This window comes from Streptomyces sp. SID5464, assembly GCF_009862985.1.
GTDB lineage: Bacteria > Actinomycetota > Actinomycetes > Streptomycetales > Streptomycetaceae > Streptomyces > Streptomyces chartreusis_D.
Window position 1 is genome coordinate 1 of the sequence record NZ_WWIQ01000007.1, and the last position, 57,671, is coordinate 57,671.

Here is a 57,671-nt window from a genome sequence, read left to right on the forward strand (position 1 = left end):
TACCGGTCCATCCACCGGGGCCGGGCCGTCGGCGGGGCCTGGCCGGTCCCTCACGGCCGGGCCGTCCGCCGGGGCCCAGTCGTCCAGAGGCCCTGGCCGGTTCGGCGGGGCCGGTCCATCCGCAGGACCCGGGCCGTCCGGTCGGGCCGATCCGTCCGCAGGGCCCGGGCCGTCCGGTGGGGTCGACCCGTCCCCCGGCTCCGGGATGGTGCCCGAGGTTGGCACGGCCGCGGGGCGTGAGCCGTGTGGTGAGGCCGGGGCGGTCGTCAGCCCTGCCTCCGCCACCATCCCCCGGCCCCGTCGCCCCCACCGCGTCGGGTATCGGCTGCACACTCGGCGGATCGCCGGGGCCGTGGATGTCGAGGCGGCCTTCGTGCGGATGTGCGCGGGGGCCTCGCCGGCGTTCTGGCTGGACAGTTCGCTCGTGGAGCCGGGGCGGTCGCGGTTCTCGTTCTTCGGGGACGGCAGCGGGCCGCTCGCCGAGTTCGTGCGGTACGACGTCGAAAGCGGGCGTTGTGAGATCGAGCGGGCGGGGCGGCCGGTGCGGAAGGTCGCGGCCAGTGTCTTCGACTACCTCAAGCGGCAGTTGACCAACCGCCGCGTGGACGCGACCGGGCTGCCGTTCGACTTCACCGGGGGCTACGTCGGCTACTTCGGCTACGAGGTGAAGGCGGACTGCGGGTCGCCCAACCGTCACCGCTCCCCGGTCCCGGACGCCGCCTGGCTGTTCGCCGACCGGGTGATCGCGGTGGACCACCAGGAGGGCTTCACGTACGCCGTCTGCCTCGCGGAGGACACCCCGCAGGCCGCCCGGGAGGCCGCCGACTGGCTGGAGAGCGCCCTGGCCGACCTCACCTGCGTGGCGACGGAACGGCCGCCGCTGCCCGCGCCGCCGGCCCCGGCGGACCCCGGCGCCGCCGAGCCGTGGCTGGTGCGCGACCGGGCGACGTATCTCGCGGACATCCAGGCGTGCCAGCGGGAGTTGCGCGCGGGCACCAGCTACGAGGTCTGCCTGACCAACGCCGCCCGCTTGCCCGCACCGCCCGACGCGTTCGCGTTCTACCGGACGCTGCGCCGCGACAACCCGGCCCCCTACGCGGCGTTCCTGAGGTTCGGGGAGCTGGAGGTGGCCGGGTCCTCGCCCGAGCGGTTCCTGCGGATCGGTCGGGACGGCACCGTCGAGGCCAGGCCCATCAAGGGGACCGCGCCGAGGGGCGACGGGCCGGAGGAGGACGCCCGGCTGCGGGACGCTCTCGCGTCGGACGCCAAGACCAGGGCCGAGAACCTGATGATCGTCGATCTGCTCCGCAACGACCTGGGCCGGGTCTGCCGGACGGGGTCGGTACGCGTCCCCAAGCTCATGGACACGGAGACGTACGCCACCGTGCACCAGCTCGTCTCGACCGTGGAGGGCAGGCTGCGGGCGGAGACGGACGCGGTGGACTGTGTCCGGGCCTGTTTCCCCGGCGGCTCGATGACCGGCGCGCCGAAGCTGCGCACGCTGGAGATCATCGACTCGCTGGAGTCCGAGGCCCGGGGCGTGTACTCGGGCGCCCTCGGTTACTTCGGGTGCGGCGGCGGAGCGGATCTCAGCATCGTCATCCGTACCGCCGTGTTCGCCGACGGCCAGATGCACCTGGGTGCGGGCGGGGCGATCGTCCTCGGCTCCGATCCGGACGCGGAGTACGAGGAGATGCTGCTGAAGACCGCGGCCCCGATGCGGGCCCTGCACCAGCACACGGCCGACCGGATCCGGCGGCAGGCCCCGCCCGGTGACCGGGCCGGGGCGGCCGGGGAGGCCCGGCGATGACCAGTCCGCAGGTCGCGCCGCACCCCGTCGAGGCCGAGGCTCCCGGGAACCTCGCGGCCCAGCTCGAAGAGCTCGCCGAGCGGCGCGGGTGGGGCGGGCGGACCGCCTTCCACCAGGGACACCGGGCCTGGACCCACGGCGAGGTGCACGACCTCGCGGCCCGGGCCGCGACCGTGCTCGCCGGGCACGGGGTGCGCCCCGGGGACCGTGTGCTGCTGGCGCTGCCCGACTCCCTCGCCTGGGTGACGGCCTTCCTCGCCACCGCCCGTCTCGGCGCCGTCGCGGTCCTGGTCAACCCCGAACTCCCCGCGGCCGACCACGCGTTCCTGGCCGAGGACACCGGGGCCGGGCTCTGTGTGACGGGGCCGGGCCTGGAGGAGCGGTTCGCCGGACGAGCCCGTCTGGGCGCCGACCAGCTCATGGCGCTCGCCCCCGCCGCCGAGCCCGCGCCCGTCCACCAGGCCCACGCGCACACCCCGCTCTACGTCCAGTACACCTCCGGCACCACGGGCCGCCCCAAGGGCGTCGTGCACACGCACGGCGACCCACGGACGTACCACGACCTCGTCGGCCGGCGGGTGCTGCGGATCACCGCGGAGGACGTCACCCTGTCGGTGTCGAAGCTGTTCTTCGCCTACGGCTTCGGCAACGCCTTCGTCTTCCCGCTGTTCTCCGGCTCGTCCGTGGTGCTGGTGGACCGGCGCCCCACCCCGGCGACCATCGACGAACTCGTCGCCCGGCACCGGGTGACGCTGCTGTACTCCGTGCCGTCCGCCTACGCGGCGCTGGTGGCCGAGCGGGGCCACGGGCACGAGGACTGCTTCGCCTCGGTGCGGGCCGCGGTGTCGGCCGGCGAGGGGCTGCCGGAGGGGCTCGCCCAGCAGGTGACCGCGTTGCTCGGCGCCCCGGTGCTGGAGCAGATCGGCTCCACGGAGGCCGGTCACGCGTTCTGCGCCAACGGTTTCGCCCACAACCACCCGGGGACCGTCGGCCGTCCCGTGCCCGGCTTCGAGGTGGAGCTGCGCAACCGGGACGGCCACCCGGTGCCGGAGGGCGAGGAGGGCGAGATGTGGGTGCGCGGGCCGACGGTGACGCCCGGCTATCTGAACCGGCCCGAGGAGACCGCCCGGACCCTGGTCGGCGGCTGGCTGGCCACCCGCGACCGGGCGTGCCGCGAACCGGACGGCTCCTACCGGCATCTGGGCCGGGCCGACGACATGGAGATGGTCGGCGGTATCACCGTCTCCCCGCTGGAGGTGGAGGCCGTGCTGCGCGGCCATCCGGCGGTGCGGGAGGTGGTGGTCGCGGCCGTGCCCGACGGGCGGGGCGCGAACCGGTTGCGGGCCTTCGTGGTCCCCGACCCGCCGGTGCGGGACGGCCTTGGCGGACGAGCTCATCGGCCTGGCCCGGGAGAGCCTCGCCGCGTTCAAGGTCCCCCGCAGCGTCAGCTTCGTCCCGTCGCTGCCGCGCACCCCGACCGGGAAGCTGCGCCGCCATCTGGTGCGACGGGGCGCCTGGTGAACCCCGCAGAGAGGAACGATCCCGTGCGACCACCCCTGTTCACCGACCGCGGCTTCTATCTGGGACCGGTCTTCCGCCGTGCGGCCGACCGGCACGGGGCCGTCTTCGTCACCCTGGACCGGCCACTGGACGTCGCCCCCTCCCTCGGGGTCGACCTGAGTTACACCGTGCTGGCCGACCTGGTGGAGGACCTGTCCGGGCGGCTGTGGGAGGCCGGGGTGCGGCCCTCGGAGCAGGTCGTCGTGCACAAGGCGGACAACGTCGACATCGTGCTGCTGACCTGCGCCGTCTCCCGTATCGGCGCCGTGCCGGTGCTGCTGTCGCCCGCGCTGGCACCGGCGGTGGCCGGGCAGCTCCTTCAGCGGCTGCGCCGGCCCTGGCTGCTCACCGACGGCGCCACGCTGGACGGCCTGAGGGAGCTCGCCCGGTCCGGGCTGGTGCGGCGGACGCTCTGCGTGGACGACGCGCCCGGGGCGGAGCCCCTGGCGAAATACGCCGGCGCCGAGCCTCCCCCACCGGTCCGGCTGCATCCTCGCGAACCGGCCCTGATCACCCACAGTTCGGGCACGACCGGCGTGCCCAAACTGGCCGTGCACTGCGCGCACACCATGTGGAACCGGCTGGTGCCGCAGCAGGCACTGGGCCGGCCCACGCGGGGCGAGCCGGCGGCGCTGCACATGTCGTTCGTGCACTCGCGCTTCTACCATCTGCTCGGCGTCCTGCTGCACTTCGGCAGCCCGCTCGTGCTGATCACCGACCCGGATCCGGCCGCGGTGGGTCCGCTGCTGGCCCGGCACCGGCCCGGCATCGTGGAGACACACCCCAACACGTTCGTGCTGTGGGAGGAACTGGCCGACGCGCCCGGTGCCCCGCTGTCCCGGGTACGGGCGTACGGCTCCACGTTCGACGCGATCCATCCGCGCACCGTACGGCGGCTGCTGGGCGCCTCGCGGCGCCGTACGCCCTGGCTGATCCAGCTGTACGGGCAGAGCGAGACGGGCCCGGTGGCGTTCCAGGTGGTGACCCGGCGCAGTGCGGCCCGCGCGGACGGCCGCCGCGTCGGGTTCGGGATACCGGGCTTCACCCGGGTCCGGGTCACCGGCGCCGGGGGCCGGCGGGTCCCGCCCGGCACCCCGGGCCGGATCGAGGCCCGCACCCGGGGCCGGATCCTCACCTACCTCGGCATGCCGGAGCGCTACGACCGTCAGCTCACCGACGGCTGGTGGGAGATGGGCGACATGGGCTACCGGAGCCGACTGGGCGCGCTGTACCTGATCGACCGCGAGGTGGACCTGATCGACGCCGTGCACAGCAATCTGGAGGTCGAGGACGTGCTGATGTCCCGGCTGGAGGAACTGCGCGAGGTCGTCATCGTGCCGGGCGCGGACCGGGAGCCGGTGCCGGTGGTGTGCGTGCGCGGCGAGCGGCCCCTGGACCCGGAGCGCTGGCGGCGGGCCACGGCCGGGCTGCCGGCGATGGCCGAGCCGCGGCAGTGGCGGTTCGAGGACCTGCCGATGACCGCGACCTGGAAGGTGAAACGGGTGGAGATCGCCCGGATGCTCACCGAAGGGGCCCGGGCATGACCCCGGTCCTGGTCGTGGGCGCCGGTCCCGTGGGCCTGTCGGCGGCTCTGGCGCTGCGGGCGCACGGGCTGCCGGCCGTCCTGCTGGAGGCGGAGCCGGAGGACCGTGAACGGCCGGGCAGCCGGGCCCTGTTCGTGCACCGGGAGACCCTCGGCCTGCTGGACGCGATGCGGCCCGGCCTCGCCGCCGAGATCACCTCGTACGGGCGGACCTGGCACACCAGGCGCACCCTCTACCGGGGACGTGAGGTCTACGCGCGCTCCTTCCCGCCCCCGTCCGGCCCGCCGCCCTTCACCAGCCTGCGCCAGACGGACACCGAGCGGTTCCTGCGGGCGGCTTGTGCGCAGGCCGGGGTGGAGTTCGTGTGGGGTGCGCGCGTGACGGGCGTGCGCACCACCGGGACGGAGGTCCGGGTGACGGACGAGGACGGGCGGGTGTGGGCCGGCGCGTTCGCGATCGCCGCCGACGGGGCCCGCTCCACGGTCCGGCGGGAGCTGGGCATCGCCCTGGAGGGCACGCGCGGCGAGGGCTTCCACGTCGTCGTGGACGTCGCCGACGTACCGGGCGCGGAGCTGCCGCTGGAGCGGGTCTTCCACTACGAGCATCCCGGGGTGGGCGGCCGCAGTGTGATGCGGGTGCCGTTCACCGGGGGTTTCCAGGTCGACCTCCAGTGCCACGACGACGACCGGCCGGAGGAGTACGGCACCGAGGAGGCCGTACGGCGCTGGCTGCCCTCGGTCGTGGGGGACGGCTACGGCGAGCGGATCCTGTGGGTGTCGACGTACCGCTTCCTGCGCAAGGTGGCGGCCTCGTTCACCGATCCGCACCGGCGGGTGCTGCTGGCCGGCGAGGCGGCGCATCTCTTCCCGCCGTTCGGGGCACGCGGGATGAACAGCGGGATCGCGGACGCGGCGGCCGCCGCCGAGGCGATCGCCGCGGGGACCGGCGAGGCGGTCGCCTCCTTCGCCGAGGTGCGGCGGGCGGCGGCCCTGTTCAACAGTGCCGCCGCCGGTGCCGCCCTGGACCACCTGCGGCCGCGCCGCCGCACCGTCCGGGTCGGACAGCGGGCGGCTGCGGCACTGGCGCCCGTGGTGCCGTGGTGCGGGTCTTGGCTGGAGCACGCGCCGTACGGGCCCCGGCACGGGGCGTCGGCCGTCGCGGGACGCACGTACTGACGCACGTACTGAGGAGGCTGTTGGTGACAAGACCGGCGGTGGCGGAAGGCCTGTGGACGTGGGCGCCCGGCCGTGGCCTGGTCCCGGCCCCGGACCGGGCGGCCGGGGGGCGGTTGCTCGCCGCGGACTCGTGGCTGGTGCGCGAAGGCCGGGTGCGGGCCTACGACCGGCACCAGGAACGGTTCGCGCGGGCCTGCGGTGACTGCGGCGGACCGAAGCCGCGCCGGCTCGTCGCGTTCTGGCAGGACGTGACCGCCGTACTGCCGCGCACGGGTGCGTGGTTCCCGCGGGTGGAACTCGCGGCGGGTTCACTGGAGTTGCGGCTGCTGCTGCGGCCCGCTCCGCCGCTCGGCACGGGGGTGCGCCTGTGGGCGGCGGGCCAGTCCGATCCGCGGACCGTGCCCCGTCGCAAGGGCCCGGACCTGGACACCCTGGCCCGGGTGCGCCGCCGGGCGTCCGGCGAGGGCGCGGAGGAGGCGGTGCTGATCGCGCCCTCGGGCACGGTGCTGGAGTCGGCCACCGCCAGCGTCCTGTGGTGGGAGGACGACACCCTGTGCCTGCCCCCGCCCCGGCTGCCCGTCCTGCCGGGTGTGACGTCCGGGCTGGTCCAGGAGCGGGCGCTGCGGTCGGGGATCCGGATCGCGCACCGGGAGCGGACCGTGGCCGAGCTGGACGGCCGTGAGGTGTGGCTGGTGAACGCGCTGCACGGGATCCGGCCGGTGACGGGCTGGATCGGGCGGCCGATGCGGGTGCCTCCGGCTCAGCGGGCCGGGGAATGGCGGGATTGGCTCGACAGCATGATGGAGCCGCTGCCGGTCGACTGAATTTCCGGTCGGCTGAATTTCCGGTCGGCTGAATTACCGGTCGGCTGAACGGAGAAAATGGCGACGTCGGGTCGAATTCGACCCGACGCACCGCTTTTCCCGTTCTCTCAGCTTTTCGGTGTCATACGTGTCGCTATCGCGATCCGGTTGTACGCGTTGATGACCGTGGCCGACCAGATGAGCGCCGCGATCTGGTTCTCGTCGAACACCCCGGCCGCCTCGGCGTACACCGCGTCCGGGACGTGGCCGTCGTGGACGAGCGTCACCGCCTCGGTCAACGCCAGTGCGGCACGCTCGCGTTCGGTGAAGAACGGCGTCTCCCGCCAGGCGTTCAGGGCGTAGATGCGCTGCTCGGTCTCGCCCTGGCCGCGGGCGTCCCGGGTGTGCATGTCGATGCAGAACGCGCAGCCGTTGATCTGCGAGGCGCGGATCCTGACCAGTTCCAGCAGTTCCGGTTCGAGTTTGGCGTCCTGGGCCGCGGAAACGGCGGCGGTGTGCAGGGAGCCCATTGCGGCGGACACGTCAGGTGTTGTTTTCTTCAGGGCCACGCGGGACGGAGAAGTGCTTTCGCTCATGGGGTGACCATATCCATTGAGCGGCATTCCGGAGGGGAATTCACGCGATTATCCGGGCAGTACCGCGCACAGCGCGTCCAGCGCCCCCGACCACGCGTGGTCCGGCGGTGTCCCGTAGCCGACGACGAGGGCGTCGGCCGGCTCGGCGACCGCGGCGGCGTGCCGGTAGCGGGCGAGTCCGTGGACCGCCAGACCCTGCCAGTGGGCCGCCTGGACCACCGACTGCTCGGTGCCGGGCGGCAGCCGCAGCAGGACGTGCAGCCCGGCCGCGATGCCGGTGATCCGGGCTTCCGGGGCCCGGGCCGCGACGGCGGCGACCAGGGCGTCGCGGCGGCGCCGGTAGCGCAGGCGGGTCGCGCGCACATGGCGGTCGTAGGCCCCGGACGTGAGGAACTCGGCCAGGGTCAGCTGGTCCAGTACCCCGCACGTGTCGACACCGCCCTTGGCCGCGGCGGTCTCCTCGGCGAGGCCCGGCGGCAGCACCATCCAGGCCAGCCGCAGCCCGGGGGCCAGGGACTTGCTCGCGGTGCCCAGATAGACCACCCGGTCGGGGTCCAGGCCCTGGAGCGCGCCCACGGGCTGCCGGTCGTAGCGGAACTCGCCGTCGTAGTCGTCCTCCAGCACCAGCCCGCCGGTGCGGCGCGCCCAGTCCACGACGGCCGCTCGGCGGTCGCGGTGCAGGGGGACGCCCATCGGGAACTGGTGGGCGGGGGTGAGGAGGACCGCGTCGGCGGCGGACAGCCCGCCGGGGTCGGTGCCCAGCCCGTCGAAGGGCAGCGGGACCGTGTGCAGACCGGACGCGGCCAGGATCCTCCAGTGCACATCGAGCCCGTACGAGTCGACGGCGACCGTCCGCGCCCCGCGCGCTCGCAGGGCCGTGCCGAGCAGCTTCAGGCCGTGCGCGAACCCGGAGCACACCACGATCCGTTCGGGGTCGGCGCGCACGCCCCGGGACCGGCTGAGGTAGCCGGCGAGCGCGGCGCGCAGTTCGGGACGGCCCCGGGGATCGCCGTAGTCGAGGGCGTGGTGGGGGGCGGCGGTCAGGGCGCGGCGGGCGGCCTTGAGCCACTCCGCGCGCGGGAAGGAGGCGAGGTCGGGGCTGCCGGGGCGCAGGTCGTAGGCGGGACGGGCGGGTTCGCGGGGGTGGGGTGCGGTGCCGGCCGGCGGTACCACCGTCCGGTCGGCGACCCGGGTCCCCGAGCCCTGCCGGGCGCTGAGCCAGCCCTCGGCGACCAGGTCGGCGTAGGCGTCGGCGACCGTGTTGCGGGCGATGCCCAGGTCGGCGGCGAGCGCGCGGGAGGAGGGCAGCCGGGTGCCGGGCGCCAGCCGGCCGGAGCGCACCGCCTCGCGCAGGGCGTCGGTGAGCCCTCGGCGCAGGCCCGGGCCGGTCGGCTCCAGGTGCAGGTCGATGCCCAAAGTGGCCCGTGGTTCCGCCATGGAAATGGACCATACCCCTGGGCTGCTTCCCTCCTAGGGTCGAGGGCATGACGACACACACCGAGGACACGACCGACCCGACGACCGTGGAGTACGCCGCCGAGCAGCCCGCCCGCCTGGACTGGGCCAAGCACGCGCCCGAGGTCTACAAGGCGATGGTCCGGCTGGAGATGGCCGCCCGGCAGGGTCTCGACCACAAGCTGTACGAGCTGGTGAAGATCCGCGCCTCCCAGATCAACCACTGCGCCTTCTGCATCGACATGCACACCAAGGACGCCCTCGCGGCGGGCGAGAGCGTCGAGCGGATCGTGCAGCTCAGCGCCTGGGACGAGTCGCGGCACTTCTACACCGCCAAGGAGCTCGCGGCCCTGGAGCTGACGGAGGCCGTGACGGTCCTGACGGACGGGTTCGTGCCGGACGAGGTGTACGAGAACGCCGCCAAGCACTTCGAGGAGGCCGAACTGGCGCAGGTGATCGCCGCGATCACGGCGATCAACGCCTGGAACCGGTTCGGGGTGACCTGCCGTATGGCGCCGGGCCACTACCAGCCGGGGCAGTACAAGTGACGGCTCGGACCCGCCTGCTCGACCCGGCGGTCGGGCGGGCCCTGTCCACGCTCAGCAAGGTCGCCAAGCAGGGCCTGGGCGACCCGGCCCTGGCCGAGCTCGTCGTGATCCGCGCCTCGCAGCTCAACCACTGCGCGTTCTGCCTCGACATGCATCTGGCGATCGCCCGCGAGTACGGGGTGAGCGAGAAGCAGCTCGATCTGCTGGCCGCGTGGGGGGAGGCCGAGGACGTCTTCGACGAGCGGGAGCGGGCCGCGCTGGCGCTGACGGAAGCGGTGACCGTGCTGACGGACGGGTTCGTGCCGGACGAGGTGTACGAGCAGGCCGCGAAGCACTTCGACGAGGCTGAACTCGCCCATCTGATCGGCCTGGTCGTCGCCGTCAACAACTGGAACCGGGTGATGGTCGGCCGCCGTGTTCCGCCAGGGGGTCACACGCCATGAGCAAGGCCGATGTGTTCCGCGCCCTGCACCACCACCGGGCCCCGGGTGATCCCCTGGTGCTGCCCGGGCCGTGGGACGCGGCCAGTGCCCGGGTGTTCGCCGAGGCCGGGTTCCCGGCGCTCGCCACGCCCAGTGCCGGGGTCGCCGCCTGCCTCGGCTACGAGGACGGGCAGGTCCCGGCCGACGAGATGTTCGCGGCGGTCGCCCGGATCGTCCGGGCCGTCGACGTGCCGGTCTCCGCCGACGTGGAGGGCGGTTACGGGATCGCGCCGAAGGAGCTCGTGGAGCGGCTGCTGGAGGTGGGGGCGGTGGGCTGCAACCTGGAGGACTCCGAGGGCGGGGTGCTCAAGGATCCGCGCGTGCACGCCGACTGGCTGGCGCAGGTGCGCGAGGCGGCCGGCGACCGGCTCTTCGTCAACGCCCGCGTGGACACCTTCGCCCGCGGGGTCGCCGATCCCGAAGCGGCCATCGAGAGGGCCGCGTTGTACGTCGCCGCGGGCGCCGACTGCGTCTACCCGATCGGCGCCCCGCCGGAGGTGCTGCCGCTGCTGCGGGCCGGTATCCAGGGGCCGATCAACGTGGTCGCGGTCCCGGGGCAGGGCCCCTCGCCCGCCGAACTCGGCGCGCGAGGGGCCACCCGGATCACCTTCGGGCCGGGGCTCCAGCGGCGGGCCACCCGCGCGCTGCGGGAGATCGCCGCCGGGCTGCGACCGTAGGGATGCTCAGGACAGCCACTTCTTCCACGTGGACCTGTGGCTGTCCACCCACTTCTTCGCCGCGTCCTCCGGCGTCATCTTCTTGTCGGCGATCATCAGGGAGACCTCGTTCTGGTCCTCGGTCGTCCACTTGAACTTCTTCAGGAAGGCCGCCGCCTTGCCGCCGTTCTTCGCGAAGCCCGAGTTCAGGTACTTCTGCAACGGCGTGTGCGGATAGGCGCAGGCGACCTTCTCCGGGTCCGCGTCGCAGCCCTCCTTGTACGGCGGCAGCTTCACCTCGGTCATGGGGACCTTTTTGAAGAGCCACTGCGGCGAGTACCAGTAGGTGAGGAAGGGCTTCTTCTCCTTGGCGAACTGCCTCATCTGGGTGATCTGCGCCGCCTCGGAGCCCGCGAACACCACCTGGTAGTCCAGCTTCAGGTTCTTCACCAGCGCCTTGTCGTTGGTGACGTAGGACGGCGAACCGTCCATCAGCTGGCCCTTGTCGCCGCTCTCCGGGGTGCGGAACAGGTGGGAGTACTTGTTGAGGTTCTTCCAGTTCGTGATGTCCGGGTGCTGCTTGGCGAGGTACGTCGGGACGAACCAGCCGATGTGGCCGGTGACGCCGAGTTCACCGCCGGGGGCGATCGTCTTCTTGTCCTTGACGTACCTCTGCTCCTGCTCGGGGTGGCCCCAGTCCTCCAGGATCGCGTCGACGCGGCCCTGGCTGAGGGCGTCCCAGGCGGGCACCTCGTCGACCTGGACGGTGTCGACGCGGTAGCCCAGTTCGTGCTCCAGGATGTACTGGGCGACGGCCACGTTGGCCTGGGCGCCCACCCAGGACTGCACGGACAGGGTCACGGTCTTGGCGCCCTGCGCGTTGGCGAAGGGCGAGGCCTGCTTGGTCATGTCGGCGGCACCGCAGCCGGTGAGCAGCGCCAGGGAGCTCACCGCGGCGACCGCGGCTGTCGTACGGACTCGCATGTCAGGCCCCCTTCTTCGCGCGGCGTTCGGTGGGCTGGGTCACCCGGTCGAGCATCAGGCCGAGGCAGACGATCGCCGCGCCGGCCACCAGACCGGTCGCCAGATCGCCCTGGGCGAGGCCGAAGACGACGTCGTAGCCGAGCGCGCCACCGCCGACCAGGCCGCCGATGACGACGACGGCGAGGACCAGGACGAGGCCCTGGTTGACGGCGAGCAGCAGGGCCGGGCGGGCCAGCGGGAGCTGGACCTGCCGCAACTGCTGCCAGCTGGTCGCGCCCAGCGAGCCGGAGGCCTCCAGGGCGGCCGGGTCGACCTGGCGCAGGCCCTGGGTGGTGATGCGGACGACGGCCGGGAGCGCGTACACGATCGCGGCCGCGACGGCCGGGGCGCGGCCGACGCCGAACAGGGCGACGACCGGGATCAGGTACACGAACTGCGGCATCGTCTGGAAGACGTCCAACACGGGCCGCAGGGCCCGCTCCAGGCGGTCGCTGCGGGCCGCGGCGATACCGACGGCGAACCCGACGACGAGGGTGACGACGACGGCCGCGAGGACCTGGGAGAGCGTGTCCAGCGAGGGCTTCCAGACGCCGAGCACGCCGATGGCGGCCATGGCGAGGACGGCGGTGAGCGCGGTGCGCCAGGTGCCGATGACCCAGGCCAGGGCGGCGACGATCAGCAGGACACCCCACCAGGGCAGCGACTGCAGGCCGTCGCGCATCGGGTCGAGGACCCAGGTGGTGAAGTGGCCGGCCCAGTCGGCGGTGCCGCCGACGACGGGAACGCCCGAGTACAGGTGCGCGGTCATCCAGTCGACGGCGCGGTTGACGGGCTCGGCGATGCCGACGACCCAGGCGTCGGGCCAGTCGAGGCGGCCCGCGAGCCGCCCGGCGACCGCCACGGCGACGACACCGGCGAGTGCGATGAGCCAGCCGCGCCCGCTGCGCGGCTCCGGTTCGGCGCCGAGCTTCTCCCCCGCCGCGCCGGTGACGCGGTCCAGGACGACGGCCAGCAGCACGATCGGGATACCGGCGGCGAGCGCGGCACCCACGTCGACCGAGGCCAGTGCCTGGTAGACGCGGTCACCGAGACCGCCCGCGCCGATGACGGCCGCGATGACGGCCATGGACAGCGCCATCATGATCGTCTGGTTGACGCCGAGGAGGAGTTCCTTGCGGGCCAGCGGGATCCGGGCGGTCAGCAGCCGCTGGCGTGCGGTGGAGCCGAGCGACTCGACGGCCTCCAACACCTCCTTGTCGGCGCCGCGCAGACCGAGCGAGGTCAGCCGGGCCATGGGCGGGGCGGCGTAGATGACGGTGGCCAGCACGGCCGCCGGGACGCCGATGCCGAAGACCAGCACGACCGGCAGCAGGTAGGCGAAGGCGGGCAGCACCTGCATGGTGTCCAGGACCGGGCGCAGGACGCGGTCCATCCGGTCGGACAGCCCGGCGGCGAGTCCGAGCAGCAGGCCGACCACGACCGACGCGAGGACCGCGACGACCATCAGGGCGAGGGTCTGCATGGTCGGCACCCACATGCCGAGCACGCCGCAGGCGAGGAACGCGACGGCCGTGCCGAGCGCCAGCCTGACGCCCGCCACGCGCCAGGCGACGAGCGCGCCCAGTGCGCTGACGCCCGCCCAGCCGATGGCGAGGAGGGCGAGGTAGACGGCCCGTACGGCGATGACGACGACGTTGCTGACGTGGCCGAAGAAGTACAGGAACAGCGGGTGGCTGTCGCGGTTGTCGATGATCCAGTCGCTGGCCTTGGCGAGCGGCTCGGAGAAGTCGACGGTAAGCGCGCCCGGCCAGCTGCCGCTGGCCCAGCGGGCACTGGCCAGCGGGACGAGGATCGCCGCCGCGACGGCCAGCAGGAGAAGCTTCTGGACGGCCCGGTTCCGCAGCAGCCCGGGAAGGCCCAGGCGGGGCGGGTTCGCGGTGATGGTCGCCATCACACCGCCTCCTTGGGCTGCTCGGTCCCCGGCGGAGCGGGCTGCTCCGTGCCGGCGACGACGCCGAGCAGTGTGTCGGAGTCGACCACGCCCACGCAGCGGCCCTTGTCCATGACACGGGCCGGTGAGCCGGCGCGGGCGACCGCCTCGATCGCCTCGGAGACCGTCGCCTCGGGCCGGACCGCCGGTCCGCTGCCGTCCTGGTCCGCCGACGGGCGGCGCATGGCCGTACGGACGGTCATGACCTGCTCGCGGGGGACGTCCCGGACGAACTCGCGGACGTAGTCGTCGGCGGGCGAGCCCACGATCTCCTCGGGCGTGCCGAGCTGGACGACCCGGCCGTCGCGCATCAGGGCGATGCGGTCGCCCAGCTTGAGGGCCTCCTGGAGGTCGTGGGTGATGAAGACCATCGTGCGGCCCTCTTCCTGGTGCAGCCGGACGACCTCCTCCTGCATGTCGCGCCGGATCATCGGGTCGAGCGCGCTGAACGGCTCGTCGAACAGCAGGACTTCGGGGTCGACGGCGAGGGCGCGGGCCAGGCCCACGCGCTGCCGCTGGCCGCCGGAGAGCTGGCCGGGGCGGCGGTGCTCCATGCCTTCCAGGCCGACCTTGGCGACGACCTCGGCGGCCCGCTCACGCCGCTCGTTCTTGCCCATGCCCTGGATCTCCAGGCCGTAGGCGACGTTGTCGAGGACCGTGCGGTGCGGCAGCAGGCCGAAGTGCTGGAAGACCATGGCGGCGCGGTGGCGGCGCAGTTCGCGCAGCCGGGAGCGGTCCATGGCGCGGACGTCCTCGCCGTCGATGGCGATGGTGCCGGCCGTCGGCTCGATGAGCCGGGTCAGACAGCGCACCAGCGTGGACTTGCCGGAGCCGGACAGGCCCATGACGACGAAGACCTCGCCCTTGCGCACGTCGAAGCTGACGTCCCGGACGGCGGCCGTGCAGCCGGTGCGGGCGCGCAGCTCGGCGGGGTCGAGGGCGGTGAGCTCGGGGTCGGCGGGAACGCGCTCGGCCTTGGGGCCGAACACCTTCCACAGGCCCTCCACCGAGAAGACGGGGGCGGTGGTGTCCATGGTCTGCTCCGTCGGGGGTTCGAGGGTCGCGGTCACTTGGCACCACCACCGATCAGCTCGGCGGCCTTCTCCCCGACCATGAGCACGCCGATCATCGGGTTCACGGTGGTCATGGTGGGGAACACGGAGGCGTCGGCGATGCGGATGCCCTCCAGGCCGCGGATGCGCAGTTCGGGGTCGACGACGGCGAGCCGGTCGTCGGCGGCGCCCATCTTGCAGGTGCCGGCCGGGTGGTAGACGGTGTGGGCGACCTTGCGGGCGTACTCGCTGAGCTCCTCGTCGCCGGTGACGTCCGGGCCGGGGGCCACCTCGCGCTTGAGCCAGCCGGCCAGGGGCTCGGTCTTGGCGATCTCGCGGGCGATCTTGATGCCGTCGACGAGGGTCCTGCCGTCGTAGTCGTCCGCGTCGGTGAAGTAGCGGAAGTCCAGGGCGGGCTTGACCTCGGGGTCGGCGCTGGTCAGGTACAGCCGGCCGCGGCTCTTGGGCTTGGGGATGTTCGGCGTCATGGAGACGCCGAACTCCGGCCGCTGGTAGCCCAGTCGCTCCGGGTTGTCCGTGAAGGGGATCTGGTAGAAGTGGAACATCAGGTCGGGGTGCGGCAGTTCGGGGTCGCGGCGCACGAACAGGCCCGCGTCCGAGTCCATCGCGGAGTTCTCCGGGATGGGGCCGTTGGTCTCCCACACGATGACCGACTCGGGGTGGTCGAGCAGGTTCTCGCCGACGCCCGGCAGGTCGTGCGCGACGGGGATGCCGAGCTTCTCCAGGTCCGCCTTCGGGCCGATGCCGGAGTGCATCAGCAGCCGGGGCGAGTCGACGGCGCCGGCGCACAGCAGGACCTCATTGCGCGCCTTGACGAGGATCTCCTCGCCGTCCTTGGTGCGCACGTGCACGCCCTCGGCGCGGTCGCCGTCCAGCTCCAGCTTGTACGCCCAGGTCTCCAGCAGGATCGTGAGGTTGGGGCGCTCGTCCATCACCGGGTGCAGGTACGCCACAGACGCCGAGGACCGCTTGTTGTTCTCGGGGTGGTAGGCGAGGTCGAAGAAGCCGACGCCCTCGGTGAACGGCTTCCGGTTGAAGCCCTCCACGCGCGGCACGTCCAGCGCCGCCTGGGCCGCGTCGACGAAGTCACGGGCGATGGCGTTCCGGTCCCGCTCGTCGACCGGGACGATGTTGTTGAGCAGGCGCGCGAAGTACGCCTCCATCTGCACCGCGCCCCAGCCCTTGGCGCCGGCGGCCTCCCACTCGTCCCAGTCGGCGGGCAGCGGCTTGAACGCGATCAGCGTGTTGTGCGAGGAGCAGCCGCCCAGGACCCGGGCCCGGCTGTGCCGGATGTGCGAATTCCCGCGTGGCTGCTCCGTCGTGGGGTAGTCGTAGTCGAGCTCGCCGCCCAGCAGGCCCATCCAGCGGCGCAGGGTCAGCACGTCGTCGCGGCCGACGTCGCTGGGGCCGCCCTCGATGACGGCGACGGAGACGTCGGGGTTCTCGGTCAGGCGGGAGGCGATGACGGAACCGGCGGTTCCGCCGCCTATCACGACATAGTCGTACTCATGGGTGTGGGACATGGCGTACTTGCTCCAGAGAGGATGAACCAGAGGGGACGAAGGGATCGGGCTCGAAGGGCGGGGGCAGCGGGGGGCAGTGGGGGGCGGCGAGCAGGTCAGCCCGCGAACCAGCGCACCGGCTTCGGCGCGAGGTTCTGGTAGACGTGCTTGGTCTCGCGGTACTCGGCGAGCCCGGCCGGGCCGAGTTCGCGGCCCACTCCGCTCTTGCCGAAACCGCCCCATTCCGCCTGCGGCAGGTAGGGGTGGAAGTCGTTGATCCAGATCGTGCCGTGCCGCAGCCGGCCGGCCACGCGCCGGGCGCGGCCCGCGTCGGCGGTCCAGACACCGCCCGCGAGGCCGTACTCGGTGTCGTTGGCGAGGGCCACGGCCTCGTCCTCGGTACGGAAGGTCTCGACGGTGAGGACCGGCCCGAAGACCTCCTCCCGCACGACACGCATCTCGCGGTGGCAGTGGTCGAGGACGGTCGGCTCGTAGAAGTAGCCGTTCTCCGGGCGCTGCGGGGAGGGCTCGGGGCGCTTGCCGCCGGAGCGCAGCACCGCGCCCTCCTTGAGGGCGGACTCGACGTACATCTCGACCTTGGCACGCTGCTGTTCGGAGACCAGCGGGCCGCACTCGACGCCGTCCTCGGTGCCGCGGCCGAGCCGGATCTTCTCGGCCCTGCGGGCGAGCTCGGCGACGAAACGGTCCCGCACGGACTCCTCGATGATGAGGCGGGCACCGGCCGAGCAGACCTGGCCGCTGTGGATGAAGGCGGCGTTGAGGGCCTGGTCGACGGCGGTGTCGAAGCCCTCCTCGGTGGCGCAGGCGTCGGCGAAGACGACGTTGGGGTTCTTGCCGCCGAGTTCGAGGGCGACCTTCTTGACGCCGGGCGCGGCGGCCTGGGCCACCTTGGTGCCGCTGATCAGGCCGCCGGTGAAGGAGACCAGGTCGACGTCGGGGTGCTCGGAGAGCCGGGCGCCGACCGAATGACCCGGCCCGGTGACGATGTTGGCGACCCCCGCGGGCAGTCCGGCCTCGACGAGCAGCTCGATCAGCGCGATGGTCGTCATCGGGGTGATCTCGCTGGGCTTGATGACGAAGGTGTTGCCGGCGGCCAGGGCCGGGGCGATCTTCCAGCTGGCCTGGAGCAGCGGGTAGTTCCAGGGCGTGATCATCGAGCAGACGCCGATGGGCTCGTGGACGACGACGCTGTGGATGTCGGGCGAGCCGGCGTCCACGACCCGGCCCGGGCTCTCGGCCGCGATCAGGTCGGCGAAGTACCGGAAGGCGTCGGCGACGCAGTCGATGTCGACGCGCCCTTCCTCGACGGTCTTGCCGGCGTCACGGCTCTCCAGCAGCCCGAGCTGCTCGCGGTCGCGCACGAGCAGGTCGGCGACCCGGCGCAGCAGCGCGGCCCGCTCCCCGGCGGGCGTCCGCGGCCACTCCCCCTCGTCGAAGGCGCGCCGGGCGGCGGCGATCGCGAGGTCGGTGTCCTTCTCGTCGCCCTCCGCGACCACGGCGAACGGCAGGGCGTCCGCAGGGTCGAGGATCTCGCGCGTGGCGCCGGAGACGGCCGCACGCCATTCCCCTCCCGCGTGGATGGTGCTGCGCGCCTGGAGTTCGTTGCTTTCCGCCATGATCGCTTTCGCCTTCCGTTCCTGATCAGCGCCCCTGTGTCACACATGTGTCACTAAGAGACCGAGTGCGCCTGCCCTGGTCCCCCGGATGCATGCGCGATCCGTGGCCGAAAGTGCGCCGCGTCACTGGAGATGCGGGCAATCAGGGGCAAAGCGGGCGCCGATCAGGCGCGGAGACGTCAGATCGTCCGAGGTCGGAAGTCCTCCGGCGGGTCCTCGCCCACCCGTCCGTCGATCGACTCACGTATGAGGTCGGCGTGGCCGACGTGGCGGGCGTACTCCTCGATGAGGTCGACGAGCAGGCGCCGCACGCTCGGGGACCGGCCGTCGCGGGTGGTGTACGCGGCGAGCCGGCCGGCGTCGCCACCGGCCAGTGCCTCGCGCAGGTTCGCCCGGGACCGGGCCACCGTCCGCGCCCACAGGGCGTACAACTGCTCGGGGGTGTCCCCGGCCGAGCTCCACTCTTGGTCCGGCTCGGTGTCCCGGTCCACCGCGTCCCACGGCGGCGCTGGCTTCTTCCCCAGCAGTCGCACGGACAGGTACTCGTCCTCGACGTGGGCGAGGTGTTTGAGCAGGCCGCCCAGTGTGAGAGCCGAGGAGGCCACCCGAGCGCTCAGGCCGACCGCGTCCAGCCCCTCGCACTTCCAGGCGAACGTCCTGCGCTGGCGCTCCAGCGAGCCGACGAGCGTGTCCGACTCGTCCCCCGCGACCGGCGGCTCGAACGGTACCGCTTCCACATCCTGTGTCATGCGGCGAAGACTACGACCCGGGTCTGACAACGCCACGCCGCAGCGGCTACGACCCCGACCACTCGGCGAGGATCTCCCGCATCGTCCCCCGAAGCCATCCGTGCGCGGGATCGACGTCGTGGCGTGGGTGCCACGCCAGTCCGACCCGGACCGGGGGCAGCCAAAGGGGGACATCGAAGGTGGCCAGGCCCAGGGCCCGCGCCAGCGGCACGCTCCAGGAGCTGATCAGACCCGCCAGGTCGGTGGCCCGGACGACGAAGAGGGAGGCGGGGAAGGTGCCCACCGACCCCACCACCCGCCGGGCCAGGCCGAGTCCGGCGAGCGCCTCGTCCACCGGCCCGTGCAGCTTCCCCCGCCGGGAGACGGTCAGGTGATCGGCCTCAAGAGCGAACCGCTCGGGCGTCAACTCACCCTCCAGCAGCGGATGCCCGGCCCGTACGACCCCCACCATCCGGTCCTCGTACAGCGACTCCACCCGCACCTCCGGCGCCACCGTGTCGATCACCCCGACCTCCAGATCGGCGGTGCCCTCGCGCAGGAAGGGCGCGTCCACATGGCTCTCGGTGAGGAACCGGAGGCGGATCCCGGGGGCGTCGCGGGCCGCCCGGGTGAAGAGGTCCGGGCCGCAGGCGGCGGCGACGGCGTCATGGCAGAGGACGGTGAACGTGCGGGTCACCGTCCTCAGGTCGGTGTCGGTGGGTGCGAACAGCGCCCGGGCCCGCTCCACCACCGCGCTCACCTCGGCCCGTACGGCCAGCGCACGCGGCGTCGGCACCATCCGCCGCCCGGCCCGCACGAGCACCGGGTCACCGAGCGCCTTGCGGATGCGGCCCAGGGTGCGGCTCATCGCCGGCTCGGACAGATGCAGCCGCCGCGCCGCACCGCCGACGCTCTGCTCCTCCAGCAGCACGTCCAGGGCGACCAGCAGATTCAGGTCCAGGCCGCTTGATTGCGTCACACGCATCGATCCCTTGCAAAGGTTGCACTGGAGTACGGGTACGGGCCGAGCCTACGGTGACGAGGCGATCCCCCGTCCACCGAGCTCCCGGGAGGAGCCTTGCCCTCGCACGCCCTGAAACGGCGGACCCTGCTCGCCCTGTGCGCCTGCGTCCTGGTCGCCCAGAGCATGGTCGCCGCCGTCAACCTGCTGATTCCCCAGCTGAGTTCGTCGTCCCTGCACCCCTCGTCCAGCGAGATCCTGTGGACGGTCGACGCGTACGTCATCGTCTTCGCCGGGCTCCTCATCCCGGCCGGCACCCTCGGTGACCGGTACGGCCGCAAAGGCGCCTTGCTCACCGGGCTCGCCCTGTTCGCGGCCGGCGCCGCCCTCAGTGCCCTCGCCCGGGACCCGGCGCTGCTCGTCGCCGGGCGCGGTGTCTCGGGAGCCGGGGCCGCGCTGATCACACCGGCGACGATGTCGATCCTGCTGCACCTCGCCGGACCGCACGGGCGCGCCCGGGCGATGGCCTCCTGGACGCTGGCGATCGGCCTCGGCGGCCTGGCCGGCAATCTCGGCGGCGGTCTGGCCGGCCAGTTCCTGTCCTGGCGCGCCCTGTTCGCCGTCATGGTCCCGCTGGCCGCGCTGCTCGCCCTCGCGGTGGCCGTCACCACCCCGCGCACCGACCGCTCCCCGCACAGCCACCTCGCCCCGGCCGGCACCCTGCTCCTCACGGCCGGGCTGGTCGCCGCGCTCTTCGGCATCATCGAGGGCCCGGAGTACGGCTGGGGCGCACCGCGGATCCTGTTCGCGTTCGCGGCGGGCGCCCTGCTCATCGCCCTGTTCACGGTCCAGTCCCTGCGCTCGCGCACCCCGCTGTTCGACCCGCGCGTCTTCGCGGCGCCCCGGCTGCGCGCGGCCACCCTCGGCATGGCGACCGGCTTCTTCGGCCTGTTCGCCCTCTTCTACCTCAACTCGCAGTACCTCCAGGGCGTCAAGGGCTACGGCCCCGCCCGCGCCGGCATCTCCATCGTCCCGCTGATCGTCGGCATGGCACTGGTGCCCCGGCTGGCGGCACGCTGGGCCCCACGTCACCCCCGGCCGGTCATCGGCGGCGGCCTGGCCCTCATCGGCGTAGGCCTGCTCGGCGTGTCGACGGCCGGCGCGGGCACGCCCTACGCGGTGTACGCCTGCTGGCTGCTGGTCATCTCGGCGGGCACCGGGCTGTGCATGCCGACGCTGACCCTGGGCGTCGTCACGTCCCTGCCGCCCCACCAGGCGGGTCTCGGTTCCGGCCTCGGCACCGCCGCCCGGGAGATCGGCGCGGCGCTCGGCGTCGCGGTCACCGGCACGGTCCTGGCCTCCCACGACGGCCTCCCGGGCGGTATGGCCCCGGCCCTGCGCACGGTCGCCCTGCTGGTCCTGGCGGCGACGGTGGCGGTGGTCGCCGGGTACGGCGGCTCCCGGAAGGACGCCGGAGAGCCCGCGGGCCCCGCACCGGACGGAACCGGTACGGGGCCTGCGCACAAACGCGGAGGGGCTCCGGTCAGATGAGGCCGAGGCCGCGGACCGCCTCGCGCTCCTCCTCGAGCTCCTTGACGGAGGCGTCGATCCGGGCGCGGGAGAACTCGTTGATCTCCAGGCCCTGGACGATCTCGTACTTGCCGTCCTTGCAGGTGACCGGGAAGGAGGAGATCAGGCCCTCCGGGACGCCGTAGGAGCCGTCCGACGGGATGCCCATGGAGACCCAGTCACCCTCGGCGGTGCCGTTGACCCAGGAGTAGACGTGGTCGATGGCGGCGTTGGCGGCGGAGGCGGCCGACGAGGCGCCGCGGGCCTCGATGATGGCGGCGCCGCGCTTGGCGACGGTCGGGATGAAGTCCTCGGTCAGCCACTTCTCGTCGTTCACGACCTCGGCGGCGTTCTTGCCGGCGACCGTGGCGTGGAAGATGTCCGGGTACTGGGTGGCGGAGTGGTTGCCCCAGATGGTGAGCCGCTTGATGTCGGAGACCGTGGAACCGGTCTTCTTCGCGAGCTGGGTCAGGGCGCGGTTGTGGTCGAGACGGGTCATGGCCGTGAACCGCTCGGCGGGTACGTCGGGCGCGGCGGCCTGCGCGATGAGCGCGTTGGTGTTGGCCGGGTTGCCGACGACGAGGACCTTGACGTCGTCCGCGGCGTGGTCGTTGATGGCCTTGCCCTGCGGCTTGAAGATGCCGCCGTTGGCCTCCAGCAGGTCGCCGCGCTCCATGCCCTTGGTGCGGGGGCGGGCGCCGACGAGCAGGCCCACGTTCGTGCCGTCGAAGGCGACGTTCGGGTCGTCCGTGATGTCGATGCCCGCCAGGAGCGGGAACGCGCAGTCGTCCAGCTCCATGGCCGTGCCCTCGGCCGCCTTCAGGGCCGGCGTGATCTCCAGCAGGCGCAGCTTCACCGGCACGTCCGCGCCGAGCAGCTGACCGGAGGCGATGCGGAAGAGCAGGGCGTAACCGATCTGGCCGGCCGCGCCGGTGACGGTGACGTTCACGGGAGTGCGGGTCATGGCGTTCTCCGTATGACAGCTGGCGGTGGGGCGTCCCTGCCCCGGACGTTTGATCGATCTCTTGGCGTCAAGAGATCGATCCAGCGGTCAGGCTATCGCGCATCCGGGATCCCGGACGGCCGGGGCGGTGTGGCCCACCCCACAACCCACCCCGCACCCGTACAAAAAGGCGGCCGCCCGTCCGGGAGAGGAGGACGAAGGCGGCCGCCGGGGGGAACCGACCAAGCCGGACTCCCGTGGGGGTACGGTTCGCGTGCCCCCGATTCCGCCGACCATGCCACCCTCTCGGAAATTCATCGCCACCCGGCCCTACTGCCGCCGCCTCCGACGCCATCCGGACGCTGCGACCAGGCCCGATACCCCCCGCGTTCCACCGGACGCCCGCGCCCCCGGGACCTCCGGCCGAAGGCCAGGCACCCCACCGGACACAGGCTGCCCGCCACGCGCCAGGCACCACCCGATCCCACCCCCGGCCGGAACGCACACAGCCCGCCAGGGCCAAGACGCCCCGCCCCGCGCAAGGCACCCTGCCGGGCCCCGGTCCCCGGCCGGAAGCAAGCCGCCCCGCCCGGGCAGCACTCGTCGGGCACCACAGCCACGTACCGGCCTCCACCCGACGCGAAGCCCCCCGCACCCCTCGGGCACTCACCCAGCCCGAACGACTCAGCCGCAAAACAGGCACCCGCCGGACACATGACGCCCCGCCGGGTACCGGGCCACCACCACGCCAGAAGCAAGCCGCCCCCGCCCGGACGGCTCTCGTCAGGCGCCTCGGCCACTGCTGGACCCCACGCGAAGCGCCGCGCGGCCCCTCACCAGCCCCGATGACTCGACCGCAAACCAGGCACCCGCCGGGCACAGGACGCCCCGACGGGTACCGGGCGCCACCGGATCCGATCCCCGGCCACACGCCACGGGCGCCCTCAGAGACAAGCCCCCGGCCAGGAACCCCCGCCCCCAGCCCCGGCCAGAGGCCACGCGCCCCGTCGTGTGCCAGGCGCCCGCCCGGCCCCCCGGCCGGAAGCCAGGCGCCCCGCCGGAGGCCAGGCGGTGGTCGCCTACTCCGTGCAGCCCTGCCGGCCGGACGCCAGGGTGGCGCAGGCCTTCGCGTCGGCGGCGTTCTCGACCGAGACCATCGGGGTGTACGCGATCGTGTCGCCGGCGGCGGTGATGCTCCCCGTCTGCTTCGCCTTGCCCGCGCTGACCTGCACCTCGTCGCCCTGAGCCGCCTGGGTGATACGGCCCCAGGCCGCCTTGCAGGTCTCGCTGTAGCGGACCTCGACGACGGTCGTGCCGACGGTCGCGGTCTGGGCCGTGGTCACCAGGTCACCACTGCACCCCATGTTCTCCGCGTCCTTGCCCGTGCAGCTGTCGCCGCTGCACTTCACGCCGGGCGGCAGCTCCTGGTTCGTGGCGGCGGTCGGCGCCGGCGACTTGCCGCCGCCCTTGGCCTCGTCGTCGCCACCGCCACCGGTGAGGTAGAACGCACCGGCGATCACCACGAGCACGCCCACGACACCCGCGAGGAACATCGCGGTCCGCCGCTTGCCGCCCGAGCCGCCCGAGCCGGCAGAGCCGCCGGAGCCACCGGCGCCACCCGCACCCGCACCCGCCGGGACGGCGTCCCGCGGCGGTGCGTCGTACGAGCCCGCTCCGACGCCCGGCATCCGGGCGGTGCCGGGGCCCGAACCGGGCGTGGAGCCGGTTCCCGTGCCGGCGGGACGCCCGCGGCCCTGGGACGGGCCCTGGTACCCGGCCACCCCCCACGAGTTGACCCCGGTCCCACCGCTGCCGGTGGAGTCCTGGACCTCGGGGGCCGTCGGCTGCGGCGGCACGGTCGGGGCGACGCCCGCCGGCCCCGCGATGCCCGGCGTGACCGTGGCGCTGCCGCTTCTGCGGGCGGTCCGGCTACCGCCCGCGGAGGCGGCCTTGCCGTCGTCCTTGGAACCGGCCGACGGGCTCCCGAAGTCCTGCCCGCCGAACTCACCGAGCGCGGCGCGCGCCTGGGAGATCCGGATGGCCTCCATCGTCATGTCGTGCCGCATCTCCGAGCGGCTCCAGGCGCGCTCGGCGAGCTCCCACATGGTGGTGAGGTGCACCGGGTTGGTCCCGGTGACCTCGGCCAGCGCCACGATCGCGCCCTTGGGCGCGAGCAGCCGGCCGTTCAGATAACGCTCCCACGACGTCTTGCTGTAGCCCGTGCGGTCCGCCACCGACGCGATGCTCAGACCACTGCGGTCCACGAGCCTGCGCAGCTGGCTGGTGAACTCCCTGATCTGCGGATCGAGCTCATCCGGCAAGGCCCTCCAACGAGGCATTGCTTCCCCCCTCTTCCCCCCGGTACGTGCTGTTGTTTCCCGCGCTGTTCGCCCCGCGTTGGCGGCCTAGGCCGAGTCCCCGTTCTGCTACCCACAGGGATGCGCCCACTCAGGATCTCAGTTCCCTGACCGGGGGCGCACAGGAGCACAGACCCCGCGCGCGATACACCCTGGACCGTCCCGATTGTCCATGCCAACCCCGTGGTTGCACCACTTCATGCCGAATCTCCGGCGGACGTACCGGAACCGTCACTTCCGTGCCACAGCGTTCTGACAGCCGTTGAACAGGCCGTTCGCCGTGCAGGAGGGTTGGCCGTGACGGCGGCCCGTCCTTCCTCGGGGGAGAGGACGGGCCGCCGTCCGGTCACTCGCTGGTGACCGTGAAGTGCAGTGTGTCCTTCAGGAACGGGATCTGGAGCCAGGGATTCGGCTGCGCCATCATCGCCAGCAGGACGATCGCCAGGCCCATGACGCCGTACGTGACGATGTCCGTGAACCGGGAGCGGACGGCGAGCATGCCGACGTCCGGCAGCAGCCAGCGCATCGCGCCACCGCCCAGCAGGGCGATGCCGATCAGCAGCGTCCCGAGCCGGAACTGCCCGAACGCGGTCACCAGCAGCCCGAGTCCGACCACACCCAGCACGGCGAGGACGGGCCACTGCCGCGCCGGCGCGAACGCGTCCCCGGGCGCCGCCCGGCCACCGCCCTCGGGCCGCGCGGTGTCCTTGGTGAACAACGGAAACCGCCGGGTGACCCGCCGCGGCCGCCCCTCGGCGTCGGGGGCACTGACGGGATCCCGCACGGTGAGATCGCCGTCCTCGTCGCGCACCACAGCATCGGAGTCACCGTCGACCGCACTCGGCGCGTCGTGCTCCCCCTGCACGGCCTGCGCACGGGTACCGGCCGGGGCGCTCTCCGTGTCCCCGGCCTCCGAGGCGCTCGCCGCGCTCCCCGCGTTCCGTTCAGCCGACACTGCGCTCCGCCGCCTCGACCACGTTGACGAGCAGCTGGGCGCGGGTCATGGGGCCGACTCCGCCGGGGTTCGGGGAGATCCAGCCGGCGACCTCGGCCACGTCGGGGTGGACGTCGCCCACGATCTTGCCCTCGGCGCTGCGCGAGACACCGACGTCGAGGACGGCCGCGCCCGGCTTGACGTCCTCGGCGCGGATCAGATGGGCGGAACCGGCCGCGGCGACGATGATGTCCGCGCGCTTGAGGTGCGCCGACAGGTCACGCGTACCGGTGTGGCACTGGGTGACGGTCGCGTTCTCGCTGCGCCGGGTCAGCAGCAGCGGCATCGGCCGGCCGATGGTCACACCCCGGCCGACCACCACGACCTCCGCGCCCTTGATCTCCACGCCGTACCGGCGGAGCAGCGTGAGGACGCCGTTGGGGGTGCAGGGCAGCGGGGCCGGCTCGTTCAGGACCAGACGGCCGAGGTTCATCGGGTGCAGGCCGTCCGCGTCCTTGTCCGGGTCCATCAGCTCCAGGACGCGGTTCTCGTCGATGCCCTTGGGCAGCGGCAGTTGCACGATGTAACCCGTGCAGGCCGGGTCCTCGTTCAGCTCGCGGACGACCGCCTCGATCTCCTCCTGCGTCGCCGTGGCCGGCAGCTCGCGCTGGATGGAGGCGATGCCGACCTGCGCGCAGTCACGGTGCTTGCCGGCGACGTACTTCTGGCTGCCGGGGTCGTCCCCGACCAGGATCGTGCCGAGGCCGGGCGTGACGCCCTTCTCCTTCAGCGCCGCCACGCGGGCGGTCAGGTCGGACTTGATCGCGGCTGCGGTGGCCTTGCCATCGAGAATCTGGGCGGTCATGGCCCCATCCTCGCGGATGACCCGCCCCCGGTTCCAATCCGGCCGCAATACGGGCACCGCGGGGCCCCTCCTCCCGTATCCGTCCATGATCAGTGATGTTGCACTTGCACAACACATCGGGAATGCGGCTGGACAACCCCGTCAGTGGTGAAGAACGATGACCTGACAAGTGCCGCGGGCAGCTCAACGGGGGGACGGTCGCTGTCTGAAGAACTCTCCTCCGTGGCGGTGCCACGCGCGTCCCCGCACTCGGAACAACGGAGGAAAGTCCCCCATGAGCTACGGCGATCCGAACAACCCCTACGGCGCTCCCCAGGGGCAGCCGCAGCAGCCGCAGCAGGGCTACGGCTACCCGCAGCAGCAGGGGCAGGCGCCGGGTTACGGCTACCCGCAGGCCCCTCCGGTGTCCCCGTACGGCGGTCCCGCGGCGCCGACGACGATGCCGGGCTCGGTGGGCGCGGCCCGCGTGATGATGTGGGTCATCGTCGGTCTCCAGGTCGTCGGCGTGGCGTTCTTCGCCTTCGCCGCCGCGGCCCTCAACGCCGCGAAGGACGACGAGTCCCTCAAGGACAACACCGCTTTCCAGGACCTGGTCGGCCAGTCGACCGGCGTGATCTGGGGTTACGTCGTGTTCGGCCTGGCCTGGCTGGTGTTCGCGGCCGTCCTGGCGACCAAGTTCAAGAACGGCGGCAACGGCGCCCGCGTCACCATCCTGGTCTTCGCCATCATCACCGCCGTCCTCGGCATCTACCCGTTCATCCTCGTGGGCCTGGTGCACACCGTCCTGGCCATCCTGGTCGCGGTGTTCGTCGGCAACGCGAACGGCAAGGCCTGGTTCAACCGCCCCCGTTACTGAACGGACCCCGGCGAGCGGACCAGTTCACGCCAATCACATCCAAGGGCCGTGTCTCACCCGTACGAGGGGGGCACGGCCCTGGTGCGTCGCCCTAGTCTGGCGGTGGTAGCTGTCAGGCACGGGGAGAGCACCTTGTACAGCATCATCGTGGTACCTCCGCCGACCACGGAGGACGAGCGAAACCTCAGCCAGATCAGACTCGCGCCCGGCGAACGCCTCACGTTCGGCCGGTCCGCGCACGGCAACGACCTCCGCATCGCCCACGACGGAGTCTCCCGCCGGGCCGGTGAGATCACCGCGCAGGGCGCCTTCTGGATCCTCAGCAACCTCAGCCGCGAACAGACCTACGTGGTGGAGAACCCGGAGGGCGCGGGCGAACACGTCAAGGTCGCGCCGGGACGGCTGGACGCGCCGATCCCCTTCGAGTTCTCGCGGATCGTGCTGCCCGCCGCCGGTGACCTGCTGGGGCTCCAGGTGTGGGCGCCGCGCCACGACTACCTGAGCGGCACGGGCGGCCTCGACGGCGCCACGACCGCGCCGGCCTTCTCCCTCGACCGCACCAAGCGCTACTTCGCGGTCCTGGCGGCCCTGTGCGAACCGCGCCTGCGCGGCGCCCCGCACGCCCCGCTGCCCACCGTCGACCAGGTCGCCGACCGCCTGCGCCCCACCTGGCCGGCCGCGTCCCGCACGTCGGTGCAGTGGAACATCGACTACCTCGCCGTGAAACTGCGCCTCAAGCCGGGCCCGGAGAGCGCGGACACCGGCCCGCGGCTCAACGGCAAGAAGGAGTCCCTGGTCTCCCTGGCGCTCCGCTTCGACCTGGTCCGCGAGGACGACCTGGGCGTCCTGGCCGGCCCGTCGGGCCGGGCGGCCCGGTGACCGAGCCCTACGCCGTTCCGGTGCCGAAGGGCTACCGGGTCGGCGTCTGGGAGGTGCGCGAGCCCCTCGCGACCGGCGCCTTCGGCAGTGTGTACGCGGCCCGGCGCACCGGGGAGGGCCCGGAACTGCCCCGGACGGCCGCCCTGAAGTTCCTGCCCACCGGCACGGCCACGCCCCGCCGGCTGACCCATCTGCGCGAGCTGATCGAGCGGGAGGTCGAGCTGTACCGGCGGCTGAAGCAGCCGAGGCTCGTGCGGATGTACGAGACGCTGACCGTCGACGACCCGCACCGACCGGAGCTGGACGGCGCCACCGTCCTCGTCCTGGAGCGGGCCAAGGGCTCCCTGGCCGCCCTGCTCACCGCCACGCCCCGGCCCGAGGCCGGTCCCGTGCTGCTCGCGCAGATCTGCGAGGGCCTGGCCCAGTTGCACGGCGCCGGCTGGGTGCACGGCGACCTCAAGCCGGCCAACGTGCTGCTGATGGACGACGGTTCGGTCCGGCTCGCCGACTTCAACATGGCCGCCGAACTGGAGGGCACCCACGCCTACACCCCGGCGTTCTCCACGCCCGACTACACCCCGCCCGAGCTCCTGTGGACCGAGATCGGCGAACGGGGGCGCCGGATCCGCCCGTCCGCCGACGTATGGGCCTTCGGGGTCCTGGCGCACCTCGTCCTCACCGACTCCTTCCCGCTGCCCGGCGCGACTCCGACGGCCCGCCGCGACGCGGCCGCCGCCTACGCCCGCGGCACCGACGATTTGCGTCTGTCGCCCGAACTGCCCGACGACTGGCGGCGGATCATCTCCGCCTGCCTCACCCGCTCCCACGAGGACCGCGTGTCCGGTGCCACCCTGCTCGGCCGCGTCCGGGCGGCCGCCGGCACCGGGCACCGCTCCTTCCGCCTGCCCCGCCTGCGCCCGGCCCGCCGCCGCTCCCGTCGTACGGCGGTCCTGGCGGCCGGTGCCGCCGTCGCCGCCCTCGGCTACGGCGTCGCCACCTGGGCCGATTCCGGCGACGACGGCGGGAGCAAGGGCGGCGAGACCCGCAAGGTGACGCCCGCCACCTACGGCGCCTCCGAACTCCGCACCGACAAGGGCGTCCCGGTCGCCTACCGGCGGCTCATCGTCGACTCGGCCCACGACTGCGTGCAGCCGGAGATCACCCCGGCGCTCATCGCCGCGATGCTGAAGGTGGAGAGCGACTTCGACCCCGATCTCTCGGACCCGGACGCGGGAGAGGAGGGCGAGTACGGCATCGCCCGCTGGACGCCGAGCATCCTGCGCTGGTGGATCCGCGCCGACGGCGTCCCCGCGAAGGAGACCCCCAGGCCGCCGCTCACCCCCTCCGAGTCCATCCCGGCCATGGCCCGCTATCTGTGCTTCGCCGAACCGCGCCTGGAGGCCGGGCTGAGCGGCGACCGCCGGGTGCTGGTCGCCGCCGCGTACCGGACGTCGTACAAGAGCGTGAACGACGCGGGCGGTGTTCCCCCGAAGTACCGCGACTACGCCGCCCGCATCGCCCACTACCTCAAGGAGTACACCCCGGCCGCGACGAAGTGACCCTCAGAGTTCACAGGTACTGCCCGTCGCACACACGTCGGTCCGGCAGCCCGCCTCGGGTACCGTTTCCGGCGTCGCTGCCAGGACCACGGCCGGGGGATCCATGTCAGACGCCGCGTTCACGCAGACCGGTGCGGTGCCGCTGCGGCCCGCCGATCCGGTGCGGGTCGGACCGTACGTACCGCTGGGACTGCTCGGCAGCGGCGGCATGGGCCGGGTCTACCTGGCGCGCCAGGGGGACGGGACGCCCGGGCTCGCCGCGGTGAAGGTCATCCGGCCCGAGTACGCCGAGGACGCGCCCTTCCGGCGGCGGTTCGAGCGGGAGGCCACCGTGCACGCGCGGGTGGGCGCGCCCTACACGCCGGAACTGCTGGGCACGGGCTTCGAGCCGGACACCGACCTGCTGTGGATGGCGACCGTGTACTTACCCGGTCTCAACCTGGCGGAGGCGGTGCGGGAATGCGGTGTCCTGCCACCGGAAGACGCCTGGCGGCTGGTCGCCGATCTCGGGCGGGCGCTCGGCGCGCTGGCCGCGACCGGGATCGTGCACCGGGACTTCAAGCCGTCCAACGTTCTCCTGACCCCACAGGGTGCGCACGTCGTCGACTTCGGCATCGCCCAGGCCGTCGACGCCAGCGCGATCACCACGACCGGCAACCGCGTCGGCACGCCCGCCTTCATGTCCCCCGAGTACCTCAGGGACGGCCGCTGCGACACGGCCTCCGACGTGTTCTGCTTCGCGAGCACGGTCGTCCACGCGGTCACCGGGCACGCCCCCTTCGGCGACGGCACCGGCGTGGACGTCCTGCACCGCATCGCCTCGGAGGAACCGAACGCGGAGGTCATGGCGGAGGTGCGGAAGGCCGACCCGGACCTCGCCGCCCTCCTCACGGCCTGCCTCTCCAAGGACCCGGCCCTGCGCCCCGGCCCCGGGGACCTGGTCGAGGCGGCCTCGGCCCGGCCCCGGTCCGTCTCCTGGCAGGAACCGCTGGGCAGCCGCATCCTGGCCCGGCAACAGGCTTACGAGGCGCTGAGGGACAGTCCGTTACCGCCGCCGCGGGTGCAGCGGGCGGTGGGGCATCCGGCGCCTGCGGGGCCGGGATTCGGACCGGCCGGACCGGCGCCCGTGGCCGGCGTACCGGCGGCGGGGCAGCCGGGCTTCGGGCCGCCGGAAGCGGGAGGTACGCCGGTGGCGACACCGGCGGCCGGGACTTCCGCCAGGCGGCGGCTGGCGCCGTACGCCGCCCTCGCCGCCGTACTCACCGTGTGCGCCGTCGCCCTGACGGCCTTTCTGGCCACCCGCCCTTCGTCGGCCGGCGACACCGGCTCCGCCGCGCCCACGGCCCGTGCGTCCCGCGACGGTCACGTCCAAACGTCCCCGCCGGGCTCCGACCGCCCGGATTCCCCCTCACCGTCCAGGCAGGTCCCGCAGAGCGAGGGGACGACGACGGGCACCACGCCGAGCCCCTCGGGCAACGGGGCCGAGGCGGACACCCGTACCACCGCCCCCGCTCCCCCGCCGAAGACGACGAAGCCCCGGCCCTCCGCCACGGAACCACCGAAGACGCCCACCGCCCCGGTCGGGCCACCGTGGCTCACCGACTGCAGCTACTACTCCGGCACCGAACTCACCCGGCGCGGCGACCGCGGCCAGCGCGTCGTGCAGGTGCAGTGCATGCTGACCAAGCGCGGCTACGACGTGGGAGGCGCGGGCTTGGACGGCCAGTTCGGCAAGGACACCGCCGCGGCGGTACGCGGCTTCCAGCGTGACAAGGGGCTGGACGCCGACGGCAAGGTCGGCCCCAGGACGTGGGCGGCGCTGCGCTCCTCGACCTGAGAAAAGGCGCGCCTCGCGCGCCGGGGAATGTGAGGATGTCCGCACCGGGCCCAGGCACCCGCCTGGCAGCACCCGGCCTCAGCAACTCCCGCGACCCTTAGGCAGGTTCACGCATGAGACCCACCCGCGGTGCCCTGATCGTCGCCGCCGTCCTGACGCCGGCCCTCCTGCTCGCCACCCCGGCCCTCGCGGCCGGCGCGGCCCCGGCGGCCCCCGCCGTGACCGCCACGGCGGGGACGGACGGCACGCCGGTGGACGAGATGTCGGAGGACGATCTGCGGATCGCGATCCTCCGCATCATCGCCGACGAGGACAGCGGACGAGGCGTCGTCAGGGAGGCCAACGAGGCCCTCGACGGCACCGTGGAGGACATGCGGGAGTTCCTGAAGACGGGCTACCGCCTCGCCCAGGCCGAGGACGACCGCGTCGCCATCGCCCGCATCCTGGCCGACCCGGACTCCGGCCGGGGCGTCAAGCGGGAAGCGGGCAAGGCCCTCGACGTGAACACCCCGGAGGCCCTGCGGGCGTTCCTGGAGACCGGCTACCGCCTCGCCCAGGCCGAGGACGACCGCGTCGCCATCGCCCGCATCCTGGCCGACCCGACGATCAGCGACGCGCTCCGGGCCGCCGCGGAGGACGCCATCGACGGCACTCCGGAGGAGCTTCGGTACTTCCTGGAGGTCGGGCGGTACGAGGTCGACGGCTGAGTCGTACGGAGGGGGCCGGCGGCGCCGCCGGCCCCCTCCGCCGCCGCTCTCAGTGGAAGAAGTGCCGCGTCCCGGTGAAGTACATCGTGATGCCGGCCTTCTGCGCGGCCTCGACGACCAGTTCGTCACGGACCGAACCGCCGGGCTGGACCACGGCCTTCACACCGGCCTCGGTGAGGATCTCCAGGCCGTCCGGGAAGGGGAAGAACGCGTCGGAGGCCGCGTAGGAGCCCTGCGCACGCTCGGCGCCCGCCCGCTCCACCGCCAGCTTCGCGGAGTCGACCCGGTTGACCTGCCCCATGCCGACGCCCACCGAGGCACCGTCCTTGGCGAGCAGGATCGCGTTGGACTTCACCGCGCGGCAGGCCTTCCAGGCGAAGGCGAGCTGCTGGATTTCGTCGGCGTCCAGCGCCTCGCCGGTCGCCAGCGTCCAGTTGGCCGGGTCGTCGCCGTCGGCCTGGAGCCGGTCGGTGACCTGGAGCAGCGCGCCGCCGTCGATCGGCTTGACCTCGACCGGGGCGGAGGGCCCGTCGGGGCAGCGCAGCACGCGGATGTTCTTCTTCTTGGTGAGGGCCTCCAGGGCGCCGTCCTCGTAGTCCGGCGCGACGATGACCTCGGTGAAGATCTCCGCGACCTGCTCGGCCATCTCCTTGCTGACCGGGCGGTTGACCGCGATCACACCACCGAACGCCGACAGCGGGTCGCAGGCGTGCGCCTTGCGGTGCGCCTCGGCGACGTCCGCGCCCACCGCGATGCCGCAGGGGTTGGCGTGCTTGATGATCGCGACGCACGGCTCGGCGTGGTCGTACGCGGCACGACGGGCGGCGTCCGTGTCCGTGTAGTTGTTGTACGACATCTCCTTGCCGTGCAGCTGCTCGGCCTCGGCGAGGCCGCCCGTGCCGGAGACGTACAGCGCGGCGGGCTGGTGCGGGTTCTCGCCGTAGCGCAGGGTGTGCTCGCGCTCCCAGGTGGCGCCGAGGAAGTCGGGGAACTGCGACTCGTCGACGGGCGCGTAGGAGGAGGCGAACCAGGAGGCGACGGCGACGTCGTAGGCGGCCGTGTGCTGGAAGGCCTCGGCGGCGAGCCGCTTGCGGGTGGCGAGGTCGAAGCCGCCGCCCCGGACGGCCTCGAGCACGTCGGCGTAGCGGGCGGGGCTGGTGACGACCGCGACGGACGGGTGGTTCTTGGCGGCGGCCCGGACCATCGACGGACCGCCGATGTCGATCTGCTCCACGCACTCGTCGGGCGAGGCGCCGGAGGCGACGGTCTCACGGAACGGGTAGAGGTTGACGACGACGAGGTCGAACGGCTCGACACCCAGCTCGGCGAGCTGCCGCTGGTGGTCCTCCAGGCGCAGGTCGGCGAGGATGCCGGCGTGCACGCGCGGGTGCAGTGTCTTGACCCGGCCGTCCAGGCACTCGGGGAAGCCGGTCAGCTCCTCGACCTTGGTGACGGGGACGCCGGCGGCGGCGATCTTCGCAGCGGTGGAGCCGGTGGAGACGAGCTCGACCCCGGCCTCGTGGAGCCCGCGCGCGAGCTCCTCGAGACCGGTCTTGTCGTAGACGCTGACGAGCGCCCGGCGAAGGGGCCGCTTGTTGCTCTCGGCGGTCACTGGATAACTACCTTTCGTCCCTCAATGCGATAGCCGTTGCGGGCGAGGCGCCCCACGACCTCGACGAGCAGCCTTCGCTCGACTTCCTTGATGCGCTCGTGCAGAGCGCTCTCGTCGTCCTCGTCCCGGACCTCGACCACGCCCTGGGCGATGATCGGGCCGGTGTCGACGCCGTCGTCGACGAAGTGGACGGTGCAGCCGGTGACCTTGGCGCCGTACGCGAGCGCGTCCCGTACGCCGTGGGCCCCCGGGAAACTGGGCAGCAGTGCCGGGTGCGTGTTGACGAACCGCCCGCCGAACCGCGCGAGGAACTCCTTGCCGACGATCTTCATGAACCCGGCGGAGACCACGAGGTCGGGCTCGAAGGCGGCGACGGCCTCGGCGAGCGCGGCGTCCCACTCCTCGCGGCTGCCGTGGTCCTTGACCTTGCACACGAAGGTCGGCAGCCCGGCGCGTTCGGCGCGGGCCAGCCCCTCGATGCCCTCGCGGTCGGCGCCGACGGCCACGATCTCGGCCCCGTACGCCTGCGCACCGGCGGCGTCGATCTCGTCGAGGAGCGCCTGAAGGTTGGTTCCGGATCCGGAGACCAGCACGACGAGGCGCTTGGCGCGCTGGGCCACGGGCTTGGCGGCCACGGTGGGGGCCTTTCTCGGGGGAGTGTCTGTCCAGGCGGCCGGACCTGGCGTAGCGCCATGGCGTTTGTACATTCATACGAATGCTTCGCGCCCCCGGATACGGGGAAGCCTACGAACCGGCCGACCGTCAGCAACGATACCGGCACACCGGGCGGCCCCCACGGGACGGGGGCATGGCCGGAAGGTAGCGTCTGGGCGGAGCCGGTTCGGGAACGCCGTCCGCACGTGATGCGTTCAAGAGGTGTCGGACCCGGGTCCGACACCGTTCAGTTCTGTCCACCCATTCCTGCTCACCCACTCGTTCCTACTCATCAACGGGAAGACGCTCACTTGATGCCGGACCGCAGCCTGCGACTCCTCACGTTCCCCCAGCTGTCGGCGCAGGGAGGGGAGCGCGGCAGCGTGCTGCTGCGGGAGCGCCCCAGCTCACCACCCGACGCGCCGTCGGACGGCGACCGCGGCGACGAGCGACGGCGCGGCTCCCAGGAGGACAATCCGTTCGCCCCGCCGCCCGAGGGCACCCCGGACCGGCCCTGGCAGCCGCGCCGCCCGTCGGGTGACGACTCCCAGGACGACGGCGAGGACGACCGCGCGCCCTGGGGCAGGCAGTGGAGCGACCGGCAGCCCGGCCGCTCCTCCGGCGGCTTCGGCGAACGCCCCCGCGGCGGACCCGAGGGCCAGGGCGGCGGCCCTCAGGGCGGACCGAACCCGCGCTGGGACCCGACGGACCCCGCCCAGCGCCGCGCGCGCTATGCGCTGCTGTCGGGCATGTGGGCCTTCTTCTTCGCCCTCTTCAGCTGGCCGTACGTGGCGCTGCTGCTGGGCGCGCTCGCCCTCTACTGGGGCATCAGCGCCCTGCGCGCCAAGCCCCGCAGGCCCGACCCGGACTCCCCGGCCCCCGAGCAGCAGGGCCGCCCCCAGACGACCGCCGCGGTGAGCGGCCTGGTCACGGCGTCCCTGGCCATCGCCCTGGTCGCCGCGTCCTTCACGGCCCAGCTGGTCTACCGCGACTACTACACCTGCACGAACGACGCCCTCACGAACGAGGCGAAGCAGTCCTGCACCGAGCTTCTGCCGAAGGAGCTGCGGGGCTTGCTGGGCACGAACGGCTGACGGGCGGCCTGCTGCTTCAGGGGGTGTCCGGCCCGGCGGTGGGGTCGGGCGGGGGCAGGACGTCGTAGGGCTCGGGGGCCGGGTCGGCCGGCAGGAAGTCGTACGGTTCGAATGGGGTGTCGTCCTGGTCCCGGAGGCCGTGGAAGGCGTGGAGGGCGTCCGGTGTGGCGGACGAGGTCCTCGGCTTGGCTGGCCCGTCGGGCGGGGAGGCACCGTCCAGGGCGCCCCCGGCGACTCCGGCGATCCCGGCGATTTTGGTATGGGTGAACCAACCCCGGCGGTGCGAGCCCTTCCGTAGGTGTCCGCCCCGCGCGGCGCCCCCGGCCGGTTCGTCCCGCTGTTTGCCGATACTCGGCCCGTCCGCCTGGGGCGCCCGGCATCGACAGGCCCGTACGGTCATCGCCGTCGGGACGGCCACCAGCACCAGCCACGCCAGTGTCGCCGTACCCACCTGCCACCACACCGGCCCGAAGCGGGCCAGGACGGTGACCCCGAGCGGCCCGCCCGCCAGCGCGGCGAGCCCCGCGAGCACGGCCGCGCACAGCACGGCCGCGAGGGCGGCGGCACGGGCGGTGCGCCCCGGCGACCAGACGACACCCCGCCCGCCGCCCGGCCGCGTCCCGCCGCCCTCCCCGGAGGCCGCCTCCTGTGCCACGACCCAGCCGACGACCACCCCGGCGACCACCGGCACGGTCCCGGCCGCCGCCCAGTGCACCAGCCGCCCCTCACCCGCCTCCGGCACCGCCGCCAGCAGCGGGAACGGCGGCAGGAACGGAGCCGGCGCGGAGGACAGCGGGCTGACGACATGGCCGACGCCGAGGGCGAAGCCGGGGCCGAGGGCGTAGGCGGCGCCCCACACCGCCGCGTTCGGTACCAGGGCCGCACACAGCAGCAGCACCGCGAACCGCCCCGACCACCCCTCCGTCAGCCGCAGCAACGCCGCCTGGGCCGCCGCGCCGTGCCCCACCAGCGACAACGCCACCAGCAGCGCACCGCCCGCGAGGAGTACCGCCGTCCCGGCGGCCGCCGCCCTGGCGGCGACACCCGGGCGCCCGTCCGGCCCGAGGACCAGCGGCCGTACCCGCGCCGGCAGCACGCCCAGCAGCAGCCGCAGCGGCCCGCCCGGACGGCCGTACGCCGACCACACGCCCGCTCCGGCGGCCACCACGGCGACCAGCGGCACGTACACCCCGGTCCACAGCCACGACGGCCGCAGCGCACCGCCGGCGGCGTACAGGGCGGCGGGCGCGGCGACGGCGAGGTAGCCGAGGACGACGCCCGTCCAGGCGATGCGGGCCGAGACCGGCGGCGGTTCCGCGACCACCTCGATGTCCGCCGGCTCCACGATGTCCTCGGCGCTGCCGTCGGCCTCGCCCCCCGCCCCGCCGTCCGTGGCATCTCTCGCCGCCCGGTGCAGCAGCCACACCGGCAGCGCGAGCAGCAGCAGCGGCGGGACGCCCACGGGGGCGGGGACGCCGGCGAGCGTGTCGGCGCGGACGAGTTCGGCTCCGTGGGCCAGCAGCCACAGCGCCGCCGCCACGTGCAGCGCGCCGCCGGGCCCGCTGTCCGGGTACGGCGAGGTGATCCACAGCAGCATCGCCGGCACGGCGAACGACGCGAGCCCGAGGCCCGCCGCGACCGCACCACCCGTGAGGGCGCCGGTCAGTCCGGGCGAACGGTCGCGCATGCGGGTCAACAGGGGCGAGGCCGGACGTCGGCGAGCGGTCATGTCGATCACGCCCGCCATGCTCCCAACGACACGCGCTTTCCCGTCGTAACAGGCGAACCATCGATGTGTCGCTCAATATACGTTTATGTATTTTTCCGTACGGAGGGGCGCCCTGTGACACAGAGCCCAGCCATCCCGCTCCCGCCGCCCAAGGAACGCCGACGCCTGCGCGAGGCCGCCTCGATGACGCGGGCTCAACTGGCTTCCCAGGTGGGCGTCACCAGCGAGACGGTGCGCGGGTGGGAGACCGGCCGCTCGACGCCGCGCGGCCGGAAAGGGGAGAAGTACGCGAAGCTGCTGAACTCACTCGGGACGGAGGCGGAAGTGACACCGCCTCATGCGGAGCGCGGGGGCGACGCCGCGAGCGATCTGAGCCGCCCCTCGGCCTCAGACCACGACCGCGCCTCCGGCAGGAACCGGGGCCGCACCTCCGGCACGGACCAGGACCGCACCACCGTCGGCCACCGCAGCCGCACCTCGGCCATCGAACACAGCCGCGACCCCGGCAGCGTTCACAGCCGCGCCCCCGCCGCCGGCCATCGCCACACCACCGTCGCCGACCACCGCCACACCACTGCCGTCGCCGTCGCCGACCGCAGCCACTCCACCGTCACCGACCGGCGCCCCGGCCCCGACCGGGCAACGGCCCTGCGGCGGCCGGACGATGTGACCGCTGCGCTGAGCCCCGAGCAGGCCTTCGACGCGCTGTACGCGTTCTGCGCGCCCGCGCTCGTCCGGCAGACCTACCTTCTGACCGGCCGCCGCGAACTGGCGCGGGAGTCGGTCGAGCGGGCCTTCCACATCGCCTGGCAGCGCTGGCCGGAGGTGGCCCGCGACCCCGACCCGGCGGGCTGGGTGCGGGCGGTGGCCTACGACTGCGCCCTCTCTCCGTGGCACCGGTTCCGTCCTCGCCACCGGTATCCCGAGCCGCCGCCCCCCGACGCGGTCGACCGCGCGCTGCTGGAGACGCTGCTGAAACTGCCGCCCTCGTACCGCCGCACGCTGCTGCTGTACGACGGTGTCGGTCTCGGCCTGCCGGAGACGGCGGCGGAGACGGAGGCGAGCAGCCGCGCGGCCGCGAACCGGCTGATGCACGCGCGGGAGGCGGTCGCCGAGCGGCTGCCGGAGCTGGCGGACCCGGAGGTGCTCCACTGGCGGCTGGTCGGACTGGCCTCCATCGAGCGGCTGCGGGCCGCCAAACCACTGGTGGTGCGCCGGGCCGGGGAACGCCGGGCGCGTTTGTGGACCCGGGCAGCCATCGCCTTCACGATCACCCTGATCGCAGTCACGGCCCTCACCGCCCGCACGGCCCCCGCCCGCTACGAGCCACCGGTGCCGCAGGGCGAGACCGTCCAGGACGTGCCGCCACCGGCCGCGCCCGGGCCCCTGTCGGAGTCGGAGCGGGAGCTGCGGGCGAAGCTGCGCGAGGAGGAGCAGCGAGGGGCGGGCCGGCTGATGCCGCAGCCTCGGTAGCACGACAGCGGGCCCGCTCCCCGTACGGGGAGCGGGCCCAGCAGTGCGCGTTACGGCGTTGTTCAGCCGGCGAGGATCGCGCGCGCCAGCTTCGCCGTCTCGGTCGGCGTCTTGCCGACCTTGACGCCGGCGGCCTCGAGGGCCTCCTTCTTCGCGGCGGCCGTGCCGGAGGAGCCGGAGACGATGGCGCCGGCGTGGCCCATGGTCTTGCCCTCGGGCGCGGTGAAGCCCGCGACGTAGCCGACGACCGGCTTCTTCACGTTCTCCTTGATGAAGGCCGCGGCCCGCTCCTCGGCGTCGCCGCCGATCTCACCGATCATCACGATCAGGTCGGTGTCGGGGTCGGCCTCGAACGCGGCGAGGGCGTCGATGTGGGTCGTCCCGATGACCGGGTCGCCACCGATGCCGACGGCGGAGGAGAAGCCGATGTCCCGCAGCTCGTACATCATCTGGTACGTCAGCGTGCCGGACTTCGACACCAGGCCGATGCGGCCCGGCTTGGTGATGTCGCCCGGGATGATGCCGGCGTTGGACTGGCCCGGCGTGATGAGGCCGGGGCAGTTCGGGCCGATGATGCGGGTCTTGTTGCCCTTGGACACGGCGTAGGCGTAGAACGCGGCCGAGTCGTGGACGGCGATGCCCTCGGTGATGACGACCGCGAGCGGGATCTCGGCGTCGATGGCCTCGACGACGGCGGCCTTGGCGAAGGCCGGCGGGACGAAGAGGACGGATACGTTCGCGCCCGTCTTCTCGATCGCCTCGGCGACCGTGCCGAAGACCGGGATCTCGTTGCCGTCGATGTCGACCGACGTGCCCGCCTTACGGGGGTTCACGCCGCCGACGATGTTGGTGCCGTCGGCCAGCATGAGCTTGGTGTGCTTCATGCCCGTGGCACCGGTCATGCCCTGGACGATGACCTTGCTGTCCTTGTTGAGGAAGATAGCCATGGCTGTTTAGTCCCTCGTCCCTTACTTCGCAGCCGCGAGCTCGGCGGCCTTGTCGGCCGCGCCGTCCATGGTGTCCACGCGCTGCACCAGCGGGTGGTTGGCGTCGGAGAGGATCTTGCGACCCAGCTCGGCGTTGTTGCCGTCGAGACGGACAACGAGGGGCTTGGTGACTTCCTCGCCCTTGTCCTTGAGCAGCTGCAGCGCCTGCACGATGCCGTTGGCGACCTCGTCACAGGCGGTGATGCCACCGAAGACGTTGACGAACACGGACTTGACGTCCGGGTCGCCGAGGATGATCTCCAGGCCGTTCGCCATGACGGCGGCGGAGGCGCCACCACCGATGTCGAGGAAGTTGGCGGGCTTGACGCCACCGTGCTTCTCACCGGCGTAGGCGACGACGTCCAGGGTGCTCATGACGAGACCCGCGCCGTTGCCGATGATGCCGACCTCGCCGTCGAGCTTGACGTAGTTGAGGTTCTTCGCCTTGGCGGCGGCCTCGAGCGGGTTCGCCGCGTCCTTGTCCTGGAGGGCCTCGTGCTCCGGCTGGCGGAACTCGGCGTTCTCGTCCAGGGAGACCTTGCCGTCCAGGGCGATGACGTCACCGGAGGCGACCTTGGCCAGCGGGTTGACCTCGACCAGGAGGGCGTCCTCCTTGATGAAGGTGTCCCACAGCTTGACGAGGACGTTCACGACCTTGTCGGCGACCTCGGCCGGGAACTTGGCGGCCTCGACGATCTCGCGGGCCTTGGCCTCGGTCACGCCCTCGTTGGCGTCGATCGGCGTCTTGGCGACGGCCTCGGGGCGGGTGGCCGCCACCTCCTCGATCTCCATGCCGCCCTCGACGGACGCGATGGAGAGGAAGGTGCGGTTGGCACGGTCCAGGAGGAAGGAGACGTAGTACTCCTCGACGATCTCCGGGGCCGTCTCGGCGATCATCACCTTGTGGACCGTGTGGCCCTTGATGTCCATGCCGAGGATGTTGGTCGCGTGCTCGACCGCCTCGTCGGGGGTGGCGGCGAGCTTCACGCCGCCGGCCTTGCCACGGCCACCGACCTTCACCTGGGCCTTGACGACGGACTTGCCACCGAGGCGCTCGGTGGCTGCGCGGGCCGCCTCAGGCGTGTCGATGACTTCACCGGCCAGCACCGGTACATCGTGCTTGGCGAAGAGGTCCCTCGCCTGGTACTCGAACAGGTCCACGCGCTTCCGTCCCTATCAGTGATCTCGCGGTTCGTTGTCTGCGTGGGCGTGCCGCGAGGGCAACGTGACGTCCGCTGTCTGTCACAAGGGAGGCGCACACGGTGTCCGAGCGCGCGGCATGTCCGTCTCGCAGGTTATCGCTGCTTGCGGGGGGCCTCTAAATCGAGGGTCACACCTGAGCGGTGATACCTGTCACATGATGCCGCGCTCTCTGGCACGGCGTGCCGGAGGTGAGGGACCTCACCGGGCTGGGGTTGACCCGGTGAGGCCCTTCTGACATCCCCGAAGGAGCACAAAGGCCCAGTTCAGGCCCCGGCTCTGCGGGGTGCGGGGTGGCTGGTCCCCACCCCAATGGGGACCAGCCGACCCCATCCACGAGGTTTCGGCCTCGGACGACCGACGGTTTTCGACCGCCCGGAGGCGATGTCTCGTGGAGTCGGTGGGGCGAGCGTCCGGAGTCCGGAGTCCGGAGTGCGGGAGGTGTCCGAGGAGCGACACCGAGAGCGGCTGGCCGCTCGTGCTAGCCGGGGAAGACGGGGATGTCCCGGTGCACGTCCCGGGTGCCGACCGTGCGGGAGCGGGCCGCGGCAGGGGCAGGAGTCTCAGCGGGGCCCGGTGGCTCAGAGTGACGGCGTACGCGTCGCCGTGGCGCGACGTGCCGCTGTCGGCCGTGGACCGGTTGCCGAGCGTGCCGTCAGGCCGCCCTGCGGGCACGTACCCGCCCGAATCGTGTCCGGCGTGGGCGGACGGGCCGGCGTGGTCCGCGCGTCTGGTGTGGGCCGCGTGCTTTGCTCGGCCGGCGGCGTGCTGGTCGCCGCCGCGCACCACGATGTCCGACCCCGCTGCGACGACCTCCGCCGCGCCGGTCCGCCCGACGGGGTCAGGGATGTCGACCGGGGGCGGCGCCGTCCTGCCCGGTTGCGGGTCGGCCGAGACCGGGGCGGTGGGGAGGGGGTGACTGGGGAGTGCGGGGGAACTGGGCAGGCCGGGAGAACCGGGAAGACCGGGCACTTCCGGGAGGGTGACTTCGCCGGTAGGGGGCGGGGGCAGGAGGTCCGACGGTCCTGGCAGGGCGGGAAGGCCTGGCAGGACCGGGAAGTCTGGCAGATCCGGGAGGTCGGGCAGATCCGGGAGGTCGGGTAGGTCCGACAGCACTGGCAGCTTGGGCAGTGCGGGCAACTCGGGCGGTGCGGGGAGATTCGGCAGCGTCGGCGGCTTCGGTTGGACCGGCGGCTTCGGTTGAGCCGGCGGCTTGGACAGTGCCGGTGCCGTTGGTGGGTCGGACAGTGCGGGCGGCTCTGAGAGCACTGGCAGCTTGGGCAATGCCGACGCCAGCGACGGCGAGGGCAGCGACAGTGGCGGCGACGGCAACGACGAGGACGAGGACGAGGAAGGCGCCGAGGACGGATCCTTCGCCCGCACCTCTGCCCGCCCCTTGCGCACCACCGCGCCCGTATCACCGGCCATCCGCACGACCCGCTCCCCCGCGGGCGCCGCGTCGACCCCCGCGAGGGAAGCGCTACCGGCTCCGGACACGGAGCCAGGGCCTGGCGAGCCGATCCGCCCGGCCGTGGCGTCCGTCAGCGCCCGTACGCCGTCCGCCGCGTACGCCCGTTGCCCGCACAGGAGCCCGATGACGAGCACTCCGCCCACCAGCAGTGCCACCCGGAGCACACGCCACCCGGCCGCCGTGCGCGGCATGCGCACGGCGGCACCGGGCAGGGCTGCTGACCAGATCAAGAGGGGGAGCTTCCTCCCGTGCTACGGAACAAGTGCCGAACGCATCACGCGTCACGGGCAACGAGTCGGCACAACGCGGTACCGCCCGGCGCAGCGCGACGCACCGCCGAGCAGGCGCCGATCCTCGCACGGGAGTGCGGAGGTTACGCAAGCCCTTCCCCACTGATGGTCAGTCATATCCCTTTTGCCGACCGAAGTGGGACGACGATGCGTCGACAAGTCGCCGCCCCGTCACGCCGCATCCGGTATCGGCAGCGGACGCTTCTCGATCGCCGCCGCCATCACCTCGGGGAACAGATCGGGCGTGCAGGCGAACGCCGGTGCTCCCAGGGCGGCGAGCGCGGCCGCGTGCTCCCGGTCGTACGCCGGTGCCCCCTCGTCGGAGAGGGCGAGCAGCGTCACGAACTGCACCCCCGAGGCCTTCATCGCCGCGACCCGCTTGAGCATCTCGTCCCGGATGCCTCCCTCGTAGAGGTCACTGATCAGCACGACCACCGTCTCCGCGGGCCGGGTGATCTGCGACTGGCAGTAGGCGAGCGCCCGGTTGATGTCCGTGCCGCCGCCGAGCTGTGTCCCGAACAGGACGTCGACGGGGTCGTCGAGCTGGTCCGTGAGGTCGACGACCGCCGTGTCGAAGACGACGAGTCGCGTGGAGATCGTCCGCATCGAGGCGAGCACCGCTCCGAACACCGATGCGTACACGACCGATGCCGCCATGGATCCCGACTGATCGATACAGAGGATGACCTCCTTCTTCGTGGACTGGGACGCCCGCCCGTACCCGATGAGCCGCTCCGGCACGATCGTTCGGTACTCGGGCAGGTAGTGCTTGAGGTTGGCCGCGATCGTGCGGTTCCAGTCGATGTCGTGATGGCGGGGCCGGTTGATCCTGGCGCTGCGGTCGAGGGCGCCGGTGAGGGTGGCGCGGGTGCGCGTGGCGAGCCGCTTCTCCAGGTCCTCGACGACCTTGCGCACGACGGCCCGTGCCGTCTCCTTCGTCGTCTCGGGCATGGCCTTGTTGAGCGACAGCAGCGTGCCGACGAGGTGCACGTCGGCCTCCACCGCCTCGAGCATCTCCGGCTCCAGCAGGAGCGTGGCGAGACCGAGCCGGTCGATGGCATCGCGCTGCATGACCTGTACGACGGAGGACGGGAAGTACGTCCGGATGTCCCCGAGCCAGCGCGCCACGGACGGCGCCGAGGCCCCGAGCCCCGCCGAACGGTCCCGGCCCCCCTGCGGCTTCTCCCCCTTTCCGTAGAGCGCGGTGAGCGCTCCGTCCATCGCCGCGTCCCGCCCGGAGAGTTCGCACCCGGTGCCGTCCGCCGCGTCGCCTCCGAGTACGAGCCGCCACCGCCGCAACCGCTCCTGCGCCGGATCCGTCACCTCGGCCGTCATCCGTGCCCTCCCTTGCGAGGCCGTTCCCACAGTGGGATCACCGGCACGGCCGTCGTCGGCCGTCCTTCCGCCCGCACCCCGTCCCCGTCGGTGTCTCCCGCTTCCGCGCTCGGCGTCGGCCGCCTCAGTCCGTCGGTCGTCATCCCGCCACCCCCACCAGGTCGTTGCCGATGTGTTCTGCCCCTTCGTCCAGCCCGAGCAGCAGCCGCAGGACCGGCAGCACGGCGTCCGCGCGCACCGGGTCGAGCTCCGCCGCGAAGCCGGGTATGCCGGAGCCGGCCCCGGTCGCGCCGCTCCCGGCCCCCGGCCCGCGCCGGACCAGTTCGCCGAGGGTCCGCCGCACCCCGGGCTCGTACGCCGAGAACGTCCGCCGCAGCAGGGGCAGCACGTCCGTGAACGCCTCCGCCGGAACCCCGGTGAGCCACGCGTCGACCAGCCCGAGCAGCCGCTCGTCGTGCACCAGGAGCATCCCGCCCCCGGAGCCTCCTCCGACGAAGCCCTCGATCCACGCGGCCGCGTCCGCCGGTGGCGTGCCCGGCGACAGGACGAGCCCCATGAGGCGCGCCGCATCGTCCTGCGCCAACTCCCCGTCGTCCAACAGGAGACGCACGGCCCGTCCCCTGATCACTCCGGGTACCGTGTCCCGCCCGCACAGCACCCGCAGCACCGACTGCCAACGGGCTCTCAAGTGACCCTGCCCGGCCGCGGGGGCGTCCCCCAGGAGCCCCACTGCCCCGTGCACGGCGTCGACATGACGCCGCATCTCCTCGGCGCCGTCGGCGTCGAGTGCCGCGCAGGCCGGGGGCAGGCCGACGAAGACCCGCTCGGCCAGCCCCGCCGCGACCTCTCCCAGGGCCCCGGTGTCCGTGCCGCGCACATCGCCGTAGCGCAGGGAGCGGACCAGGGCCGGCAGCGCCCGGGCGAGCTGTCCGACGTCCGTGCCGAGGGCCGCCCGGTCGGCGAGGATCCGCATCACCGTGGGCAGGGCCTCGGGCAGTTCGGCCAGCAGGCAGCGCTCGGCGAGTGCGGTGACGTCGGCGAGGCCCTGCGCCGTGACGGCGTCGGCCTCGGCCTTGGCGGTCGCGGCGGACAGGACGGTCGTCCCCCAGACGCCGGCCTCGGCGACCCGCACCGACAGCTCGGGCTCCCAGCGCAGCCGCCAGGTCTCCCGGAAGGTGCCCGTGCTGCCCCGCGAGGCGGCCGGTTCGCCCCACGCGACGCCGAGCAACCGCAGCCGGTGCAGCAGCCTGCTGCGGGCGGCGTCGGTCTCCTTGCGCAGGTCGAGCTCCAACTCCCGCTCCAGCGCCTCCGGCTTCAGCCGCAGTCGGCGCTGGAGCCGGGCGAGGTCCCGCTGCAACGGAACCGCCGGTGCCGTCGACGGCACCTCTCCCAGCACGTCCCCCACGACCAGCCGGTCCTGCACCAGCGCCAGCGGCACGTCCGAGCCCTCGCACATCACCGCCCGCACCGCGTCGGTCGTCTCGCTCAGGCCGGGCAGCGGACGGCCGCGCATCGCGGCGAGCGTCTCGGCCAGCCGCACGGCCTCGATGACGTGCGCGGAGGACACGAGCCGGTCCTCGGCGCGCAGCAGCCCAGCCACCTTGGTCATCCACCGCTCGACCGGCCGGTCCGGGGCGCTGAACAAGTGCCCGTACCAGCCCGGCGAGTCGATGCCGGCGCCATAGCCGCTCACCCGGGACAGCCGACGGTGGGTCCACGGCACCCACGTCATGTCCGTCTTGACCTTGGGCAGCCCCTTCAGCAGCGCCTTGTCGGCGGCGACGGTGGTCTTGCGCCGCAGGGCGGGCACGTGCCACGCCCCGCACACGACGGCCACGCCGTCCTCGAAGTCCCGCTGCGCGGCCCGGACCTGGAGCCGCATGTACGCCTCGCGCACCAGGTCCCGGTCGTGTCCCCCGCTGCCGTAGGTCTCCCGCAGCGCCCCCATCGCCTCCTCGAGCACGGTGAAGGGCGCGAGCGCGTCCCCCTTCCCCACGCCCCGGTGCTCCACGACGTCCTCCCACCACCGCTCCGGGTCGTCGTAGCCGGCGGCCTCGGCGAGCACGCCGAGCGGATCGATCCGCACGTCGGCGGGTCCGGGTTCGGGCCCCGGTCCGGCTCCGGGGCCGGAGTCGTCCTCGCTGTCCGCCGTCTCGGCGTCCAGAGGGGATTCCCCCTCCGCTCCGGCCTCGCCCTCCTGCCTCCCCCAGGCCAGCGTGTGCGTGGCCGGCAGGTCGATGAAGCGGGCCGGGACGTCGTGTTCCAGGGCCCAGCGGATGGCGACCCACTCCGGGGAGAACTCGGCCAGCGGCCAGAACGCCGAGCGGCCGGGTTCGTCCACGGCATGGGCGAGCAGGGCGACCGGCGGCCGCATCTCCTCGTCGGCGGCGAGCGGAATCAGGGCATCGGCCTCGGGCGGCCCCTCGATCAGCACGACCCGCGGCCGGGCCTCCGCCAGCGCCGCCCGCACCGCCCGCGCCGACCCCGGCCCGTGATGCCGCACCCCGAGCAGCAACGGCCCTGCCCCGGCCGCCCGGCCCACGGCCCTTTCCTCGCCCGTCATGTCGCCCCCCTCCCGATCCACGCCCACCTCTGACGGCCGCACCCCGTGCCGCCACCGACCGCGCCGTCGAGCACCCCGCCCGGCAGCTCGCGCCCCGTGTCGCTCACACGCTCACCTCCCGGCAGGCCCGGTAGAAGTCCTTCCAGCCGTCCCGCTCGCGGACCACCGTCTCCAGGTACTCCTGCCAGATGACCCGGTCGGCCGCCGGGTCGCGGACCACCGCGCCGAGGATGCCCGCGGCCACGTCTCCCGGCCGCAGCACGCCGTCGCCGAAGTGGGCCGCCAGGGCAAGTCCGTTGGTGACGACGGAGATCGCCTCGGCCGTGGACAGCGTGCCGCTCGGCGACTTCAGCTTCGTCCGGCCGTCGGTCGTGACCCCGTCGCGCAGCTCGCGGAAGACCGTGACCACCCGGCGGATCTCGTCGAGGCCGTCCGGCGCGGCCGGCAGGTCGAGGGAACGGCCGATCTGGTCGACGCGGCGCGAGACGATGTCGACCTCGGCCTCGGGGCTCTCCGGCAACGGCAGCACCACCGTGTTGAACCGGCGGCGCAGGGCGCTGGACAGGTCGTTGACCCCGCGGTCGCGGTCGTTGGCCGTGGCGATCAGGTTGAAGCCGCGGACCGCCTGCACCTCCTGGCCCAGCTCAGGTATCGGCAGCGTCTTCTCCGACAGGATCGTGATGAGCGTGTCCTGCACGTCGGCCGGGATACGCGTCAGCTCCTCGACGCGGGCGGTCATGCCCTCGGCCATGGCCCGCATGACCGGGCTGGGCACGAGGGCGTCGCGGCTCGGGCCGTGGGCGAGCAGCTGCGCGTAGTTCCAGCCGTACCGGATGGCCTCCTCCGGTGTGCCGGCGGTGCCCTGCACCAGCAGCGTGGAGTCGCCGCTGACCGCTGCGGCCAGATGCTCGGAGACCCAGGTCTTCGCCGTGCCGGGCACGCCGAGCAGGAGCAGGGCGCGGTCGGTGGCGAGCGTGGTGACGGCGACCTCGACGATGCGGCGCGGACCGACGTACTTCGGTGTGATCACCGTGCCGTCCGGCAGCGTGCCGCCGAGCAGGTACGTCGCGACGGCCCACGGCGACAGCTTCCAGCGGGCCGGACGCGGCCGGTCGTCCTGCGCGGCCAGCGCGGCGAGTTCACCGGCGAAGGCGTCCTCGGCGTGCGGCCGCAGTGCTTCCGCCTCAGTCACGTCCGCGGGTGCGGCCGTACCCGCGTTCGCGGGCGCGGACCCGTTCTGGCTCGGGTCGACGGACGTCGGTTCTACGGACACAGGCATGGCTGAGTCCCCCTCCAGCTCGGCCGGTTCGGATCTGGCATCCACGTTGCACCACACCACTGACAATCCGTTCTGACCTGCGCAAACACCCAGCCGGAGCCGCTCGCGGACCCGATTGTCAGTGGTGGGACCTACCTTCGATGGCATGACTCAGCAGGGGGTGCGCTGGACCGCGGACCAGGTGCTGGCACTGGCGCCTGACGCCGCATCACGCAAAGCGGGAAGCAAACTCGGCGCGGCGGGCCCGTGGTCCGAGGCGGGGAGTTCCGACGAGGGGACGGTGTGGGGGCTGTGCAAGGGCAGCGGAAGCAAGCCGTATCAGACGGTCGTGGACATCGCGGACGCCTCCGGGCCCGCGTACAAGTGCAGTTGTCCGAGCCGCAAGTTCCCGTGCAAGCACGCGCTGGGGCTGCTGCTGCTCTGGGCGGGCGGCGACGCAGCGGTGCCGACGGGAGAGGCGCCGGGGTGGGCGGGGCAGTGGATAGCGGGGCGGCGCAAGCGCGCGGAGGAGAAGAAGGCCGGGGACAGCTCCGGTTCGCCGTCCGGGTCCGCTGATCCGGAGGCGGCGCGCCGCCGGGCGGAGCGGCGGGCCGAGCGGGTCACGGCGGGCGCGGTGGAGCTGGAGCAGCGCCTGACGGACCTGTTGCGCGGGGGCTTGGCCTCGGCGGAGCACTCGGGGTACGGCCTGTGGGAGGAGACGGCGGCCCGCATGGTCGACGCCCAGGCACAGGGCCTGGCCTCGCGCGTCCGGGAGTTGGGGGCCGTACCGTCCACCGGCCCGGGCTGGCCGGTGCGTCTGCTGGAGGAGTGCGCGCTGCTGCATCTCCTCGGCCAGGGCTGGCTGCGCCGCGAGCGGCTGCCCGATGCCCTCGCCGCCACGGTCCGCTCCCGCATCGGTCTGCCGGCCGCCGCGGACGGACCGCCGGTGCGGGACCGCTGGCTGGTGCTCGCCCAGTACGACACGGCGGACACGCGCCTGACGACCCGCCGTATCTGGCTGTACGGCGCCGACTCGGACCGCACCGTGCTGCTCCTCTCCTACGGTGCAGCGGGCCGCGCCCCGGAGCTGGCGCTGCCGGTCGGGCTGACGCTGGAGGCCGAGGTGTCCGCCTACCCCGGCGCCGGGCAGCTGCGGGTGGCCCTGGGCGAGCAGTTCGCCCCGCCCGCGCCGACGGCGATCCGCCCGCAGGGGATGACGACGTCCCAGGCGGCCGCCCGTTACGGCGACGCCCTGCGCGACGACCCCTGGCTGGAGTCCGTCCCGGTGACGCTGGACCGGGTCGTCCCCACCCCGGACGGCGACTCCTGGCAGTTGGCGGACGCTGACGAGGACGCGGCGCTGCCGCTCACTCGCGCCGCGCGTTCCCGGCCGGGCCTGTGGCGGCTCGTCGCACTGTCCGGCGGCGCCCCGGTCCGGGTCTTCGGCGAATGCGGACACCAGGGCTTCACGCCGCTGACGGCCTGGCCCGATGGCCCGGGCGAGGCGATAGCCCTGTGCTGAGCGGGTGCCGACTCCGACGCCGGCGCTGACGCCGACGCTCGGCACCGGCGACCCGGCCTCTCCGATCCGCCCCGTCTTCCCCTCAAATCCACGAATCTTTCAGGCATCCCGGGACAACCGGTAAGGGTGAGCCTTCAACCACCCCCGGGCGCCCCACGGAAAGGAAGCTCATGACCAGGACATCCGCTCCTGTGGACGCGCCCGCGACGGGCGCCTGGGAGGGGCTCGTCACCACGGCACTGCTGGGCACGGACCGGCGCACCCCGCCGGGCACCGGTCCGGGCCCGGACGCACCGGTGGCCCTGCTGGACGCGGCGGCCGTGGAGACCGTACGACGACGGGCCGGTCTGCGTCCGGCCCGGGCGGCGGAGCGTCCGCAACCGGCTCCGAAGGACCCGCGTCCGCCGCTGCCGCAGGCGGCGGCCCGCAGACTCGCGATCCTGCTGGCCGACCGCCCCGGCGGGTCCGGCGGCGGCCGCCGGGGCGCCGCGCCCGATCTGACGGAGCTGCTGCCCCAGTGGCTCGCCGCGGCCAACGCCCGTGGCTTTGCCCCGCCTCCGCAGCTGCTGCCCGCGTTGCTGGACGCGGCCCGGGGGCGTACCGATTTGCGTCCGGCCGCGCTGGAGTTCGGGGGGCCGCGGGCCCTGTGGCTGGCCCGGCTGAACCCGGACTGGCGGTTCGCCCTGCGCTCGACACCGGGCGGCGGAGCGGCCCTGCCGCATCTCGATGACGACGCCGGCATCCGGCAGCTGTGGCAGGAGGGCCTGTTCGCCGAACGGGTCGCCCTCCTGTCCGCCCTGCGCTCTCGCGACCCCGCCGCGGCGCGCGAACTGCTCGCGACGACCTGGGCGACGGAGCGGGCCGAGGACCGGCTGATGTTCCTCGACTCCCTGCGCGCGGGCCTGGGCCCGGACGACGAGCCGTTCCTGGAACAGGCCCTGGCCGACCGCAGCCGCAACGTCCGGGCGACGGCGGCGGAGCTGCTGTCGGCGCTGCCCGGTTCGGCGCTCGCGGCACGGATGGCGGTCAGGGCGGAGGCGTGCGTCGCCATCGACCACATGCAGCCCACCCGAGCCACCACAGCCACCGCCGCTCCGAGCACCACGGGGGCTGCCACCGGACCGACCATGGCCACGCCGACGATCACCGTCGAAGCACCGCACGAGTGCGACCCGGGCATGGAGCGCGACGGCGTCGTGGCGAAGGCGCCGGCCGGCCGGGGTGAACGGTCGTGGTGGTTCGGCCAGTTGGTGGAGGCGGCTCCGCTCGGTACCTGGTCGCGGCGACTGGGCGGGCGGACCCCCCGGGAGATCGTGGCACTGCCGGTCACGGACGACTGGCAGGGCGAACTGCACGCGGCGTGGTGCCGGGCCGCGGTGCGCCAGCGGGACGCCGAGTGGTCGCGCGCGCTGCTCGGGGAGCCCTCGGCACCGGAGGCGGGCGGCCCGGGCGCGGTGTCACTGGCCGAACGCGCCAAGCTGCTCGGCACCCTGGGCGCAGCCGAGCGGGCCGAGTGGGTGGCCGGATTCATCTCGACGCACGGCCTGTCCGAAGCGTTTCAGCTGCTCGGGGTGTGCGCGGTGCCATGGGCGCCGCCGCTCGGCCGGGCGGTCGTGGACGCGCTCAACATCGCGCGGGACGCGGGGAGTTATCCATGGAGTTTCAGCGGAGTCATGGGCCTGGCGGAGCGCTGCCTGGACCCGTCCGAGGCCGGGCGCCTCGACGCCCTGCTGGCCGTACCGGACGAGCCGGAGAACGCGTCTCCGGGCGCCGGTGGCTACTGGGCGGAGGCCTTCCAGCGCCTGGTGACGACGTTGCGTCTGCGCGCGGCGATGACCGAGGAGCTGAACACTCCCTGACCCCGGCCCGCGTCCCGGAGCCGACACGAGCCCCAGCGGCCGGGCACGTTGCGGTCACCGCAGAGGGCACCCACCCGCCGACGGCGCCCCGGGCGACCGGCACGCAAGCCGGCGCCACCGCCGGAGGCCTACGCTCCGGCCGGCTGGCGCACGTTCGCCCGGACCCAGTCCACGATCGACGCCGTCGTCGCGCCGGGCGTGAAGATCTCCGCGACGCCCTTCTCCTTCAGCAGGGGGATGTCCGCCTCGGGGATGATCCCGCCGCCGAAGACCAGGATGTCCTCCGCCTCCCGCTCCTTGAGCAGGTCGATCACCGCCGCGAAGAGCGTGTTGTGCGCGCCGGAGAGGATGGACAGCCCGATCGCGTCGGCGTCCTCCTGGAGTGCCGTGTCGACGATCTGCTCGGGCGTCTGGTGGAGCCCCGTGTAGATGACCTCCATACCGGCGTCGCGCAGGGCCCTCGCGATCACCTTGGCTCCGCGATCGTGGCCGTCGAGCCCCGGCTTGGCCACCACCACGCGGATCGGACCGGCTGCCACACCCATCACTGCCTCCATGAAGCGACTACATCCATCCGTACCGACAAGTACCGCACACATCGCTCACGCCGTACACGCCGCACCGCACGGACACCTCGCCCCGTTTCGTCCGGGCAAGTGAACGAACGTTATCTCCAGGATCCCGCAACCGGCAGTTTCGCGTTGCGGACCGAGGGGGAAATCACACGATGGGACAAGCGCAAGGGGAGCCGCGGCGAGGTCGCCGTACCGCCGCCCCACCCACCACGCACGGCGGCGGTACGGCACTTCGGCGAAGGCACGCGGGACACGCAGGGCACGCACAGCACGCAGGGCAGACACGGCGCAACAGCGGGGAGCCTCGTCGCCGCACCGGCAGGAGACCTCGTCGTACCACCGGCGTCACACGCGCCACATGCCGCGCTCAGTCCCCGCGGCTCACGCCGCTCACGCAGTCATCGGCCGTCTTCGCCGCTGCTTTCCACGAGGGCACCCGGGGGGCGGCTGTCCTCCCGCGTGCCGACAGGAGGTCGGCCATGAAGGTCACCAGGGCTGCTCTGCCCTTTCTTCCGTTCTGCCAGCGCCTGCTGCCGAGCCGGCTGGCGGGACTCTCCCTGGCTCTCCTGAAGGCCACCGCCCTGGAGATCGCGATCCTGGCCGGGCATCTCCTCCTCTACCCCTCCGGCATCACCCAGGAGCGCCGGGCCCCCGCCCCTGCACTGCCCACGGGCGGCGCCGCCCAACTCCCCACGGAGGCCAAACCCCCGGTCGTCCTGCTGCACGGCTTCATCGACAACCGCTCGGTCTTCGTCCTGCTGCGCCGCAGCCTCGCCCAGCACGGCAGGCAGCAGATCGAGTCCCTCAACTACTCGCCGCTGACCTGCGACATACGCGCCGCGGCCGAGCTGCTCGGCCGCCACATAGAGGAGGTCTGCGAGCGCACCGGAGCCCCGCAGGTCGATGTCGTCGGGCACAGTCTCGGCGGCCTGATAGCGCGTTACTACGTGCAGCGACTCGGCGGCGACACGCGCGTGCGGACCCTCGTGACACTCGGCACGCCGCACTCGGGCACCCGAGTGGTGCCCCTGGCCGACGCGCACCCCATCGTGCGCCAGATGCGCCCCGGCTCACCGGTGCTCGAGGAGCTCACTCGGCCGGCCCCGGGCTGCCGTACGCACTTCGTCAGCTTCTGGAGCGACCTGGACCACGTGATGGACCCGCTGGAGACGGCCTGCATCGACCATCCGGATCTGACGGTGCAGAACGTGCGGGTGGCCGGCATCGGTCATCTCGCCCTGCCCGTGCACCCCGCCGTCGCCAACGGAATACGGCAGGTGCTCGACACGGCCCGCGCGGGTGAACCGTCGGCCGGCCGGACCGATGGCCTGACGGTGGCCTGAGACTCGTCATACAGCCGCCACACAGCGTCGAAGCACCGATCACCCTCGAACAAACCTCGAACACAGGGCCAAGCCCGTGCCCGCAGTCCGCCAAAACACGGCCGAATGCCCGTTTCCTGCGCGCGCGAAACCTGCCGAAGATTGTCGTGCCCGCGTACCGCCGGGTACAGTCGCCGCACTGCTCTGGCAGCCCCTGTTGTCGAGGCGAAAGAGAAGTTGGTGAACGACCGTCACCCGTCGGGGACCATGACCCCGGCCCCGGCTTCCGACGCCGACTCGGCGCACTACGCGTCGTACGGCACCCAGGAAGCCCAGTACGGCGACTTCACCACGTACGGCGACTACGCCGCCACCGGATTTGATTCCACCGGTACCGACGGCACCGGTTTCGGCGCCACCGGCCACACCACGGCGACCTTCGCCACCGACCCCCTCTTCGGCGACCTCCCGGGCAGCGGCCACGACACGGGCACGTACGACACCGGCCACTGGCCCACCGGCGCGCACGAGAACCCGCACTACGACGCGTACGCGGCCCAGCACCACGCCGCCTACGACACCGGCGTCTACGACACGACAGCCTGGACGGCCGAGCAGCAGCTACTCTCGGTCATCCCGCCGCAGGCCACCTCCCCGGACAGCACCGGGCAGTGGGACGCCGGCGCCTGGCTCCACCCCGACCAGTCCGGCAATCCGGCCGACCAGACCCAGCAGTGGGAATGGGGCACGCAGGCCTTCGACACCGGTGCCTACGACGCCACGCAGTGGAACACCGACGGCGTCGCGCAGGCCCCCGACGAGTACGAGCAGCGCGGCGAAACCTTCGAGCAGCACGAGACCGCGTCGTTCGAGCAGGTCGCCTACGACGAAGCCACCGGGGCCGCCTACCACGACCCGGCCGCGGACGGCGGCGAGCCGGCCGCCACCGGCGAACTGCCCGCCGTCGCCCCGCTCCTGGACGGCCAGGAAGAGGTCAACCCGCGTGCCGGCTCACGGGCGGCCTCACGCGCCGGGTCCCGTTCCCGCCGCCGTACGCCGCCCAAGCGCTCGGCACTGCTGACGATCGCGGTGCCCTCGGCGTGTGTGATGGGCGTCGCGGGGATCGCCGCCGCCTCCGTCGGCAGCTTCACCGACGACGGCGCCGCGGAGGCGCAGACGACCGCGGCGGACGCACAGCCGGTGAAACCGGCCGCCGCCAACAACAAGCTGGACACACAGCTGCAGAGCCTCGCCGCCGGCGCCGACGACTTCGCCGACCGCGCCAGCCGTACGCAGGAGCGCATCGACCTCAAGGCCCAGCAGGCGGCCGAGCGCAAGCGCGCGGCGGAGGAGGCGGCCCGCAAGGAGCGGCTGCGCCCGAAGTTCGCCCTGCCGGTCGCCCGGCACGGACTCAGCGCCTACTACGGGCAGTCCGGCATCAACTGGATGTCCCTGCACACCGGCATCGACTTCCCCGTCTCGTACGGCACGACCGTGATGGCCGCGACCGACGGCACCGTCCGCACGCAGTGGAACAGCGCGTACGGCAACATGATGATCGTGACCGCGAAGGACGGCACGGAGACGTGGTACTGCCACCTCTCCACCTACACGGTGCCCTCCGGTACGACCGTCAAGGCCGGCGATCCGATCGCGCGCTCCGGCAACTCCGGCAACTCGACCGGCCCTCATCTGCACTTCGAGGTCCGCCCGGCCGGCGGCTCGGCGATCGACCCGCTCCCGTGGCTGCGCAGCCACGGCATCGACCCGACGTAACGTCCCGGCAGCCCCCACCGGACATCCGGCAGGGGCTGACCCCGCTGGGCTACAGCTTCTCCACCGGCGCGTACCGCAGCAGCAGCCGCTTCGGCTTGGTGTCCCCGAAGTCGATGGTCGCCTCGGCGTTCCCGCCGGTGCCCTTCACCGCGACGACGGTCCCGAGCCCGAACTGGTCGTGTGTGACCCGGTCCCCGACCGCCAGCGACACGACCGGCTTCTCGGAGGTCCGGCGCGTGGCGAAACCGGACGCGCCCGACGCCGACGAACGCGAGCGGGACGACGACAGCGAGGCCGCCACCCCGGAGACGGGGCCGGAGGACGCGGGCGCGGTGGCTCCCGTCCGCTTCCACTCCACGTAGGCCGGCGGGATCTCCTCCAGGAAGCGGGAGGGCGGGTTGTACGAGGGCTGGCCCCAGGCGCTGCGCAGGGTGGACCGCGTCAGATACAGCCGCTCCCGCGCACGCGTGATGCCGACGTACGCCAGGCGCCGCTCCTCCTCCAGCTCCTTCGTCTGGCCGAGGGCGCGCATGTGCGGGAAGACGCCGTCCTCCATGCCGGTCAGGAAGACGACCGGGAACTCCAGGCCCTTGGCGGTGTGCAGGGTCATCAGCGTGATGACGCCGTCGCCGTCCTCCTCGTCGGGGATCTGGTCGGAGTCGGCGACCAGGGCGACCTGTTCGAGGAAGTCGGACAGCGTGCCCCGCTCCTCTTCGCCGCGCTCCTGCTCGAACTCCATGGCGACGGCGGCGAGTTCCTGGAGGTTCTCGATCCGGGTCTCGTCCTGCGGGTCGGTGGAGGCCTGCAACTCGGCGAGGTACCCGGTGCGTTCCAGGACGGCCTCCAGCACCGTGGCCGGTCCGGCGCCGGACTCGACGATCGTGCGGAGATCCTCCATCAGCGTGTTGAACCGCTTGACGGCGTTGGTGGAGCGCGCGGCCATGCCGTACGCCTCGTCGACGCGCTTCAGCGCCTGCGGGAAGCTGATCTTCTCCCGCTGGGCGAGGGCGCCGATCATCGCCTCGGCGCGGTCGCCGATGCCCCGCTTGGGGACGTTGAGGATCCGGCGCAGCGGCACCGAGTCCTCCGGGTTGGCCAGCACGCGCAGGTAGGCCAGGACGTCCCGGACCTCCTTGCGCTCGTAGAAGCGGACACCGCCGACGACCTTGTAGGGCAGGCCGACGCGGATGAAGACCTCTTCGAAGACACGGGACTGGGCGTTGGTGCGGTAGAACACGGCGACGTCGCCGGCCTTCGCCTCGCCGGCGTCCGTGAGCCGGTCTATCTCGTCGGCGACGAACTGCGCCTCGTCGTGCTCGGTGTCGGCGACGTAGCCGGTGATCTGCGCGCCCGTGCCCGCGTTGGTCCAGAGGTTCTTGGGACGCCGGGACTCGTTGCGCTCGATGACCGCGTTGGCCGCGCTGAGGATCGTCTGGGTGGAGCGGTAGTTCTGCTCCAGGAGGATCGTCGTCGCGTCCGGGTAGTCCTCCTCGAACTGGAGGATGTTGCGGATCGTCGCGCCGCGGAAGGCGTAGATCGACTGGTCGGCGTCACCCACGACGCACAGCTCGGCGGGCGGGATCTCGGCCTCGGGCGGCACGTCGACAGGGTGCTCGGAGGTGCCGACCAGCTCGCGGACCAGGGCGTACTGCGCGTGGTTGGTGTCCTGGTACTCGTCCACCAGGACGTGCCGGAAGCGGCGGCGGTAGTGCTCGGCGACGTCGGGGAAGGCGCGCAGCAGGTTGACCGTCGTCATGATCAGGTCGTCGAAGTCGAGGGCGTTCGCCTCGCGCAGCCGTGACTGGTACATCGCGTAGGCCTGGGCGAGGGTCTTCTCGAAGCCGTCGGAGGCCTGGGCTGCGAAGTCCTCCTCGTCGATCAGCTCGTTCTTCAGGTTGCTGATCTTGGCGCTGAAGGACTTGGGCGGGAAGCGCTTGGGGTCGAGGTCCAGGTCGCGGCAGACCAGGGCCATCAGCCGCTTGGAGTCGGCGGCGTCGTAGATCGAGAAGGAGGACGTGAAGCCGAGCTTCTTGCTCTCGCGCCGCAGGATGCGCACACACGCGCTGTGGAAGGTCATCACCCACATCGCGTTCGCCCGCGGGCCGACGAGCTGCTCGACGCGCTCCTTCATCTCGCCCGCGGCCTTGTTGGTGAAGGTGATCGCGAGGATCTGGCCCGGGTGCACGCCCCGCTCGGCGAGCAGGTGGGCGATGCGGTGCGTGAGCACGCGGGTCTTGCCGGAGCCGGCGCCGGCCACGATGAGCAGCGGGGAACCTGAGTGCACGACGGCGGCGCGCTGGTTGTCGTTCAGCCCCTCCAGGAGGGCGGCGGTGTCCACCACCGGGCGCGGGGCGCCGTCGCGGTAGTACGCGTCCCTGTCCGGGGGCACGTCGAACTTCCCGCCGAACAGATCGTCCGGAACCGGCTCCGGCACGTGATCGTCCTCGGGTGGCGGCGGGGGCTCGTCCGCGGGGCCCCGCTGGGCCTGGAGGTCCGCCAGGAAGCTGTCGTCAAAGAGGCTGCTCATCGCTCTCCGAGTCTAGGGCGCCCCACTGACAGCCCGCCGCCGCCCTGAGAACATCGCCCGAACGCCCCCCTCGTCACCGTGCATCCCCGCATGATCACAGCCTGCTATGACCGTCATGATTATGGACGACTCGTGACCAACCCCCCTCGACCGATCACGCTCGGCGACGCTCCGGGACAAGGTCACGAAAATGTATCGGGCATATCACCCATCAACCTTCACAAGGGCCACACGAGTTGGCTACCGTGCGGGCAGGCCGCACGACCCCCACCGGCGAACGTCGCCGGGCCGCGCGGCCTCCGCCGAGTCCGGTGTGCCGCAGCGGCAGCCGGAGCCGGGGACCCAACCGAGAACTCCGGGGTGAATCGGCCCGACTCCCTTCGCGGAGATGGCCGTAGGGCAACCCTTCCGATGT

Annotated in this window: 41 protein-coding genes, 2 pseudogenes and 1 riboswitch (1 of these 44 running past the window's edge); of the genes and pseudogenes, 20 read left to right on the forward strand and 23 right to left on the reverse strand. The window is 72.9% G+C overall.

The features are described 5' to 3' along the window. Positions 1-286: 286 nt before the first annotated feature. From pabB to GTY47_RS06705, 5 genes and pseudogenes are all read left to right on the forward strand, one after another. Positions 287-1,810, forward strand: a pseudogene (gene pabB / locus GTY47_RS06685) (aminodeoxychorismate synthase component I); the annotation flags it as partial. Then, positions 1,807-3,331, forward strand: a pseudogene (locus tag GTY47_RS06690) (AMP-binding protein). The pseudogenes pabB and GTY47_RS06690, both read left to right, overlap by 4 nt. Continuing rightward, on the forward strand, positions 3,328-4,914 hold the full coding sequence (locus tag GTY47_RS06695; protein ID WP_050810195.1) for an AMP-binding protein: 1,587 nt from the start codon (positions 3,328-3,330) through the stop codon (positions 4,912-4,914). Before GTY47_RS06690 ends, GTY47_RS06695 begins: the two are co-directional and overlap by 4 nt. Then, positions 4,911-6,089 carry an FAD-dependent monooxygenase gene (locus tag GTY47_RS06700; RefSeq protein ID WP_010036341.1) on the forward strand — a complete coding sequence of 393 codons (1,179 nt, stop codon included), beginning with the start codon at positions 4,911-4,913 and terminating at the stop codon, positions 6,087-6,089. Before GTY47_RS06695 ends, GTY47_RS06700 begins: the two co-directional genes overlap by 4 nt. 23 nt (positions 6,090-6,112) lie before the next feature. After that, entirely contained in the window at positions 6,113-6,913 is an 801-nt protein-coding gene (locus GTY47_RS06705; RefSeq protein WP_029180937.1) for an aminotransferase class IV, read from the forward strand. A 107-nt stretch (positions 6,914-7,020) separates the two neighbouring features. On the opposite strand, the gene GTY47_RS06710 is transcribed toward GTY47_RS06705, so the two are convergent. After that, positions 7,021-7,488: a carboxymuconolactone decarboxylase family protein gene (locus GTY47_RS06710; RefSeq protein WP_029180938.1), complete on the reverse strand. Its 468-nt coding sequence runs from the start codon at positions 7,486-7,488 to the stop codon at positions 7,021-7,023. 48 nt (positions 7,489-7,536) lie between these two features. Further along, complete coding sequence (locus tag GTY47_RS06715; RefSeq protein WP_029180939.1) at positions 7,537-8,925, reverse strand: PLP-dependent aminotransferase family protein; 1,389 nt, start codon at positions 8,923-8,925, stop codon at positions 7,537-7,539. 47 nt (positions 8,926-8,972) lie between these two features. Between GTY47_RS06715 and GTY47_RS06720 the strand changes: the two genes are divergently transcribed. The 3 genes from GTY47_RS06720 to GTY47_RS06730 are packed head-to-tail and all read left to right on the forward strand — an operon-like array spanning position 8,973 to position 10,650. Then, positions 8,973-9,491: a carboxymuconolactone decarboxylase family protein gene (locus tag GTY47_RS06720; RefSeq protein WP_010036353.1), complete on the forward strand. Its 519-nt coding sequence runs from the start codon at positions 8,973-8,975 to the stop codon at positions 9,489-9,491. Continuing rightward, positions 9,488-9,934 (forward strand): carboxymuconolactone decarboxylase family protein, encoded by a 447-nt coding sequence (locus GTY47_RS06725; protein ID WP_010036354.1) that lies wholly within the window; start codon positions 9,488-9,490, stop codon positions 9,932-9,934. Before GTY47_RS06720 ends, GTY47_RS06725 begins: the two co-directional genes overlap by 4 nt. Further along, a complete protein-coding gene (locus GTY47_RS06730) occupies positions 9,931-10,650 on the forward strand; it encodes an isocitrate lyase/phosphoenolpyruvate mutase family protein (RefSeq protein WP_010036355.1) in 720 nt (239 codons plus the stop codon). The genes GTY47_RS06725 and GTY47_RS06730 overlap by 4 nt, the downstream gene beginning before the upstream one ends. A 6-nt stretch (positions 10,651-10,656) precedes the next feature. Here GTY47_RS06730 and GTY47_RS06735 read toward each other — a convergent pair whose 3' ends face one another. The 7 genes from GTY47_RS06735 to GTY47_RS06765 all read right to left on the reverse strand — a co-directional run bounded on the left by GTY47_RS06735 (position 10,657) and on the right by GTY47_RS06765 (position 19,528). Beyond that, positions 10,657-11,613, reverse strand: coding sequence for an ABC transporter substrate-binding protein (locus GTY47_RS06735; RefSeq protein ID WP_010036359.1), 957 nt, complete (start codon positions 11,611-11,613; stop codon positions 10,657-10,659). A 1-nt stretch (position 11,614) separates the two neighbouring features. Then, entirely contained in the window at positions 11,615-13,564 is a 1,950-nt protein-coding gene (locus GTY47_RS06740) for an ABC transporter permease subunit (protein WP_010036363.1), read from the reverse strand. Then, positions 13,564-14,637, reverse strand: a complete 1,074-nt coding sequence (locus GTY47_RS06745; RefSeq protein ID WP_050810199.1) for a glycine betaine/L-proline ABC transporter ATP-binding protein — start codon at positions 14,635-14,637, stop codon at positions 13,564-13,566. Before GTY47_RS06745 ends, GTY47_RS06740 begins: the two co-directional genes overlap by 1 nt. A gap of 32 nt (positions 14,638-14,669) precedes the next feature. After that, on the reverse strand, positions 14,670-16,199 hold the full coding sequence (locus GTY47_RS06750) for a GMC oxidoreductase (protein ID WP_010036368.1): 1,530 nt from the start codon (positions 16,197-16,199) through the stop codon (positions 14,670-14,672). 95 nt (positions 16,200-16,294) lie between these two features. Beyond that, positions 16,295-17,815 (reverse strand): aldehyde dehydrogenase family protein, encoded by a 1,521-nt coding sequence (locus GTY47_RS06755; protein WP_010036370.1) that lies wholly within the window; start codon positions 17,813-17,815, stop codon positions 16,295-16,297. A 179-nt stretch (positions 17,816-17,994) separates the two neighbouring features. Then, positions 17,995-18,564, reverse strand: a complete 570-nt coding sequence (locus GTY47_RS06760) for a DinB family protein (protein ID WP_040902768.1) — start codon at positions 18,562-18,564, stop codon at positions 17,995-17,997. A gap of 46 nt (positions 18,565-18,610) precedes the next feature. Then, the gene (locus tag GTY47_RS06765; RefSeq protein WP_010036375.1) at positions 18,611-19,528 is read right to left on the reverse strand and encodes a LysR family transcriptional regulator; all 918 of its coding nucleotides are present in this window, start codon (positions 19,526-19,528) and stop codon (positions 18,611-18,613) included. A gap of 93 nt (positions 19,529-19,621) precedes the next feature. Between GTY47_RS06765 and GTY47_RS06770 the strand changes: the two genes are divergently transcribed. Continuing rightward, a complete protein-coding gene (locus GTY47_RS06770; protein ID WP_010036378.1) occupies positions 19,622-21,055 on the forward strand; it encodes an MFS transporter in 1,434 nt (477 codons plus the stop codon). Here GTY47_RS06770 and GTY47_RS06775 read toward each other — a convergent pair. The 4 genes from GTY47_RS06775 to GTY47_RS06790 all read right to left on the reverse strand — a co-directional run bounded on the left by GTY47_RS06775 (position 21,048) and on the right by GTY47_RS06790 (position 26,172). After that, the gene (locus GTY47_RS06775; RefSeq protein ID WP_010036381.1) at positions 21,048-22,037 is read right to left on the reverse strand and encodes a malate dehydrogenase; all 990 of its coding nucleotides are present in this window, start codon (positions 22,035-22,037) and stop codon (positions 21,048-21,050) included. The two genes, GTY47_RS06770 and GTY47_RS06775, sit on opposite strands and share 8 nt — an antisense overlap. Positions 22,038-23,095: 1,058 nt before the next feature. Next, complete coding sequence (locus tag GTY47_RS06780) at positions 23,096-24,355, reverse strand: XRE family transcriptional regulator (protein ID WP_040902771.1); 1,260 nt, start codon at positions 24,353-24,355, stop codon at positions 23,096-23,098. Between the two features lie 364 nt (positions 24,356-24,719). Next, positions 24,720-25,187, reverse strand: a complete 468-nt coding sequence (locus tag GTY47_RS06785) for a DUF3017 domain-containing protein (protein WP_040902792.1) — start codon at positions 25,185-25,187, stop codon at positions 24,720-24,722. Positions 25,188-25,317: 130 nt separating this feature from the next. Next, on the reverse strand, positions 25,318-26,172 hold the full coding sequence (locus GTY47_RS06790) for a bifunctional methylenetetrahydrofolate dehydrogenase/methenyltetrahydrofolate cyclohydrolase (RefSeq protein WP_010036388.1): 855 nt from the start codon (positions 26,170-26,172) through the stop codon (positions 25,318-25,320). A 274-nt stretch (positions 26,173-26,446) separates the two neighbouring features. Between GTY47_RS06790 and GTY47_RS06795 the strand changes: the two genes are divergently transcribed. From GTY47_RS06795 to GTY47_RS06815, 5 genes are all read left to right on the forward strand, one after another. Next, positions 26,447-27,028 (forward strand): hypothetical protein, encoded by a 582-nt coding sequence (locus GTY47_RS06795; RefSeq protein WP_010036394.1) that lies wholly within the window; start codon positions 26,447-26,449, stop codon positions 27,026-27,028. A gap of 132 nt (positions 27,029-27,160) precedes the next feature. After that, entirely contained in the window at positions 27,161-27,907 is a 747-nt protein-coding gene (locus tag GTY47_RS06800; protein ID WP_010036396.1) for an FHA domain-containing protein, read from the forward strand. Further along, positions 27,904-29,466 (forward strand): protein kinase, encoded by a 1,563-nt coding sequence (locus GTY47_RS06805; RefSeq protein ID WP_010036398.1) that lies wholly within the window; start codon positions 27,904-27,906, stop codon positions 29,464-29,466. The genes GTY47_RS06800 and GTY47_RS06805 overlap by 4 nt, the downstream gene beginning before the upstream one ends. Positions 29,467-29,569: 103 nt before the next feature. Beyond that, positions 29,570-31,303 carry a serine/threonine-protein kinase gene (locus GTY47_RS06810; RefSeq protein ID WP_010036400.1) on the forward strand — a complete coding sequence of 578 codons (1,734 nt, stop codon included), beginning with the start codon at positions 29,570-29,572 and terminating at the stop codon, positions 31,301-31,303. Between the two features lie 113 nt (positions 31,304-31,416). After that, positions 31,417-32,010, forward strand: coding sequence for an ALF repeat-containing protein (locus tag GTY47_RS06815; protein WP_010036403.1), 594 nt, complete (start codon positions 31,417-31,419; stop codon positions 32,008-32,010). A 49-nt stretch (positions 32,011-32,059) separates the two neighbouring features. Here GTY47_RS06815 and purH read toward each other — a convergent pair whose 3' ends face one another. After that, complete coding sequence (gene purH, locus GTY47_RS06820; protein ID WP_010036404.1) at positions 32,060-33,622, reverse strand: bifunctional phosphoribosylaminoimidazolecarboxamide formyltransferase/IMP cyclohydrolase; 1,563 nt, start codon at positions 33,620-33,622, stop codon at positions 32,060-32,062. Beyond that, entirely contained in the window at positions 33,619-34,257 is a 639-nt protein-coding gene (gene purN, locus GTY47_RS06825) for a phosphoribosylglycinamide formyltransferase (protein WP_010036405.1), read from the reverse strand. Before purN ends, purH begins: the two co-directional genes overlap by 4 nt. A 333-nt stretch (positions 34,258-34,590) precedes the next feature. Here purN and GTY47_RS06830 point away from each other — a divergent pair, with 333 nt between their 5' ends. Next, entirely contained in the window at positions 34,591-35,370 is a 780-nt protein-coding gene (locus tag GTY47_RS06830; RefSeq protein WP_010036408.1) for a hypothetical protein, read from the forward strand. A 16-nt stretch (positions 35,371-35,386) separates the two neighbouring features. Here the strand turns inward: GTY47_RS06830 and GTY47_RS06835 are convergent, their stop codons facing one another. Continuing rightward, the gene (locus GTY47_RS06835; protein ID WP_010036410.1) at positions 35,387-37,117 is read right to left on the reverse strand and encodes a DUF6350 family protein; all 1,731 of its coding nucleotides are present in this window, start codon (positions 37,115-37,117) and stop codon (positions 35,387-35,389) included. 96 nt (positions 37,118-37,213) lie between these two features. On the opposite strand from GTY47_RS06835, the gene GTY47_RS06840 reads away from it, so the two are divergent. Beyond that, positions 37,214-38,572 (forward strand): helix-turn-helix domain-containing protein, encoded by a 1,359-nt coding sequence (locus GTY47_RS06840; RefSeq protein ID WP_010036412.1) that lies wholly within the window; start codon positions 37,214-37,216, stop codon positions 38,570-38,572. 62 nt (positions 38,573-38,634) lie between these two features. On the opposite strand, the gene sucD is transcribed toward GTY47_RS06840, so the two are convergent. From sucD to GTY47_RS06865, 5 genes are all read right to left on the reverse strand, one after another. Further along, complete coding sequence (gene sucD / locus GTY47_RS06845) at positions 38,635-39,519, reverse strand: succinate--CoA ligase subunit alpha (protein ID WP_010036416.1); 885 nt, start codon at positions 39,517-39,519, stop codon at positions 38,635-38,637. Between the two features lie 21 nt (positions 39,520-39,540). After that, a complete protein-coding gene (sucC, locus tag GTY47_RS06850) occupies positions 39,541-40,719 on the reverse strand; it encodes an ADP-forming succinate--CoA ligase subunit beta (RefSeq protein ID WP_010036417.1) in 1,179 nt (392 codons plus the stop codon). A 1,971-nt stretch (positions 40,720-42,690) separates the two neighbouring features. Beyond that, on the reverse strand, positions 42,691-43,854 hold the full coding sequence (locus GTY47_RS06855) for a VWA domain-containing protein (RefSeq protein ID WP_010036424.1): 1,164 nt from the start codon (positions 43,852-43,854) through the stop codon (positions 42,691-42,693). Between the two features lie 139 nt (positions 43,855-43,993). Further along, positions 43,994-46,417: a DUF5682 family protein gene (locus GTY47_RS06860; protein ID WP_010036426.1), complete on the reverse strand. Its 2,424-nt coding sequence runs from the start codon at positions 46,415-46,417 to the stop codon at positions 43,994-43,996. A 103-nt stretch (positions 46,418-46,520) separates the two neighbouring features. Continuing rightward, a complete protein-coding gene (locus GTY47_RS06865) occupies positions 46,521-47,696 on the reverse strand; it encodes an AAA family ATPase (protein ID WP_010036428.1) in 1,176 nt (391 codons plus the stop codon). A 145-nt stretch (positions 47,697-47,841) separates the two neighbouring features. On the opposite strand from GTY47_RS06865, the gene GTY47_RS06870 reads away from it, so the two are divergent. Continuing rightward, positions 47,842-49,197 (forward strand): SWIM zinc finger family protein, encoded by a 1,356-nt coding sequence (locus GTY47_RS06870; protein WP_040902776.1) that lies wholly within the window; start codon positions 47,842-47,844, stop codon positions 49,195-49,197. 170 nt (positions 49,198-49,367) lie between these two features. Continuing rightward, a complete protein-coding gene (locus tag GTY47_RS06875; protein WP_029180941.1) occupies positions 49,368-51,056 on the forward strand; it encodes a DUF5691 domain-containing protein in 1,689 nt (562 codons plus the stop codon). Between the two features lie 128 nt (positions 51,057-51,184). Here GTY47_RS06875 and GTY47_RS06880 read toward each other — a convergent pair whose 3' ends face one another. Beyond that, a complete protein-coding gene (locus tag GTY47_RS06880) occupies positions 51,185-51,601 on the reverse strand; it encodes a cobalamin B12-binding domain-containing protein (RefSeq protein ID WP_010036435.1) in 417 nt (138 codons plus the stop codon). Positions 51,602-52,110: 509 nt separating this feature from the next. Between GTY47_RS06880 and GTY47_RS06885 the strand changes: the two genes are divergently transcribed. Next, a complete protein-coding gene (locus tag GTY47_RS06885) occupies positions 52,111-52,974 on the forward strand; it encodes an alpha/beta fold hydrolase (RefSeq protein ID WP_010036437.1) in 864 nt (287 codons plus the stop codon). A gap of 105 nt (positions 52,975-53,079) precedes the next feature. Further along, positions 53,080-54,729: a M23 family metallopeptidase gene (locus GTY47_RS06890; protein WP_050810196.1), complete on the forward strand. Its 1,650-nt coding sequence runs from the start codon at positions 53,080-53,082 to the stop codon at positions 54,727-54,729. A 49-nt stretch (positions 54,730-54,778) separates the two neighbouring features. Here GTY47_RS06890 and pcrA read toward each other — a convergent pair whose 3' ends face one another. Further along, positions 54,779-57,256, reverse strand: a complete 2,478-nt coding sequence (gene pcrA, locus GTY47_RS06895; protein WP_010036442.1) for a DNA helicase PcrA — start codon at positions 57,254-57,256, stop codon at positions 54,779-54,781. 290 nt (positions 57,257-57,546) lie between these two features. Then, positions 57,547-57,671, forward strand: a riboswitch (cyclic di-AMP (ydaO/yuaA leader); it runs 49 nt beyond the window's last position.

Excerpts from the sequence above, each read along its gene's own strand:
- GTY47_RS06880 (WP_010036435.1), bottom strand. The coding sequence starts at position 51,601 with ATGGGTGTGGCAGCCGGTCCGATCCGCGTGGTGGTGGCCAAGCCGGGG.
- GTY47_RS06815 (WP_010036403.1), top strand. The coding sequence starts at position 31,417 with ATGAGACCCACCCGCGGTGCCCTGATCGTCGCCGCCGTCCTGACGCCG.
- GTY47_RS06890 (WP_050810196.1), top strand. The coding sequence starts at position 53,080 with ATGCCCGTTTCCTGCGCGCGCGAAACCTGCCGAAGATTGTCGTGCCCG.
- GTY47_RS06875 (WP_029180941.1), top strand. The coding sequence starts at position 49,368 with ATGACCAGGACATCCGCTCCTGTGGACGCGCCCGCGACGGGCGCCTGG.
- GTY47_RS06755 (WP_010036370.1), bottom strand. The coding sequence starts at position 17,815 with ATGGCGGAAAGCAACGAACTCCAGGCGCGCAGCACCATCCACGCGGGA.
- GTY47_RS06730 (WP_010036355.1), top strand. The coding sequence starts at position 9,931 with ATGAGCAAGGCCGATGTGTTCCGCGCCCTGCACCACCACCGGGCCCCG.
- GTY47_RS06870 (WP_040902776.1), top strand. The coding sequence starts at position 47,842 with ATGACTCAGCAGGGGGTGCGCTGGACCGCGGACCAGGTGCTGGCACTG.
- GTY47_RS06735 (WP_010036359.1), bottom strand. The coding sequence starts at position 11,613 with ATGCGAGTCCGTACGACAGCCGCGGTCGCCGCGGTGAGCTCCCTGGCG.
- GTY47_RS06775 (WP_010036381.1), bottom strand. The coding sequence starts at position 22,037 with ATGACCCGCACTCCCGTGAACGTCACCGTCACCGGCGCGGCCGGCCAG.
- GTY47_RS06750 (WP_010036368.1), bottom strand. The coding sequence starts at position 16,199 with ATGTCCCACACCCATGAGTACGACTATGTCGTGATAGGCGGCGGAACC.
- GTY47_RS06720 (WP_010036353.1), top strand. The coding sequence starts at position 8,973 with ATGACGACACACACCGAGGACACGACCGACCCGACGACCGTGGAGTAC.
- GTY47_RS06790 (WP_010036388.1), bottom strand. The coding sequence starts at position 26,172 with ATGACCGCCCAGATTCTCGATGGCAAGGCCACCGCAGCCGCGATCAAG.
- GTY47_RS06830 (WP_010036408.1), top strand. The coding sequence starts at position 34,591 with ATGCCGGACCGCAGCCTGCGACTCCTCACGTTCCCCCAGCTGTCGGCG.
- sucD (WP_010036416.1), bottom strand. The coding sequence starts at position 39,519 with ATGGCTATCTTCCTCAACAAGGACAGCAAGGTCATCGTCCAGGGCATG.
- GTY47_RS06885 (WP_010036437.1), top strand. The coding sequence starts at position 52,111 with ATGAAGGTCACCAGGGCTGCTCTGCCCTTTCTTCCGTTCTGCCAGCGC.
- GTY47_RS06810 (WP_010036400.1), top strand. The coding sequence starts at position 29,570 with ATGTCAGACGCCGCGTTCACGCAGACCGGTGCGGTGCCGCTGCGGCCC.
- GTY47_RS06795 (WP_010036394.1), top strand. The coding sequence starts at position 26,447 with ATGAGCTACGGCGATCCGAACAACCCCTACGGCGCTCCCCAGGGGCAG.
- GTY47_RS06740 (WP_010036363.1), bottom strand. The coding sequence starts at position 13,564 with ATGGCGACCATCACCGCGAACCCGCCCCGCCTGGGCCTTCCCGGGCTG.
- pcrA (WP_010036442.1), bottom strand. The coding sequence starts at position 57,256 with ATGAGCAGCCTCTTTGACGACAGCTTCCTGGCGGACCTCCAGGCCCAG.
- GTY47_RS06835 (WP_010036410.1), bottom strand. The coding sequence starts at position 37,117 with ATGGCGGGCGTGATCGACATGACCGCTCGCCGACGTCCGGCCTCGCCC.
- GTY47_RS06860 (WP_010036426.1), bottom strand. The coding sequence starts at position 46,417 with ATGACGGGCGAGGAAAGGGCCGTGGGCCGGGCGGCCGGGGCAGGGCCG.
- GTY47_RS06865 (WP_010036428.1), bottom strand. The coding sequence starts at position 47,696 with ATGCCTGTGTCCGTAGAACCGACGTCCGTCGACCCGAGCCAGAACGGG.
- GTY47_RS06745 (WP_050810199.1), bottom strand. The coding sequence starts at position 14,637 with ATGGACACCACCGCCCCCGTCTTCTCGGTGGAGGGCCTGTGGAAGGTG.
- GTY47_RS06700 (WP_010036341.1), top strand. The coding sequence starts at position 4,911 with ATGACCCCGGTCCTGGTCGTGGGCGCCGGTCCCGTGGGCCTGTCGGCG.
- GTY47_RS06715 (WP_029180939.1), bottom strand. The coding sequence starts at position 8,925 with ATGGCGGAACCACGGGCCACTTTGGGCATCGACCTGCACCTGGAGCCG.
- GTY47_RS06765 (WP_010036375.1), bottom strand. The coding sequence starts at position 19,528 with ATGCGTGTGACGCAATCAAGCGGCCTGGACCTGAATCTGCTGGTCGCC.
- GTY47_RS06780 (WP_040902771.1), bottom strand. The coding sequence starts at position 24,355 with ATGCCTCGTTGGAGGGCCTTGCCGGATGAGCTCGATCCGCAGATCAGG.
- GTY47_RS06760 (WP_040902768.1), bottom strand. The coding sequence starts at position 18,564 with ATGACACAGGATGTGGAAGCGGTACCGTTCGAGCCGCCGGTCGCGGGG.
- GTY47_RS06855 (WP_010036424.1), bottom strand. The coding sequence starts at position 43,854 with ATGACGGCCGAGGTGACGGATCCGGCGCAGGAGCGGTTGCGGCGGTGG.
- GTY47_RS06710 (WP_029180938.1), bottom strand. The coding sequence starts at position 7,488 with ATGAGCGAAAGCACTTCTCCGTCCCGCGTGGCCCTGAAGAAAACAACA.